The organism is Corynebacterium sp. KPL3927 (assembly GCF_040225835.1).
GTDB lineage: Bacteria > Actinomycetota > Actinomycetes > Mycobacteriales > Mycobacteriaceae > Corynebacterium.
The window spans coordinates 1-57671 of the sequence record NZ_JBEHGD010000013.1; the positions used below are offsets into that span (position 1 = coordinate 1).

The 57671-nt window shown below is 58.9% G+C and carries 51 protein-coding genes and 2 pseudogenes (1 of these 53 running past the window's edge); 13 read left to right on the plus strand and 40 right to left on the minus strand.

The annotated features are described in order from the left end of the window. Positions 1-28: 28 nt before the first annotated feature. A complete protein-coding gene (locus tag ABRP86_RS07420) occupies positions 29-1603 on the minus strand; it encodes a xylulokinase (protein WP_349863478.1) in 1575 nt (524 codons plus the stop codon). A gap of 168 nt (positions 1604-1771) precedes the next feature. After that, positions 1772-4936 (minus strand): isoleucine--tRNA ligase, encoded by a 3165-nt coding sequence (ileS, locus tag ABRP86_RS07425; protein WP_349863480.1) that lies wholly within the window; start codon positions 4934-4936, stop codon positions 1772-1774. A 285-nt stretch (positions 4937-5221) separates the two neighbouring features. On the opposite strand from ileS, the gene ABRP86_RS07430 reads away from it, so the two are divergent. Next, a complete protein-coding gene (locus ABRP86_RS07430; protein ID WP_349863483.1) occupies positions 5222-6220 on the plus strand; it encodes an HNH endonuclease signature motif containing protein in 999 nt (332 codons plus the stop codon). 320 nt (positions 6221-6540) lie between these two features. On the opposite strand, the gene ABRP86_RS07435 is transcribed toward ABRP86_RS07430, so the two are convergent. From ABRP86_RS07435 to mraZ, 19 genes are all read right to left on the minus strand, one after another. Further along, on the minus strand, positions 6541-6747 hold the full coding sequence (locus tag ABRP86_RS07435) for a zinc-binding dehydrogenase (RefSeq protein WP_284609075.1): 207 nt from the start codon (positions 6745-6747) through the stop codon (positions 6541-6543). Positions 6748-6883: 136 nt separating this feature from the next. Then, positions 6884-8080 carry a DivIVA domain-containing protein gene (locus tag ABRP86_RS07440; protein ID WP_349852681.1) on the minus strand — a complete coding sequence of 399 codons (1197 nt, stop codon included), beginning with the start codon at positions 8078-8080 and terminating at the stop codon, positions 6884-6886. A gap of 208 nt (positions 8081-8288) precedes the next feature. Further along, a complete protein-coding gene (locus ABRP86_RS07445; RefSeq protein WP_023023058.1) occupies positions 8289-8579 on the minus strand; it encodes a YggT family protein in 291 nt (96 codons plus the stop codon). Between the two features lie 94 nt (positions 8580-8673). Continuing rightward, positions 8674-9147 (minus strand): cell division protein SepF, encoded by a 474-nt coding sequence (locus tag ABRP86_RS07450; RefSeq protein WP_023023060.1) that lies wholly within the window; start codon positions 9145-9147, stop codon positions 8674-8676. Positions 9148-9250: 103 nt separating this feature from the next. After that, positions 9251-9949 (minus strand): YggS family pyridoxal phosphate-dependent enzyme, encoded by a 699-nt coding sequence (locus ABRP86_RS07455; protein ID WP_349863486.1) that lies wholly within the window; start codon positions 9947-9949, stop codon positions 9251-9253. Further along, positions 9942-10679, minus strand: a complete 738-nt coding sequence (gene pgeF, locus ABRP86_RS07460; protein WP_023023065.1) for a peptidoglycan editing factor PgeF — start codon at positions 10677-10679, stop codon at positions 9942-9944. Before pgeF ends, ABRP86_RS07455 begins: the two co-directional genes overlap by 8 nt. 24 nt (positions 10680-10703) lie before the next feature. Continuing rightward, on the minus strand, positions 10704-12053 hold the full coding sequence (ftsZ, locus tag ABRP86_RS07465) for a cell division protein FtsZ (RefSeq protein WP_349863489.1): 1350 nt from the start codon (positions 12051-12053) through the stop codon (positions 10704-10706). Positions 12054-12363: 310 nt separating this feature from the next. Next, positions 12364-13035, minus strand: coding sequence for a cell division protein FtsQ/DivIB (locus tag ABRP86_RS07470; RefSeq protein ID WP_349863491.1), 672 nt, complete (start codon positions 13033-13035; stop codon positions 12364-12366). Then, positions 13035-14498: a UDP-N-acetylmuramate--L-alanine ligase gene (gene murC, locus ABRP86_RS07475; protein ID WP_349863494.1), complete on the minus strand. Its 1464-nt coding sequence runs from the start codon at positions 14496-14498 to the stop codon at positions 13035-13037. Before murC ends, ABRP86_RS07470 begins: the two co-directional genes overlap by 1 nt. Beyond that, complete coding sequence (gene murG / locus ABRP86_RS07480) at positions 14499-15608, minus strand: undecaprenyldiphospho-muramoylpentapeptide beta-N-acetylglucosaminyltransferase (RefSeq protein WP_349863496.1); 1110 nt, start codon at positions 15606-15608, stop codon at positions 14499-14501. Between the two features lie 20 nt (positions 15609-15628). Next, a complete protein-coding gene (locus ABRP86_RS07485; RefSeq protein WP_023023073.1) occupies positions 15629-17032 on the minus strand; it encodes an FtsW/RodA/SpoVE family cell cycle protein in 1404 nt (467 codons plus the stop codon). A 25-nt stretch (positions 17033-17057) separates the two neighbouring features. Next, on the minus strand, positions 17058-18455 hold the full coding sequence (gene murD / locus ABRP86_RS07490) for a UDP-N-acetylmuramoyl-L-alanine--D-glutamate ligase (protein ID WP_349863499.1): 1398 nt from the start codon (positions 18453-18455) through the stop codon (positions 17058-17060). Between the two features lie 39 nt (positions 18456-18494). Further along, complete coding sequence (gene mraY, locus ABRP86_RS07495; RefSeq protein ID WP_023023075.1) at positions 18495-19607, minus strand: phospho-N-acetylmuramoyl-pentapeptide-transferase; 1113 nt, start codon at positions 19605-19607, stop codon at positions 18495-18497. 30 nt (positions 19608-19637) lie between these two features. Continuing rightward, positions 19638-21167, minus strand: coding sequence for a UDP-N-acetylmuramoyl-tripeptide--D-alanyl-D-alanine ligase (locus ABRP86_RS07500; protein WP_023023077.1), 1530 nt, complete (start codon positions 21165-21167; stop codon positions 19638-19640). Between the two features lie 2 nt (positions 21168-21169). After that, complete coding sequence (locus tag ABRP86_RS07505) at positions 21170-22705, minus strand: UDP-N-acetylmuramoyl-L-alanyl-D-glutamate--2,6-diaminopimelate ligase (protein WP_023023079.1); 1536 nt, start codon at positions 22703-22705, stop codon at positions 21170-21172. Positions 22706-22714: 9 nt separating this feature from the next. After that, on the minus strand, positions 22715-24583 hold the full coding sequence (locus ABRP86_RS07510) for a peptidoglycan D,D-transpeptidase FtsI family protein (protein ID WP_349863546.1): 1869 nt from the start codon (positions 24581-24583) through the stop codon (positions 22715-22717). Positions 24584-24794: 211 nt separating this feature from the next. Beyond that, positions 24795-25625 (minus strand): cell division protein FtsL, encoded by an 831-nt coding sequence (gene ftsL / locus ABRP86_RS07515; protein WP_023023083.1) that lies wholly within the window; start codon positions 25623-25625, stop codon positions 24795-24797. Next, positions 25622-26662, minus strand: coding sequence for a 16S rRNA (cytosine(1402)-N(4))-methyltransferase RsmH (rsmH, locus tag ABRP86_RS07520; RefSeq protein WP_023023085.1), 1041 nt, complete (start codon positions 26660-26662; stop codon positions 25622-25624). Before rsmH ends, ftsL begins: the two co-directional genes overlap by 4 nt. A gap of 168 nt (positions 26663-26830) precedes the next feature. Further along, entirely contained in the window at positions 26831-27265 is a 435-nt protein-coding gene (gene mraZ / locus ABRP86_RS07525) for a division/cell wall cluster transcriptional repressor MraZ (RefSeq protein WP_034654127.1), read from the minus strand. A gap of 528 nt (positions 27266-27793) precedes the next feature. Here mraZ and ABRP86_RS11675 point away from each other — a divergent pair. Both ABRP86_RS11675 and ABRP86_RS11680 read left to right on the plus strand, forming a co-directional pair. Beyond that, positions 27794-27915, plus strand: a pseudogene (locus ABRP86_RS11675) (transposase-like zinc-binding domain-containing protein); the annotation flags it as partial. A gap of 37 nt (positions 27916-27952) precedes the next feature. Further along, positions 27953-28088: pseudogene (locus tag ABRP86_RS11680) on the plus strand (IS1249 family transposase); the annotation flags it as partial. Positions 28089-28243: 155 nt separating this feature from the next. Here the strand turns inward: ABRP86_RS11680 and ABRP86_RS07530 are convergent. Further along, positions 28244-28645 (minus strand): DUF3040 domain-containing protein, encoded by a 402-nt coding sequence (locus ABRP86_RS07530; RefSeq protein ID WP_349863506.1) that lies wholly within the window; start codon positions 28643-28645, stop codon positions 28244-28246. A 119-nt stretch (positions 28646-28764) separates the two neighbouring features. Continuing rightward, on the minus strand, positions 28765-29208 hold the full coding sequence (locus ABRP86_RS07535) for an SAV_6107 family HEPN domain-containing protein (protein WP_349863508.1): 444 nt from the start codon (positions 29206-29208) through the stop codon (positions 28765-28767). Positions 29209-29442: 234 nt separating this feature from the next. Here ABRP86_RS07535 and ABRP86_RS07540 point away from each other — a divergent pair, with 234 nt between their 5' ends. Genes ABRP86_RS07540 through ABRP86_RS07550 form a run of 3 tightly spaced genes read left to right on the plus strand, consistent with a single transcriptional unit; the run spans position 29443 to position 32660 of the window. Continuing rightward, a complete protein-coding gene (locus ABRP86_RS07540; RefSeq protein ID WP_284630917.1) occupies positions 29443-29997 on the plus strand; it encodes a GNAT family N-acetyltransferase in 555 nt (184 codons plus the stop codon). A gap of 51 nt (positions 29998-30048) precedes the next feature. Continuing rightward, positions 30049-31128: a polyprenyl synthetase family protein gene (locus ABRP86_RS07545; RefSeq protein WP_349863549.1), complete on the plus strand. Its 1080-nt coding sequence runs from the start codon at positions 30049-30051 to the stop codon at positions 31126-31128. 8 nt (positions 31129-31136) lie between these two features. Next, entirely contained in the window at positions 31137-32660 is a 1524-nt protein-coding gene (locus ABRP86_RS07550; protein WP_349863511.1) for an alpha-(1->6)-mannopyranosyltransferase A, read from the plus strand. Here the strand turns inward: ABRP86_RS07550 and ABRP86_RS07555 are convergent. Beyond that, positions 32629-33033 carry an Rv2175c family DNA-binding protein gene (locus ABRP86_RS07555; protein WP_349863513.1) on the minus strand — a complete coding sequence of 135 codons (405 nt, stop codon included), beginning with the start codon at positions 33031-33033 and terminating at the stop codon, positions 32629-32631. The genes ABRP86_RS07550 and ABRP86_RS07555 overlap by 32 nt on opposite strands. Positions 33034-33043: 10 nt before the next feature. Here ABRP86_RS07555 and ABRP86_RS07560 point away from each other — a divergent pair, with 10 nt between their 5' ends. After that, on the plus strand, positions 33044-34399 hold the full coding sequence (locus ABRP86_RS07560) for a serine/threonine-protein kinase (protein WP_239269945.1): 1356 nt from the start codon (positions 33044-33046) through the stop codon (positions 34397-34399). A 6-nt stretch (positions 34400-34405) separates the two neighbouring features. Here the strand turns inward: ABRP86_RS07560 and ABRP86_RS07565 are convergent, their stop codons facing one another. Both ABRP86_RS07565 and ABRP86_RS07570 read right to left on the minus strand, forming a co-directional pair. After that, a complete protein-coding gene (locus tag ABRP86_RS07565) occupies positions 34406-35794 on the minus strand; it encodes a class II 3-deoxy-7-phosphoheptulonate synthase (RefSeq protein WP_349852666.1) in 1389 nt (462 codons plus the stop codon). 44 nt (positions 35795-35838) lie between these two features. After that, a complete protein-coding gene (locus ABRP86_RS07570; protein ID WP_284784644.1) occupies positions 35839-36348 on the minus strand; it encodes a polyadenylate-specific 3'-exoribonuclease AS in 510 nt (169 codons plus the stop codon). Positions 36349-36423: 75 nt separating this feature from the next. Here ABRP86_RS07570 and ABRP86_RS07575 point away from each other — a divergent pair, with 75 nt between their 5' ends. After that, positions 36424-37611: a glycosyltransferase 87 family protein gene (locus ABRP86_RS07575; protein ID WP_349863515.1), complete on the plus strand. Its 1188-nt coding sequence runs from the start codon at positions 36424-36426 to the stop codon at positions 37609-37611. Here ABRP86_RS07575 and ABRP86_RS07580 read toward each other — a convergent pair. The 6 genes from ABRP86_RS07580 to ABRP86_RS07605 form a co-directional block, all read right to left on the minus strand. Further along, positions 37517-38608: an acyltransferase family protein gene (locus ABRP86_RS07580; protein ID WP_349863518.1), complete on the minus strand. Its 1092-nt coding sequence runs from the start codon at positions 38606-38608 to the stop codon at positions 37517-37519. The two genes, ABRP86_RS07575 and ABRP86_RS07580, sit on opposite strands and share 95 nt — an antisense overlap. A 65-nt stretch (positions 38609-38673) precedes the next feature. Beyond that, on the minus strand, positions 38674-39414 hold the full coding sequence (locus ABRP86_RS07585) for a lysophospholipid acyltransferase family protein (protein ID WP_349863520.1): 741 nt from the start codon (positions 39412-39414) through the stop codon (positions 38674-38676). A 23-nt stretch (positions 39415-39437) separates the two neighbouring features. Further along, entirely contained in the window at positions 39438-40370 is a 933-nt protein-coding gene (locus tag ABRP86_RS07590; RefSeq protein WP_349863522.1) for an ROK family protein, read from the minus strand. 38 nt (positions 40371-40408) lie between these two features. Next, a complete protein-coding gene (locus ABRP86_RS07595; RefSeq protein ID WP_349863524.1) occupies positions 40409-41512 on the minus strand; it encodes a glycosyltransferase family 4 protein in 1104 nt (367 codons plus the stop codon). Further along, entirely contained in the window at positions 41513-42556 is a 1044-nt protein-coding gene (locus ABRP86_RS07600; RefSeq protein ID WP_239269953.1) for a C40 family peptidase, read from the minus strand. Between the two features lie 121 nt (positions 42557-42677). Next, positions 42678-43307, minus strand: a complete 630-nt coding sequence (locus ABRP86_RS07605; protein ID WP_239269954.1) for a C40 family peptidase — start codon at positions 43305-43307, stop codon at positions 42678-42680. Between the two features lie 1095 nt (positions 43308-44402). Between ABRP86_RS07605 and ABRP86_RS07610 the strand changes: the two genes are divergently transcribed. Then, a complete protein-coding gene (locus tag ABRP86_RS07610; protein WP_349863527.1) occupies positions 44403-44933 on the plus strand; it encodes a hypothetical protein in 531 nt (176 codons plus the stop codon). 607 nt (positions 44934-45540) lie between these two features. Here the strand turns inward: ABRP86_RS07610 and qcrB are convergent. The 6 genes from qcrB to ctaC form a co-directional block, all read right to left on the minus strand. Beyond that, the gene (gene qcrB / locus ABRP86_RS07615; protein ID WP_023023124.1) at positions 45541-47163 is read right to left on the minus strand and encodes a cytochrome bc1 complex cytochrome b subunit; all 1623 of its coding nucleotides are present in this window, start codon (positions 47161-47163) and stop codon (positions 45541-45543) included. Then, complete coding sequence (gene qcrA, locus ABRP86_RS07620) at positions 47163-48383, minus strand: cytochrome bc1 complex Rieske iron-sulfur subunit (protein ID WP_034659105.1); 1221 nt, start codon at positions 48381-48383, stop codon at positions 47163-47165. Before qcrA ends, qcrB begins: the two co-directional genes overlap by 1 nt. After that, positions 48380-49267 carry a cytochrome bc1 complex diheme cytochrome c subunit gene (qcrC, locus tag ABRP86_RS07625; RefSeq protein ID WP_005283937.1) on the minus strand — a complete coding sequence of 296 codons (888 nt, stop codon included), beginning with the start codon at positions 49265-49267 and terminating at the stop codon, positions 48380-48382. The genes qcrA and qcrC overlap by 4 nt, the downstream gene beginning before the upstream one ends. A gap of 56 nt (positions 49268-49323) precedes the next feature. Next, positions 49324-49935, minus strand: a complete 612-nt coding sequence (gene ctaE, locus ABRP86_RS07630; protein WP_369707792.1) for an aa3-type cytochrome oxidase subunit III — start codon at positions 49933-49935, stop codon at positions 49324-49326. A 540-nt stretch (positions 49936-50475) separates the two neighbouring features. Continuing rightward, entirely contained in the window at positions 50476-50907 is a 432-nt protein-coding gene (gene ctaF, locus ABRP86_RS07635) for an aa3-type cytochrome oxidase subunit IV (protein WP_023023132.1), read from the minus strand. A gap of 19 nt (positions 50908-50926) precedes the next feature. Continuing rightward, the gene (ctaC, locus tag ABRP86_RS07640) at positions 50927-52000 is read right to left on the minus strand and encodes an aa3-type cytochrome oxidase subunit II (RefSeq protein ID WP_023023134.1); all 1074 of its coding nucleotides are present in this window, start codon (positions 51998-52000) and stop codon (positions 50927-50929) included. Positions 52001-52388: 388 nt separating this feature from the next. Between ctaC and asnB the strand changes: the two genes are divergently transcribed. Next, a complete protein-coding gene (gene asnB, locus ABRP86_RS07645) occupies positions 52389-54311 on the plus strand; it encodes an asparagine synthase (glutamine-hydrolyzing) (protein WP_349863530.1) in 1923 nt (640 codons plus the stop codon). Positions 54312-54403: 92 nt separating this feature from the next. On the opposite strand, the gene ABRP86_RS07650 is transcribed toward asnB, so the two are convergent. Next, on the minus strand, positions 54404-54748 hold the full coding sequence (locus tag ABRP86_RS07650) for a HesB/IscA family protein (protein ID WP_005283948.1): 345 nt from the start codon (positions 54746-54748) through the stop codon (positions 54404-54406). A 142-nt stretch (positions 54749-54890) separates the two neighbouring features. Here ABRP86_RS07650 and ABRP86_RS07655 point away from each other — a divergent pair, with 142 nt between their 5' ends. Beyond that, positions 54891-55571, plus strand: a complete 681-nt coding sequence (locus ABRP86_RS07655) for a DUF3043 domain-containing protein (protein WP_349863533.1) — start codon at positions 54891-54893, stop codon at positions 55569-55571. Positions 55572-55583: 12 nt separating this feature from the next. Further along, complete coding sequence (locus ABRP86_RS07660) at positions 55584-56360, plus strand: nicotinate-nucleotide--dimethylbenzimidazole phosphoribosyltransferase (RefSeq protein ID WP_349863536.1); 777 nt, start codon at positions 55584-55586, stop codon at positions 56358-56360. 37 nt (positions 56361-56397) lie between these two features. Here the strand turns inward: ABRP86_RS07660 and ABRP86_RS07665 are convergent, their stop codons facing one another. Then, on the minus strand, positions 56398-57492 hold the full coding sequence (locus ABRP86_RS07665) for a branched-chain amino acid aminotransferase (protein WP_349863539.1): 1095 nt from the start codon (positions 57490-57492) through the stop codon (positions 56398-56400). 105 nt (positions 57493-57597) lie between these two features. Between ABRP86_RS07665 and ABRP86_RS07670 the strand changes: the two genes are divergently transcribed. Then, positions 57598-57671 carry the beginning of a leucyl aminopeptidase gene (locus ABRP86_RS07670; protein ID WP_023023143.1) on the plus strand. 1423 nt of this gene lie beyond the right edge of the window, so only the first 74 of its 1497 coding nucleotides appear in the window; it begins with the start codon at positions 57598-57600; the stop codon falls past the right edge of the window.

Genomic DNA, 57671 nt, shown 5'->3' on the forward strand with positions numbered 1-57671 from the left:
GGCTCACCTTTATGACAAGCTCGATGGCCTAGTCACCGGTACTTTCCCAGTTGACCGCTACTATGAATCGCTCGAGGTAGGTAGCAAAGCCCGCGACATCGCGCGGATCGGGCTGACGGACGCGCCCAGTATTATTGCTGCTGGCAATCTCATCGTTGAGGTAAGCCGCAAAGTCTTTATCCGAGCCCATGTAGTTCGCCAGCAACGCGATTCCCCAGGCACCACCTTCGCTAGCGGACTGCGCCACGGCCACTGGTGTTTTCAACGCGGCTGCCAGGAAGCGCTGCGCTACGCCAACCGTGCGGAAAATCCCACCGTGAGCTTGGACGACGTCCACGGAAATACCTTCCTGCTCTAGCAAGCGCATACCCAGCGCCAGCGATGCAAAGACGCTATACAGGTTGGCGCGCATGAGGTTAGCAAGGGAGAAATTCGCATCGGGTGTCCGCGCCACCATGGGACGCCCTTCAATCAAACCCGCAATCGGTTCACCGGCCCGGTAGGGATAGACCACTACCCCGCCGGCATCCAGTTCACCGCGTAATGCCTCGGTCAAAATGGCCGTATATACATCGTCGATGTGGTCAATGTTCTTGGTGCCGAACGCCACTGCTACATCGCTAAACAGCGAGATCCAATCCGAAATTTCCTGCGCGCCGTTATTACAGTGCACCATCGACACTGGCAGACCCGTCGGTGTGGTCACCGGGTCAATTTCGGGATAGGACTTACTCAAGGGCTTTTGGTGAACAAGCATTGCAAAAATCGAGGTACCCACGCTCACGTTGCCCGTATTGATGCTGACGGTATTCGTGGCCACCATGCCCGTTCCAGCATCGCCTTCAGGCGGGCATGCCACCGCGCCGGCCTGCAGCGCTCCGCTGGGATCCAGGAGTTCTGGGTGCTCAAGGGCACCCGCGGCCGCGCCCGCAGACAAGGACTCGGGCAATAACTCTGCGAAGTCTCGCCCAATTTCTCTGCGGAATTTCGCGAGCGCCGCCTCATCGTAGGACGCCGTTTGAGGGTCAATAGGAAACATGCCAGAGGCATCCCCCACGCCGAGAACTTTCTGACCCGTTAACTGCCAGTGGATATAGCCGGACAAGGTTGTCAGAAAATCGACGTCGCCAACGTGTGGCTCGCCGTCCAGCAAAGCCTGATAGAAATGGGCGACGGACCAGCGCATTGGAATATTAACGTCGAAGAGTTCCGATAGTTTCTTCGCGGCTTCGCCCGTATAGGTATCGCGCCAAGTGCGAAAGGGCACGAGCTGTTCAGCGGACTTATTGAAAGCCAAGTAGCCATGCATCATCCCAGATATGCCAATAGCTGCTAGCCGGGTGAGCCTTTCCCCCGTGAGCTCACGTATCTCTGCGTTCAAATCAGCGTAGGCGGCACGCAGACCATCCCACACATCATCTAGTGCGTAGCTCCAGTGGCCATCTACATAGTCGCTTTCCCAGCGATGAGAACCGGTTGCGATGACCCGTCCGGAGCTGTCGATGAGGCACGCTTTAATACGCGTCGAGCCGACTTCAATGCCGAGTACTCCTCGGCCGCTGCGGATAATTTCTGCGGGCGTTAAAGAATCGCTCTCTGTCACGGCTACCTTCCTCACGTCGGGGAATTCGGCCGCCAGTCTACTCCCCTATTCCTTCTATCCTTCCGGAGCTTAGAGGAAAATGCAGCGCAAACCTGATAAAAGCAGCGGCCCGGCCGAACGCTGTAGATAGCATCCGGCCGGGCCGCTTCAGGTTGGCGCTATACGCTCTTAGTTCTTGGCTACGGTGGCGGTGACTCCGATGAGGATATCGTGGGCATCGGCAAGCGGCTCGGTGACCACGGAGAACTCCGTTGCCAGCACCTCGCCCGCGATGGTCTCAGCGTGGCGCTGCGCCCACTCCTTCTTATCTTCGGGCACGGAAAGGACCACGGAGATGCGGTCAGATACGTCGAAGCCGGAGTTCTTGCGGGCATCCTGCAGGCCGCGGATAACATCGGCGGCCCAGCCTTCGGCCTCGAGCTCTTCGGTGACCTCGGTATCCAGGACGACGAGGCCATCCAAGCCCTCGATGCGGGCGGTGGAGTCTGGGTTCGCAGCTTGCAAACGCTCGGTGTATTCCTCAGGACTCAAAACGATGTCACCGTCTACCACGACCTCATCGCCGCGGCGCTCGTAGTTGCCCGCCTTGAGGTTCTTGATGGCGCGCTGGACATCCTTGCCCAAGCGCGGGCCGGCAACCTTGGCGTTGCAGACCACCTGGAAGGTGCCGACGGAATCGACATCATCAGTAAGCTCAACCTCTTTGACGTTGACCTCGTCGCGGATAATATCGGCGAAGTCCGCCAGGCTCTGCGAGCCCGCGAAGGCCACGGTGAGCTTTGGCAGCGGCAGGCGGTTGCGCAGCTTATTGGCCTTGCGCACCGAGGACGCAGCCGATGCCACCGCGCGGGTGGCGTCCATGGCAGACACCAGGTCCGCATCCGCGGGGTAGTCCTCGGCCTTCGGGAAGTCCGCCAAGTGCACAGAGCGCTCACCGGTCAGGCCGCGGTAGATGACCTCGGCGACGTGCGGCAACAGCGGGGCAACCACGCGCGTAGTGGTCTCCAAAACGGTGTAGAGGGTGTTGAAGGCCTCTGGGTTGGAGTCCTCGCCACCCCAGAAGCGATCGCGGGAGCGACGGACGTACCAGTTGGTCAGCACATCGGCGAAAAGGCGAACCTCTTCGGTAGCGGTGGCGATATCGGTCCCCGCCAGAGCGGCATCGACATTCGCCACAAGGTCGTGGGTCTTAGCCAGGATGTAGCGGTCGAGCACGTGCGTGGAACTCGTATCGAACTTGGCGTCCTGCTCGGCGTAGAGCTGCAGGAAGGTGTACGCATTCCAGATGGGGAGCAGCGCCTGGCGCACGCCTTCGCGGATGCCCTGCTCGGTGACGATGAGGTTGCCGCCGCGCAGAATGGGCGAGGACATCAGGAACCAGCGCATGGCATCGGAACCGTCGCGGTCAAAGACCTCGTTGACGTCCGGGTAGTTACCCTTGGACTTGGACATCTTAAGCCCGTCGTTGCCCAAGACGATACCGTGGGCCACGACCTTCTTGAACGCTGGGCGGTCAAAGAGCGCGGTGGACAGCACGTGCAGCAGGTAGAACCAGCCGCGGGTTTGCCCGGAGTACTCCACGATGAAGTCCGCCGGCGAATGGGTTTCAAACCACTCCTTGTTTTCAAACGGGTAGTGCTTTTGCGCAAACGGCATGGACCCGGACTCGAACCAGCAGTCCAGCACGTCCGGCACGCGGCGCATGGTGGATTTACCGGTGGGATCGTCCGGGTTGGGGCGGGTCAGCTCATCAATGTGCGGGCGGTGCAGCGACTCCGGGCGCTTGCCGAAGTCCCTCTCCAGCTCATCCAAAGAGCCGTAGACGTCCATGCGCGGGTACTCGTCATCATCGGACATCCACACCGGGATGGGCGCGCCCCAGTAGCGGGTGCGCGAGATATTCCAGTCGCGGGCACCTTCCAGCCACTTGCCAAATTGGCCATCGCGGATGTGCCCTGGCAACCACTCGATCTCGTTGTGGTTGAGCTCCACCATGCGATCACGGAATTCGGTGACCTTCACAAACCAAGCGGGCAGCGCCATGTAGATAAGCGGCTCGCCCGAGCGCCAAGAGTGGGGGTAGGAGTGCTCGATGGTCACGTGGCGCACCACTCGCCCAGCAGCCTTGAGATCCTTGATGATGGATTTATTCGCATCGAAGACCAGCTGGCCCTCGTACGGCGGGACCTGGGAGGTGAACTTACCGTCCTCATCCACCGGGACCACCAACTCGATGTCATACTCGTTGGTGGTATTCATATCGTCTTCACCAAAGGCAGGTGACTGGTGGACAACACCCGTACCATCTTCGGTGGTGACGTAGTCTGCCAATAGCACCTGGTAGGCATTGCGCAGGTCCGGGAAGAAGCCGAAGATCGGCTCGTACTTAAAGCCCTCGAGTTGCGCGCCAGTGAAGGTGTCTAGCACCTCGGCCTCACCTAGTTCCTTTTCCAGGGTGCCCAGCAGGTTGTCGGCCATTATGAACGTGCGGCCGGCGAACTCGCCGTCGGTGGCCTTAAATAGTGCGTAGGAGACCTCCGGGTGAACCGCCAGCGCCTCGTTGGACGGCAAGGTCCAGGGGGTGGTGGTCCAGGCGAGGAAGGAGGCATCGGCAAGCGCGGGGTAATCCGCCAGCGTCTTTTCCGCCGCGGTGCCCTCGCGAGCGCCTGCGACCGGGAAGGTCACCGTCAAGGTGGGATCCTGGCGCATCTTATAGGAATCATCCAGGCGCGTTTCCTGGTTGGACAGGGAGGTATGCTCCGCCCAGGAGTAAGGCAGCACGCGGAAACCCTTGTAGATCAGGCCCTTGTCATAGAGCTCCTTGAACGCCCACATGACCGATTCCATGAAGTTGATATCCATGGTCTTGTAGCCATTGTCAAAGTCCACCCAGCGGGCCTGGCGGTTGACGTAGTCTTCCCACTCATCGGTGTATTCCAGCACCGACTTTGCGCAGTACTCGTTGAACTTGTCCAGGCCCATGTCCTCGATCTGGGCTTTATCGGTGATCCCGAGCTGCTTTTCCGCCTCCAGCTCCGCTGGCAGGCCGTGGGTATCCCAGCCAAAGACGCGGGGGACGTAATTTCCGGCCATCGTGCGATAGCGCGGCACGATATCCTTGACGTAACCGGTCAGCAGGTGGCCGTAGTGCGGCAGGCCATTGGCAAAGGGAGGGCCGTCATAAAAGATGTATTCGGGGCAGTCCTTGGTCTTTTCCAAAGAAGCCTGAAACGTATCGTCCTGCTTCCAGTACTTCTGGACTTCTTCTTCCATATCCGGGAAACGGCTCGAGCCGCCGGTCATATCGACCTTGGGGTAAATCTTTTTCACCATTATCTTCCTTCACGCTATAACTTGATGCAGGGACGGGCCAATGGCTCGCGGTACCACCCTGCTTGAGCTAAAAGCTCCGCTTCGTTTCGGTGAAGGAGATAACGGTCCCACCCGTTCAGTTCTACTGAGCCTTCTGGCCGTTCTTCTGAATTGCTCCCCCGGTGATGGCCGGATCATCGCATGTGCCCGCCAGTATAGCGCCACAAGAACGCTGTGCACAAAAGTTATCCACAGGTAGAAAATTTACTGTTGTACGCGGTTGCGTGCAGCCATAGATTATGAAGCATGAACGCGCTCGAAAATTACTTAGCATCTATGGCCCCGGGGATGGATATCGTCGCCGGGTGCGCTGGCATGTCTGAGGACGATCTTCGGGCGCACGGCGCAACAGAACACACGGCACGGGAACTTATCCTGCTCAAAGAGGCTTATTGCGGGAATACAAAATTCACCGGTCGGCGCCGGCGCGCCATGGAAGGTGCCCGCCGCAACGGGCATTCCATTGTGGCGTTATCCATCATCGAAAAGTATGCCCGCAAGATGCCCACGCTTTTCGATGCCTGGCTCCTCCGCGAGCAACTCTGCACCACCAATGCCAGCACGGCGGACCTAGAAAAGCTGGCAAAATCCAAGCTACCTGCGAAAAAGAAAAAGGTTAAGCCTGGTGTGCGCATCATTCGCCGCAAGAATGCGCCGTGGACTTTGGCCATCGATGCGCGCTCCTCGCTTATTGCGGACCTGCATGCCGCGCTAAAAGAGAGCGACAAGAAACCGCTAGAGGCGGTGGAACAGACCTTTTTCGGCGGCGGCTCCGCCGTAAAGACCACGGTGATGACCAACGTCCTGGTCAACCTGGAGGACTACGTGCGCATCATCAACGGCGATGGCGAGGAAATCCAGCTCCAAATGACCAATGGCGCTACTCTTACCGGCGCCGAGTACCTCGAGCGCGCGCTGAAGAAACGCGGGCTGATTACCCTCATTAGTCCCTATGAGGGAGCGGTGAACTTGTACCGCACGGAGCGCTTCGCCAATGCGAAACAACGCCTGATGGCCGCGGCAGAAAACCCAATCTGCCCGTGGCCGCGGTGCAATAAGCCCGCTGACGAATGTCAGATTCATCATATGGAGCCGTGGTTGCACGGTGGATTGACCAACATAGGTAACTTATCCACAGCCTGCGCCTACCACAACGGGGTCAACGACGATGACCCCAATGCCCCACCACTGCGCGGACACCTCGTCCGCAGGAATGGGACCATCCGGTGGGAACCCCCGGATTAGACAGAAGTTATCCGGGACCTCGTGACGGCTTCCCGCCTGGAATTCCGACTGGGACCCGCCAGGGAAACCAAAGGGGAGTCCGAGGCCGGATCCGAGGAAACCGCGATCCTTTAATCCTCAGATGTTGCGAATGATCACGGGTGGTGCGTTTAGGGCGCCTGGAAACGGCGCTTGGCCCCCAGCCAGTTAAGGCGCAGGCGTGCGCCTACTTTGGCATGCCGTAAATGCATGGAGATTCTTTCTGGCCGCTCACTTCGACCGAATCAACCAAACCACACCGAAACTAAGCGGCCCTAGACAAATTTGAGCAATGAGGAGCCCTAGTTCTGCTTCCAGCCTTGGGACAAGTCTTCTTCAAGGGCATTATTATCCGCACGGTACTTGCGCGCCCAATCGATAATAAACAAAACGATGCCCGAACCCGCTGCGATAAAGACGAGGTACAACGCCCAGTCGGCGGTATTTAAGACATACGTCACCAAAGCCACGAAGGCCACAAGGGCAAGGACGAGGGCGGCAACGAGCATGGCAGTTCCTCTCAGGGGTTAAAAAGAAGCGATGGGAACAATCATAGCGGGGATAAAACCACAATAGCGCCCACTCCCCTAGAGGCGTGGGCGCTACGGGTAACTAATTTGGCTTAGTTACTGCCAACCAGCTTTCTTAGTTCTTGCCGGCATCGCCATTTGGTGCGGCGGTTCCGCGGGTCTCGAGCTCTTCCAGCTGGGACTCGAGGAGGGTCTTCAAGCGGGTGCGGTACTCGCGCTCGAAGGTGCGCAGCTCGGAAATGCGTGCCTCCAAAGCGGTCTGCTGCTGCTTGACCGTGTTCATCACTTCAGTGTGCTTCTTCTCGGCATCCGCCTGCAGCGATGCGGCCTTCTCCTCTGCCTGGCGAATCTGGGCCTCGGCACGGGAGGAAGCATCGGACTCGGTCTGCTGAGCCTTGGACTCTGCCTCCGAAACCAGCTTCTTGGAGCGGGTTTCTGCGTCCTGCACCTGAGTGTCGTACTTCTTCTGCGCCTCGGCAAGCTGTGCCTTGGAACGAGAGTCAGCATCGGAAAGCTGCTTTTCTGCAGCCGTGCGGGCCTCAGACAGCATGGACTCAGACTCGGCGCGAGCCTCAGAGGTCAGGCGGTCCGCCATCTCCTGGGCCAAGCCCAGCACGCGGGCTGCCTGCATGTGCGTATCAGGGGTAGCCAGGCCGTCTGCGCCCTGTGCTACACCAGCACCTGCAGCGGCCGCTGCGGCGTTGGAGGCAGCCGAGTTCGAGGAGCCAGCGGCGGAAGCGGACTTCTTCAGGCTCTCGTTCTCGCGCTGGGAAGACTCCAGCTCCTTCTTGGCCTGCTTGGCCTCGGTGCGAGCCTCCTCGGCTTCCTTCTTAGCCTTCGCAGCCTCATCGCGAGCCGCCTTGAGCTCGGCGGTATTAGCGGCGGCGGTGGCGCCAGCTGCCGGGGCATCGGCACCGCTCTCCTTGGCCTTTGCGGCCTCGGCCTGGGCGGCCTTGACCTGCTCCTGGGCTTTCTTGGTTTCTTCCTTGGCGCGAGAGACCTCGGACTTGGAATCTGCCAACTTGGTTTCATACTCAGCGCGCAGCTTGGCCTCAATCTCCTTACGCAGAGCTTCTTCATCTGCGCCAGAGGTTGCGGCGGCTGCGGCACCAGCCCCTGCTCCGCCGGCCTTGGACCCGGAGCTAAGATCGCTCACCTGCGCCTGCAGGTCTTCATTTTCATCCTGCAATTGGGCAAGGGCATCCTCAACGAGGTCGAGGAACTGATCTACCTCATCCTCGTTGTAGCCACGCTTGCCAATCGGCGGCTTGCTGAACGCGACGTTGTGTACATCAGCTGGTGACAGTGGCATGACTTGTCTTCCCCTTCGAGTTGATACAACCCCGGAGGTTCCAGGGCCTTAGGAGCTGCGGTTCCAGTTTATCTAAACCTTCCCCACAAAGTTATATGTGGTTCATAATACGGGTTATCGCATTTTATTGTAACCGAAAGTCCACAATAATGGACGTAACGCTGACTCTCAATGTCTACCACAGGTTACGGGGTGATGCGGGGTTGTCCTACAAGAAAATGGCCTGCAGGAAAATTGTCAGGAACGAGAGGATAAAAAATAGCACCAAGACGGAAACGTCCAGCGCGATTCCACCCATCTGCAGCGGAGGAATAACCCGGCGCAGCGCTTTGACCGGTGGGTCCGTGATGGCGAAAAGGGGTTCAGCGATGATCATGAACCAGCGCGGGGGATTGAATTGCCGCGAGAAGGATTGGATCATCTCGATAATAATCCGGGCGATCAATACCCATGTATAAACCCTCACCAAGAAGATGAGAATAATTCCAATTTCAGTCACGATTACTCAGCCTATCGAATAGTCCCCCGCACGTGCGCATTGCGCACCGTACGGGGGTTAATGGGATGTGCGTCGTTGTAGCTAGCCCGCGGTCCTAGCGCAGGCCGGCGGCGCGCTCTAGTTCAGGCTTGGCAATATCGGCGGACTTAGGCACGACGGCGAATACCTTGCGCTGGGTGTCCATGCCCTTCGACAGGTTGAGCATGCGGCCTTCCAGGCCGAAGCAGAGGCCTGCGGCGAAGTCGATGAAGCGCTTGGCGGTGCCGCGCTCGGCATCGGTAAGCTCAAAGACCACTGCATCGCCGTCGCGGAAGGGCTCGCCCACCTTGGCGGCGTCGTTGAACGAGGTCAGGGAGATTGCCACGATAGTCGGAACGAACTTTTCCTCGACGGGCGCTGGCGCTGGGGCCGACTCGTAAGCCTGCGGGGCGCGGCGCGGGGCGTAGGCCGCAGAAGTGGCAGCTCCGTTGCCCGCGTAGCGCGGCTCGTCGTTGTAGTAGGCGTCGTCTTCTTCGAAATCCATCGGACCAAGCCCGAAGAAATTCTTCGTCCTATCAATGAATGACATTTTTGGGTCTCCCTCTGACCTAAATTTGTTCAAGTTCAAGCGCGCAAATGTGAATGATGTGACTCATGTGATTTACGCTGTGAAATGCGCTTTTGCGATATTTTTAACCTACTGGGCGCTTTCCCATGATGCTGGTTCCGACACGCACAATATCCGTGCCCGCGGCAATCGCCGCATCCATATCCGCGCTCATCCCGACCGATAGTTTAAGCTGCCGGCCGAGGCGCTCGGACAGGCGATCCACGTCTGCGCGCACCGTAGAAAATACCTCCTGCGCATCGGCATCAAGGGGAGGAACCACCATGAGCCCGGCGAATTCTAGGTGATCCGCCGCTTCGACAGCCTCGATGACCTCATCCAGCTCCTCGCGGACTACTCCACCACGGGAGGTATCGCCATCGGCGGAGACCTGAATAAATACCGGAAGGTTAGTGTCTCGCTCACCGCGCTCGTGCGCGAGGCCCACGCCGCGGTCCAGTGCCTTGGCCAGCTTCACCGAATCCACAGAATGCACGCTGGCGGCCCACCGCGCGACGTGGTTGGCCTTCTTGGTTTGAATCTGGCCAATCATGTGGAAGCGCAGCTGCTCTAGCTCCTGCGCCTTTGCCCGGGCTTCTTGCTCGCGGTTTTCCGCCACGTCCTCTACCCCGAGCTCCGCTAGAAGGGCAATATCCTCTGCGGGATGGAACTTGGTCACGACCAATAGCTGCGGTGCCGGTCGGTCATGCTCAGCTGCAATGGCGCTGATGTGTTCCCTCGTTGCGGCGAGATTATCTGCCAGTTCTTGTTTCCGGTTACTCATGATTAGCCTCCAACCAAATCACACCGGCCTGGCGGCCCGTGGTTCCTTCGCGGCGATAAGAAAAGAAATCCGTGTCCTCAATGGTGCAGCGCGGATCCGAATCGATATTAGTAATACCCAGGCCCATCAATTGGCGGATAAGCCCCGCGCGCACGTCGATGCCCCACGTCCCCTTTTCGGTCCTACATTTCGAACCGGGAAGGCGCCGTTCGACATCGTTGGCCATGTCTTCCGGCACCTCGTAGTTTTTCCCGGATGCGGCAGGCCCCATGACCGCCTGGATTCTCTCCGGTTGGGCGCCAAGTTTCTGCATCTCGCGCACGGTATTGACCACGATGCCGTTGCGGGCACCGAGCCGGCCGGCGTGGATGGCGGCGATGACGCCGGCGGGGACATCGACAAGCAGCACGGGCGTGCAATCCGCGACGAGAACACCAAGGCCAAGCCGGCGCTGCGTGGTGACAATCGCATCTGTTGCTGGCACCGGGGACTCTTGCGGGCCATCGATGACGGTGACCGTATTGGTGTGCAGCTGTTCCATCCACACGATGTTCTCGAGCCCGGTAACGCGCAAGAGGCGCTCGCGGTTAGCCGCCACGTTGGCGGGATCGTCGCCGACGTGGCCGCCAAGATTAAAAGACTCATAGGGATATGCAGACGCCCCGCCTGCACGGCTGGTAAAAACCATGCGGACGGGGCGGCTGGTGCGATGTTCCTCGTTTACTGGCATGCACACCAGCGTAGCGGTTTGCGCTTAGCGCATGAAGGACGGCACATCGAGATCGTCGTCGCCATCATCATCGCGGCGCTGGCTTGGCCGGGACAGGCGGTAGTCTTCGCGACGCTCCTCGCGGAAGCGATCGGAGTTGGTGAACAGGCCGCCAGACTCACTGCGGCGCTCCTCGGGGCGGCGTTCTTCCACGCGACGGTCATCGTAACGACGATCGTCTACGCGGCGCTCATCAGCGCGGCGATCCTCCACGCCACCCTGGCCGGCGCGCGGCTCATAGGAGTGGCGCGGTGCGTAGTCATCGGCGGCGGGCTGCGCGGGCGCCGGGGTGGCGGAGTTTCCGGACTCGCGGTCGCGGTTATCAAAGAGCGAGCCGGGCTTGCGCTGCTCGGAGGCGCGCTTACCCGATGCTGCCTGGGCGGCATTGGCCTCGGCGTCGAAACCGGTGGCGATGATGGTGATGCGGATTTCATCGCCCAAGGTGTCATCAATGATGGTGCCGAAGATGAGGTTGACGTCTTCATCGGCGCGTTCTTCGACCATGGAGGCCGCGGAATTGACCTCGTGCAGGCCCAGGTCGGAGCCGCCGGCGATGGAAAGCAGCACGCCCTTGGCGCCTTCCATCGTGGATTCCAATAGCGGCGAGTTGATGGCCTGCTCGGCGGCGGTCATGGCGCGGTTATCGCCCCGTGCGGAGCCGATGCCCATCAGCGCGGAACCGGCGTCAGACATGACGGAGCGAACGTCAGCAAAGTCGACGTTGATCATGCCCGGGATGGTGATCAGGTTGGTAATACCCTGGACACCATTGTGGAGGACCTCATCGGCCGCGCGGAAGGCTTCCACGATGGAAAGCTCTTCCCCACCGAGCTGCATCAGGCGGTCATTGGGGATAACGATGAGGGTATCGCAGACCTCGCGCAGCTCCTCGATGCCGGCCATGGCCTGGCGGGTACGGCGCGCACCCTCGAACTTGAAGGGGCGGGTGACAACACCCACGGTCAACGCGCCCATCTTCTTCGCGATGGAAGCCACAACAGGAGCGGCACCCGTACCGGTGCCGCCGCCCTCGCCGGCGGTAACGAAGACCATATCGGAGCCCTGCAGGGCGTCCTCGATTTCGGACTTGTGGTCTTCCGCAGAGGTCTTGCCCACCTCAGGGTTAGCGCCTGCGCCCAACCCGCGGGTGGCCTCGCGGCCGATGTCGAGCTTGGTATCGGCATCGGAGAAAATCAGCGCCTGGGAGTCGGTGTTGATGGCGACGAATTGGACGCCCTTCAGGCCTTCTTCGATCATGCGGTTCACGGCGTTGACGCCGCCACCGCCGACGCCGACGACCTTGATATCCGCGAGATTGTTGTTGGAAGAGATCATGTGAGCAGGTCTCACCTTTCGCTACTTTAAGTCTGCACGTGCATTAAACGAGGATGGTATGCGCTTCACGAGCGTGAATCGCGTTCCCCTCCATCTTTAACGACACACCTGTAATTTTCATGCTCATTTTACGCGTGTCGGGACTCTCAAGTACCACTTTAGGGTTGCTGGCCTGCGGTTTTGTCCGCCACTTCCGCACCACTGACACCACCCGAGAGAGAAATTAAAAGACCCTGCAGCGCATAAGCTTGGGGCGCGGCGCGGCAGGGAATTTTTCGGGTCTATCTCAGCTTCCACCGAGGTATCTACCCTATCCGCGGGTAGTGACCAGTTCAGGGTTAGAGATATTCCATTCTTGGCCCTCCATCTTCAGCACGGTGGCGAAGGCGCGGGCCTTATCATCGTTATTTTTATCGCTGGCTCCCCAGAAAATGCGGCGATCATCTTTGGTGGTGAACTGCAAGGAATAGGAATCGGTGACTTCGAGGGTGGCGACTTGGTGGCGGACGTCATCAGGAAGCGCAGCAATGGCAGCCACCGCGCCTTGGGCCTCGGAGGAGCCACTGTCGATGTCCCCGGTAAGCTCCACCGCACCTTCAGGAGGCTCTGCGGAGGTAAACTCCTCCCCCTTGTCATCGATGAGGAAAGTGGTGTCGTCTCGCTTTACGAAGGCGACGGGCTTGTGTTCCTGCACGGATATCGTCAATGTCGATGGCAGGTCGCGCGAGACCGTCACCGAATCCGCCCAGTCCAGGCTCGCAACGCTACTGGCGGCCGCGTGCGCGTCCACCCGCAAAAGGTTTTCTCCCTCGGGGACTCCGGCGGCCTCCTGCACCTGGGCGGCATCGAGTTGGTGCACGCCTTCTACCTCAAAGTTTTTCACCTTAAAGATGGGCAGCGCCCACACCGCGATGCCCACCAGCAGCACGAGGGCGAGCAGGCCACCGACGATGCCGAAAATAAGCTTCTTCGACACCCGCACTAGTGGGCCCGCAATTCATCGAGAATTTCCGCGGCCACGAGGGTGATGGAACCGGCGCCGATGGTCAAGATGATATCGCCCGGTTGTGCGATGGAGTCCACGTCCTTGGCTGCGGCGGAAAAGTCTGGCTCAAAGATAACCTCCATCTCTTCCGGCATCTTATTGGTGATAATGCGCGAGGTAATGCCTTCCACGGGTTGCTCGCGGGCGCCGTAGATATCGAGTACAACGGCGGCATCGGCAAGCGCAAGCGCCTGCGCAAACTCGGCGTCGAATTCCATGGTGCGCGAGTACAGGTGCGGCTGGAAACAGGCGATGACGCGCCCTCCATTGCCCTCGGCCGCCACCTTGGCGCGCGCGGCCCGCAGCACCGCGGCAACCTCGGTGGGATGGTGGGCATAATCGTCGAAGACGCGGACGCTACCGCCCTGCCAGTCCACGCTGCCCCGGTACTCAAAGCGACGGCGCACGCCACTGAAATCCGCGAGCCCCTCCGCAATGGTGCTGGGGTCGCCGCCCGATAACACGCCGGCGATAAGCGCAGCCATGGAGTTGAGGACCATGTGGTGGCCGGGGATCTGCAGCTGGTAGCTCACGGATTCCTCCACGCCGGGCAGGGAAAGCTGCACGGTACACGCCATGCCGGCGGCAGTGGTCTCTTCTGCGGTCAGCGTTGCGGCAAGCGGCACGGAGGTGGTACGCGCTTTCTCCGCGCCGCCATAGCCGATGACGTTGATGCCGCGGCTAAGTGCCTGCTCACCGATCTCGGCGGCATGCTCGTCCTCCGCGCACACGACGAGGTAACCGGTATCCGGGGTGACCAAGTCCGCGAAGTCCGCAAAGACCTTGAAATAGGCGTCCGCGGAATGGAAATAGTCAAGGTGGTCCGGCTCCGCGTTTGTGATAACGGCGATATCGGGGCTATAGCGCAAGAGCGAGGCATCGGATTCATCGGCCTCGGCAACAAAGGCCTCGCCGGTGCCACCGTGTGCATTGGTACCAGCGCGGTTGAGCTGGCCACCGATGGCAAAGGAGGGATCCAGCCCCGCGTGCTGCATGGCGCTCACGGCCATTGAGGTCGTCGAGGTCTTGCCGTGCGTGCCCGCCAGCAGCACCTGAGTATGTCCCTCCATCAGCGCGGCGAGCAGATCCGAGCGCCGTATGAGCGGAATATTATTCTCCCGCGCGGCGACGAGCTCCGGGTTATCCTGCGGAATCGCCGCAAAGGAGGTCACGACGGTGGCGGGCAGCTCGCCGGAAAGCTTGAGATTTTCCGCAGCGTGGCCGATGGCTACCTTGGCGCCCATGGAGCGCAATACCTCCACCGGGGTGGAATCCTTCACGTCGGAGCCGGTAACGACGGCGCCGCGAGCGGCCAGGATGCGGGCAAGCCCCGACATTCCGGAGCCGCCGATGCCGATGAGGTGGACGCGGCTAAGATCGTACTGTGCGGGATCGGTCATTTACTTGTCCTTCTTTCCTACCTGCAGTTCTGCGTCCTGCACGCGGGTAGCGATGCGGTCAGCGATGATATGCGCCGCATCCCCCGCCGTGGACTGGTCTGCGGCCCGCGTCATGGATTCCAAGCGCTCTGGGTTATCGAGAATGGCGCGGACCTCTTCGATAAGGCGCTCGGACCCCAACTCGGCATCGGGAATCTGCACCGCAGCGCCGGCCTCTACCATTTCGCGCGAATTCAAGGCTTGCTCTCCATTGCCGTGCGGCAGCGGGATGTAGATGGCGAGAAGGCCCGCGGCGGTAACCTCAGCCACCGTCATCGCACCCGAACGGCACACCACAAGGTCCGCTGCGGCCAGCGCGCCGGCCATGTCATCGATATACGGCAGCGCAGCATAGTTCGGGTACGGTTTAGGCGGATCGTTTTTCTTTCCATAGGCGTGCAGGAGCTGGAAGTCCTTGGTGAGGTCCTCCGCAGCGCCCGCCACAGCCCCGTTGATGCTGGCCGCGCCCTGAGAACCGCCAGTAATCAAGATGGTGGGCAGCTCCGCCAAATCCCACTTCGTGCGGGCATCCGCGGCGGTATTCCCGTCCTTATCCGCAGCAGCCGCGGCTAGGCTTGGGCGCACAGGGATGCCGATGACCTCGCCCTCCATGCCCGAATTGGCGTGGGCGTTCAGGCCGATGCCGCCGAGCTTGACTCCCAGCTTATTGGCCATGCCTGCTAGAGCATTGGTCTCGAGGACGTAGAAAGGAATGCCCAAAGTCTTCGCCGCGATATAGGCGGGCCCGGAAACGTAACCTCCGGTGCCGAAGACGACATCGGCCTCGACGTCCTTTAAGACCTTCCTCGCTTGGCGCACAGAGCGTGCAAGCTTGACTGGCAGCTTGGCTAGGTTGGTGCTCACCTTGCGGGGAATCGGCACGGGGGTAATCAGGCGCAGGTCCACGCCGCGGGCGGGAATAATATCGCTTTCCAGCCCCTTTTCTGTCCCTAATGCAGTAATCCGAGCACCGTAGCGCTCGCGCAAAGCTTCACCGACGGCAAGGGCGGGCTCAATATGTCCTGCAGTGCCGCCACCTGCAAGGACGACGGAAAATGGCGTGGAATTCATAGCCTAAAGGCTACCAGCGCCTACCGCCTCGGGCGGTGCTCGGCGCGCGGATACCTCCGCCCACTTCCGGTCACCGGCCGGCCGTAGCGCTCATCGCGCACCCGCGGACGTGCCTCCTGCGGCTGGGCGTGTCGGCCCCGCGATTTCTGTTTCCGGGCTGCGGGCGGCTGCGGCTCACCGATGAAAAAGAGGCGATCAAACAGTGGCCGCCCAAAGTTCTGCATCGCAGAGATCTGCATCGGCTCGTGGCGTGCGACGTTGCACAAAATGCCCATTGAGCCAATCGTGATAATCGCGGCCGTGCCACCCGCAGAAATCATCGGCAGCTGGATACCGGTCACCGGCAGCAGGCCCACGACATAGGCGATATTGATAAACGCCTGGGTCACCACGCCGATAGTCAGCGTCGCAGCCAGCAGGGATTGATACTGATTCTGCGCGCGGGTCGCCGTGCGCAGCCCCACATAACCCAAGGCAGCGAAGAGGAAGATCACCAGCGCGCCGCCCCACAGGCCGAGCTCCTCGCCCACGATGGCGAAGATGAAGTCGTTCTTGGCTTCTGGCAGGTAGAACCACTTGGCGCGCGATTGGCCGAGGCCGACGCCCCAGAAGCCGCCATCGGCAAGCGAAAGAAAGCCCTGGTAAGACTGAAAGCCCGTACCCTGGGTATCGGAAATATTGCCAAAGAGGGCATCGAAATAGGTGTGGAAACGGTGGGAGCGGAAGCCGCCGATGAGGAAGACGGCGACCAAGCCCAGCGCACACAGGATGCCGATGATGATGGGCACGCGCCGGTTCACGCCGGCGAAAAAGAGCGTGAAGACCACAACCAGGGCAAAGGACAAGGCCATGCCCAAGTCGCCCTGCCCCACGATGAGCAGGAACATTAAACCAGCGATGAGCGAGTACATCATGAACGGGTCCGAGAGCTTGAGGGAATGATGTTCCTTATCCGCCAAGACCGAGGCACCGAACATGCCCACCGTGATGCGCGCGAGCTCGGACGGCTGCAGGGAAATCGGACCGACGTAGATCCACGACTGGGAACCCACCTCCTCGCGGCCGGTACCAACGCCCGGGATGAGCACCGCGATCAGCAACAAGATGGAAAGGGCCAAAAGCCACGGGATGAATTTGCGCAGCGTCTGCGGGGACACCTTCAGGCCGAGCCAGAACGCGCCCAAGCCGATGATGACCATGGCAGTTTGCCGCAGCGCTTGGTTCCACACGCCGCCATCTTCTGTCAGCGACGTGGCCATGGACGAGGAAAAGACCATGACCACGCCAATGCCGATGAGCGAGAAGATAATCAGGCGCAGCAGCTGATAATCCAGCCCGGCCTGCTGGCGGGCTTGTTCGCGCACGTCATTAATGCGTTCGCGCATGCTCTTTGCGCGGGGGCGCTGCGGGGAGGTGGCCGTCATGAAGTCTCCTAATTTTTAAAAAGGTCTAATCAGCGCGGGCGATATTCCGCGCCGCTGCGGCAAAAAGGTCGCCGCGTTGGGCCATTCCGGTGTACATATCCAACGATGCCGCAGCCGGCGCCAAGAGGACGGTATCGCCGGCCTCGGCGTGTTGCGCGGCGGTCCGCACGGCCGCGTTCATCGCCGCCTGTGGGTCGGTGTCCTCGATGAGCTCAACCGGGGTTTGCGGGGCGCGGCGCGCCAGTGCTTCCGCGATGATGCTCTTATCGATGCCCACCAGTACCGCCGCCTTCAACCGTGCGGCGTGGGTGGCGATGAGCTCATCCACGTCCGCGCCCTTGAGCTGCCCGCCGGCGACCCAGACAACGGAGTCGAATCCCTCTAGGGCGGCATCGGCCGCGTGTGGGTTGGTGGCCTTGGAATTATCGATATAAGAAATCCCGTCGTGCTCGTGCACCACGGCGCCGCGGTGGCCGGCCACCGCATAGGCGGCCAGGCCTTCCTGTATGGCGGCGGAGCTGGCGCCCGCCAACCGCGCCACGCTCGCGGCCGCCGCCGCGTCGAGGACTCCCGCAAGGCCGGCCGGCTCGATTCCCTGGGCGGAGGCGAGATCAATGGCGTCCTCGCCGTCCAGCCTGGAGACCAAGCGCCCGGCGCTCACCCCTACCTCGCCTGCGGCCGGTTCGCCGGCGGTAAAGCCGTATACGCCGTCGATTCCTTTGGCGTAGCGGCCCGCCGCGGCATCGTCCTTGCCCACCACGGCGCGGGTGCCGTGCAGGGCCTTGGCCTTGGCACAGGCATAAGCCTCGAAGGAACCGTGCCAATCCAGGTGGTCTTCGGCCACGTTGAGTAAGACACCAACATCGGGGCGTAGCTCGCTGGACCAGTGCAATTGGAAGGACGAAAGCTCGGCGCACAGCACGTCAACCCGCGGGGTGGCGGTCAGGGCATCAAAAAGGGAGACCCCAATATTGCCCACGGCTTGGGCGCGCAGCCCGCTGCGGGCGGTATCGGCCTGCATAATCTTGGTCAGCATCCCCGTGGTGGTGGTCTTTCCATTCGTGCCAGTGACGACAAGCCAGGTACGCTTCGGGCCGAAAACCTCGGCGCGGTCGAGGCGGTAGGCCAACTCGACATCGCCAATGGCCTCCACGCCGGCGGCCTGGAAGGAGTCTAAGAGGGCGGAATCGGGCCGCCACCCCGGCGAGGTCACCACCAGGTCATACTCACCCGGTGCTGGAGCGTCGGTTGATACCGTCGCTACGCCGAACTCTTCCTCCAAGGTCGATAGGGCCGCTGCGTTGGAATCGGCGACGGTGGTGTCTACGCCGAGGCGCGCGAGCATCGCCACGCACCCGCGGCCAGAAACGCCGGCTCCTGCTACAAGGACGCGCCCGCGCAGAAAAGGTGATAGCTCAGCCATGATGAGTGCCTCAATCCTTAAATATCTAGTGCCAAAGATTTATTGCAGGTTTCCAAAGCTCACTGCAGAGAGCCAATCGCCGTAGAAGATGCAGATGCCCGCCATTGCGGCCATCGCGCTAAGCAGCCAGAAACGGGTGACAACCGCGGTTTCGGCCCAGCCGCCGTTTTCAAAGTGGTGGTGAATGGGAGCCATGCGGAAAAAGCGCTTGCCCGTCGTGCGGAAGACCACGATCTGGATGACTACGGAGACCGTCTCGATAACAAAGATGGCGCCGATGACGATCATCAGCAGCTCGGTGCGGGTGGTCACAGACAGGCCGGCGACGAGGCCACCAAGCGCGAGCGAACCGGTATCGCCCATGAAGATCTTCGCCGGTGCGGCATTCCACCACAGGAAGCCGAGGCAGCCGCCCAGGCCCGCGGCGGCGAGAACCGCAAGATCCAAGGGATCGCGGACCTCGTAGCAGCCGGCGGCCGGGGAAATCGAGCACGAGTTGCGGAACTGCCAGAAGCTAATAAGCGTATAGGCGCCCATCACCATGGCCGTGGTACCTGCCGCCAGACCGTCGAGGCCATCGGTCAGGTTGACCGCATTCGACCACGCGGCGATGAGCAGGTACAAAAAGACCAAGAAGATGATCGTGCCAATAACGGCGCCGCCGACGGCGATATCGAAGGTGTCGAAATCGCGGACGAAGGAAAGGTTCGTCGAGGCGGGAGTCAGCCCATTGGCATCCGGGAATTGTAGGGCGAGGATGCCGAAGATGAGCGCGATGGCCAGCTGGCCTACCAGCTTGGCTGTTTTATTAAGTCCGAGGTTGCGCTTTTTAAACAGCTTGATGAAGTCATCGGCAAAACCCAGTCCGCCGAGTCCCATGGTCAAGAAGTAGACCAATAGCCCAGAGGGGCTAAATCCACCGTTGCCTGTCGCGCGGGCATAGATTCCCACGATGAGGTAGGCCACGGTGATGGCCAGCAGGATCGCCAGTCCGCCCATCGTCGGGGTGCCCCGCTTGCGCAGGTGGAGCTGCGGGCCGTCTTCGCGGATTTCTTGGCCTTTTCCGACGCCAGAAAAATACCGAACCAAAACTGGGGTGGTAAAAATCGCGACGAGGAAACTAACGACGCCCGCGATAATGATCTGAGTCATTGCTAGAGATCTTTCTCCTTGAGATAGGGACTAACGGCGATTGAGCTGTTCTGCCACGCGCCACAGGCGCTGGGCATTCGAGGATTTCACGAGGACGACGTCCTTGGCCGCGCGCGCGGACCAGTCCTCCACCCCAGCAGGGGCTACCCGCAAGATATTTTCCACGGCCGCGGTCGCGGCCTCGATATCGGGGCAAAGTTCAGTCTGGATGCCGTGCGCGTGCGCGGCATCCACCATGGCGACGGTATGGGCACCTTCTCCTACCGCGACGAGATGATCCACGTGGTACTTCGAGAGCACTGATCCTAGGATGCGGTGGGCTTCGACGGCCTCGCCGCCAAGCTCGCCCATCTCACCGAGCACCGCGATGGAGCGGGCATCGGGCCGGGCCGCGGAGGTATAGGCCAAGGCGGCAATCGCCGCGTGCATCGAATCCGGGTTGGCATTATAGGAATCATCGATGACGGTGACGCCATCGTGGCGGGTGCGCACGTCCATACGGTGCGCCGAGCTCGTCTGGTGGCCACTCAGCGCTCGGGCGACGAGCGCAGGTTCCACGCCCGATTCGATGGCCGCTGCGGCCGCGGCCAAGGCGTTGGAGACCTGGTGCTTGCCAAAGACCTGCAGTTTGATCTCCATCGGCGCGACGTCGGGGGCGTGGAAGGTAAAGGACGGGCGGGCGACATCGTCAAGCTCGATGTCTGTTGCGTAGTACTGCGCATCCGCGGCTTGCGGGCGATTGGCGGAATAAAATACCACCTTGGCCTGCGTGCGCGGCGCCATAGAAGCCACGAAGGGATCGTCCGCATTCAGCACCGCTACCCCGCCGTCTGCTGCGGAGGGCAGGGCCTCAATGAGCTCGCCCTTAGCTTGAGCGATATTTTCGCGCGAGCCAAACTCACCCAGGTGGGCGGTGCCTACGTTGAGCACCACGCCCACCGTAGGGGCCGTAATTTCGGTCAAGTGGCGAATATGGCCAATCCCGCGTGCGGACATCTCCGCCACGAGGAAGCGCGTATGCTCATCGCAGCGCAGGGCGGTATAGGGAAGGCCCACCTCGTTATTGAAGGAGCCGGGCGGGGCGACGGTTTCGCCCTCGGCGCGGAAGATGGTGGCCAGCAAATCCTTGGTAGAGGTCTTGCCCGCGGAGCCGGTAACGCCGACGATATCCAAGCCCTGCTCCGCGGCGAGGCGGGAGGTCACCTCGCGCGCGAGATCGGATAATGCGCCAATCACGGCAGCGGCGGAACCATCCTCGTCGTTGGCATAAATATCCGCATTCGCGGAATCACCGGTCACGCGGCCCTGCGGCTTGACGATGACCGCCGGTACCCCCACCGGCCGAGCGGCCAGCACGGCCACGGCGCCTTGTTCTATGGCTTTTTCTGCAAAATCATGGCCATCGACGCGGGCGCCGGGCAGGGCTACGAACAAGCTGCCGCTGGTGACCTTGCGCGAGTCAAACTCCACGAAACCGGTCACGCGTTCATCGGGATCATCGACGCTATCCAGGCTACCGCCGGTTATCGCGGCGATATCTCCAATAGAAAGTGGAATCATTACTACTCCTTCGTATCCCTAAGAGTATCGCGATGCGCTGTTCCTGCCAGCTTTTCCTCAATGGCGCGCGCCATTTCCTCTCGGTCATCAAAGTGCAGCGTGCGCTCGCCGACGAGTTGGCCTACCTCGTGGCCCTTGCCGACGACGATGATGGCATCGCCCGGCTGCGCCCAATCCACCACTTCATCAATGGCGCGTGCGCGCGAGCCCTGCTCCCGGATATCGGCGCCCGGTGCAGCGTCCCGTGCACCCTGGATGACCGCCGCGCGGATAGCGGCGGGGTCTTCGGTGCGCGGGTTATCATCGGTGACCACCGTGAGATCCGCCCGGCTGGCCGCAGCCGCTCCCATAATCGGGCGCTTGGTGCTATCGCGGTCTCCGCCGGCGCCGACGACGACGCCCACGCGCCCGGAGGTGCCCTCCAATTGCAGGCGCAGGGTATCGAGAACCGCAGCAATGGCCGCAGGCTTGTGGGCATAATCCACCACGGCCACAAAATCCTGCCCGCGGTCGATCCTTTCCATGCGCCCAGGAACGGCGACGTTTTCCACGCCGGTCAAAAAGACCTGCGGGTCTTCGCCCACGGCGGTGGCCATTCCCAACGCTAGTGCGGCATTGGCGATATTGAACTCGCCGGGCAGCGGCAACCGGAAGGAGTAGTCGGTGCCGTCCAGGTTCAGGTCAACCTCCTGTGCACCGGTGGCCTCGGTGGCCGTCTGCCGGGCGGTGATCGTAGCATGGCCTGGGCGCGTTGCCACCGTCGTCACCGGGGCACCGGCGTCTCCTACCATTCCGTGCAGGCGCTCGCCCCATTCATCGTCAACGCAGATGACCGCGCGCTGGGCGGCCTGCTCACCTAGGAACAGCCGGGACTTGGCCGAAAAGTATTCCTCCATCGTGGGATGGAAATCCAGGTGGTCCTGGCTTAGGTTGCTGAATCCAGCCACGGCAAAGTTGGTGCCGCGCACACGGCCGAGCTCCAAAGCGTGGGAGGAGACCTCCATGACCACGTGGGTGACCCCCTCGTCTTTCATGCGGGCGAAAAGCTCTTGCAGACGTGGGGCTTCCGGCGTGGTCAAGGAGGTGGGCACCGGCGTGCGATTGATGCGGGTGCCGGTGGTGCCGATAAGTCCGACGGAGTGGCCAGCCTGCAAGAGGCCAGCTTCCAGCAAGTAACTAGTCGTGGTCTTGCCGGAGGTGCCGGTAATACCGAAGACCGTGAGATCGCGGGTGGGGTGCCCATAAATTTCTGCCGCGATGGGACCTAGGACGGCGCGGATATCGTCCACGACGATAATCGGGCGGGCCTCGTTAGCCTGACGGAGGTGGTCGAGCCCGGCGGCATCGGTAAGCACCGCGCCTGCCTTGGTATCCCCGACGAACTGCGCACCGTGCACGCGCGTGCCGGGAAGGGCCGCAAATAACGCGCCCTCGGGAAGGCTAGCGGAATCCAAGCCGCACGCGCTGACCTCAACGGTGCCATCACCGATGACGCGTCCGTGCGAAAGCTGCGCAAGTTTTTCTAAGGAAACAGACATTTCAAGCTCCTATTGTTCCCGCAGGGTCATCCGCGGCGCTGGTGTCGAGGTGGGACTATTGTCGCGATTGAGCAGCCAGGAAGAAATATCCCGGAAGATGGGGGCTGCGGACTGGCCGCCGCCGCCATTGTCTTCCACGCCGGACTTGGGCTCATCGAGCATGACTGCGACGACGAAACGTGGGTCATCGGCAGGCGCAATGCCCGCGAAGGTAATCCAGTACGCGGAATTAGAATACGCCCCTGAATTCGGGTCCACCTTCTGCGCGGTACCGGTCTTGCCGGAGAGCTGGTAGCCATCCAATTGCGCATTCGCGGCCGTGCCGTTTTGCACGCCGGCATCGTCGTCTTGGAAGACGGCGCGGAACATATCCACCGCGGTCTTAGCGGTTTCCTTGTACACTACCTGGGTCTTCTTCGGCTCGGGCAGCTTTTCCGTCTCGCCATCGGGATCTTTGATCTCGTCGATGATGCGCGGTTCGATGCGCTCGCCGCCGTTGGCCAATGCTTGGTACACGCTCGCCATCTGCAACGTCGTCCACGCCTGGCCCTGGCCAATAGGCAGATTGGCAAAGGTGCCGCCCGACCACTGCTCTTGATCTGGCACTGTGCCGGCGGATTCATTCGGCAGCTCAATGCCCGTGTTAGCGCCCAAGCCAAACTTCTTCAGGTACTCCGCATATTTCTCCGGTCCGAGTTTATCCGCGATCATCAAGGTACCCACGTTGGAGGACTTACCAAAGATGCCGGTGGTGGTATACGGCTCGGTGCCGTGATTCCAGGCATCATTGACGGTCACGCCAGCCATATCGATGGAGCCCGGCACTTGGTGCACTTCATCCGGAGTGGTGATGCCCTCCTGCAACGCCGCTGCCGCCGTCACTATCTTGGCAACGGAACCGGGCTCATAGGGGTGGGAAATGCTGCGGTTCTCGAAGTCCTTGCCCTCTTTGAGCTGGTCTTCGATATTCTTATTCGGATCCACCGTATCGGTATTGGCCATGGCGAGCACCTGGCCCGTCGCGGCATCAAGCACTACTGCCTCGGCACCTTCCGCCTGCGAATTGGCCTTGGCCTTTTCCAGCTTTTGCTGGACGTAAGTCTGCAGATCCAAATCCAGGGTGAGGGTGACATCGCGGCCATCAACGGCATCCACGACGTCGCGCAGCGTGCCGGGGATGACCTGCCCATCGGCGGAGACATCCTCCGTTGACTGCCCATCGATACCGGTCAGCTCGGTATCGCGGGCGGCCTCAAAGCCAAATTGGCCGTGGCCATCCATCGAGACCTTGCCCACGACATTTTCTGCAATCGCCCCATTCGGGTACTGGCGGATATCTTGCCGGTCAGCCGCGACGCCGTGGTACTTATTGGAAATCTCTACGGCGACATCCGGGTCCACATTGCGGACTAGGACCTCGTACTGCGTATCGGCCTTGAGCTTGTTTTTAATATCGCCCGCATCCACCTTGGAGGCAGAGGCACCCGAATCCTCAATCATCTTCGGGATGCCCTCAGCCATCTCCTTGAGCTTGTCCTCCATTTGGTTGGTGAGGTACTCATCTTTTTTGCTGTCATCCATGTCCTCGAGTTTTCCCTCGGACGTGGCTTCCATTTTCGCCTGCTCTTTGAGCTCATCGCGCAGGCGCGTGGGAGAGACAGTCAAGGAACGAGACTTCATTGTATAGGCCAATCGCTGGCCATCCCGGTCTAGGACCTCTCCCCTGCGGGCCGGATCGATGTAGACGCGTTCGCGCTGGGTAACAGCCTTCGCCGCAAGGTCTGGGCCCCAGACCAATTGCACCCACGCAAGGCGGCCGCCCAAAGCGACGGTGGCGACGACAACGCAGGTCAAAATGATGCGCAGGCGCTGGCGCATGATCGCTTTTTGGGGCACAACAGAGCTAGCAGCGCGGCGCGGCCGCGGACGGTATCCACGGTTGCCACCATTATTCGGTGCAGTCACGGTGCTCAGTCACCTTCCCTTCGCCGCCACAGGTTGTTGCGTGTATCGATTGTGCCCTACAAGATGGGCAGTGCCCGCGCTACCACGCGCGAGCACAGAGAATTTCACCACTTATTCTGTCCGTTTAATCGTCCTGGCTGGTGTACGGCGCGCGGGCGGGAAGGTTGGGGCGAGTATCGCTAGCGTTATCGTTGTTATCGTCGTCATCGCTGCCGCGGTGCTCATCCCGCTCCTCGTCCGTGTCGTTGCCGCGGGCATTTTGCTGCTGCCCGCGCGGCACGGCGTTGAGGGAATCAGACATTCCCTCCGTATCCTTCGGGTCACTTGAGGCTTGGCCCGGGCGGATGGGTTCACCGTTGACATCGATAAGCTTTTCCGTATCCGGAGTGCCTTCGCGCTTGGCGACGATCTCGCCATCCCCGCCTACCTCAGTCACGCCGGGTTGCTTGGGCACGGCCATGCCCAATTCATCCGCGCGGCGGGCAATATCCGCAGAGGAGCTCAAGTTTTCTGCATCACGGTTCAGCGATTCAATCTGGTTATCCAACTGCGATTCCTGCACCGTCAGCTGCTGGATTTTAAACGTCTGTGAGGTGGACAAACCAGAAAGCCACATGGCCAGCACGACCCCGCCAATGAGCAAGGTAACGGCCAAGACGGCAACGCGGGCAAAAGCATTATTCTGCTTCGTCTGCTGTTGCAGCCGCCGTCCGCGGAAACTGACGACCTGCTTCGAACCAAGCCGGTTTGCTCCACGGTGTGGAACCCGGGTACGGCTAGGGGCCGTGCGGCGCGCCGTTTTGCCGGCGGCCCTAGTGGAGGTGCGCTCGCGCACTGCGGTCGGCGCTCCCGTGTCGATTCCGGTGGTGAAGTCTCGGCTGGCGCCCATGCTGCGAGTGGCCTCTCTGTCGCGGCTATCCGTTAAGTGCTGGTTTCGGCGTGGGATGGTGCTCATTTCTTGCCTCCCGGGGGTAAAAATTCTGGCGTGCCTTCGAGCCGTTCTAGGGCGCGCACGCGCACCGACGCGGCGCGGGAATTTTCTTCTACTTCCGCCTGCGATGCCTTTTCGGCCCCACGGGTAACCGTGGCGAATTCCGGTGCGGTGCCCGGCAGGTCCATCGGCAAGCCGGCTGGCGTGGTGGACGTAGAAAGATCCTTGAATGCTGCCTTCACAAGGCGGTCTTCTAAGGACTGGTAGCTCATAAAGACCGCGCGCGCCCCAATAGAAAGCGCACTGGTAATCACGGGGAGCACATTTTCAATGGCCTCCAGCTCGCGGTTTACCTCTACCCGCAGCGCTTGGAACGTGCGCTTTGCCGGATGCCCGCCCGTGCGGCGCGTTGCCGCCGGAATGGTCGAGTAAAGAAGCTCAACCAAGCGGCCTGAGGTGCTAAATGGTTCCTTCTCGCGCTCCTTGAGTACTGCGGAGGCAATCTTGCCCGCGAAGCGCTCGTCGCCATAGGTCTTGAGAATCCGTGCTAAGTCTCCGTGCGAATACGTATTGAGTACGTCAGCGGCGGTAAGCCCGTGGCTGGGATCCATCCGCATATCCAGCGGCGCATCCGTCTTATAGGCAAAGCCGCGCTCTGCCTGATCCAGCTGCATGGAAGAAACGCCCAAATCAAAGAGGGCCCCCGCGATTCCGTGGGCGCGGGCAGCATCAAAGATTTCGCCCTCGCCCTGGGCGATGGCGGTGCCGAGCTCATCGAAGCGAGCATTGACCGCACAAAAACGCGGGCCGTAAGGCTCTAGCCTGGCCGAAGCATTGCGCAACGCCTGCTCATCGCGGTCCACACCGATAACGCGCGCCTGCGGAAAGGTCTGGAGGAAGTACTCGCTGTGGCCGCCGGCACCCAAGGTGGCATCGACAAGCACAGCCTGCGAACCCGCAGCCTCTACCCCGGGGCGCAGGAGCTCTGCCATGCGCTCGCGCATGACCGGCACATGGCCGTGGTTATCCGCCACATCGTAATTAAGGTCAGTTGTAGCCATGTCTCCCCGCGTCCCCCTTTCTTATTTCCGCTGTGCAGGACTTCCTATCGTGGAAAGCACGACGAGTGCATATAGGGCCCTGTCCGAGGCAGGTTTCTGATATCGGGGAAGTACACCAGAATCATCCGCCTCGGACAGAGTCCTTACACGCACTCGAGATGCGGGCTTTTACAGCAAGCCCGCAAGTACGTCATCGGCATCTGCTGCCGAATAAGCATCTTCAGTTTGCGATTGATACTCAGCCCACGCGGCTGCATCCCAAATTTCGAGGAAATCTACCGAGCCAACCACCACGCACTCTTTGGACAAACCCGCGTACTCACGGTGGCCTGCGGACAAGGTGATACGACCATGCCCGTCGGGCCGCTGTTCGTCCGCGCTTGCCGCCAAGTTACGAATGAAAGCGCGTGCTTCCGGATTGGTTCGAGAAACCGCCGCAGCCTTCCGTGCGCGTTCGGCGAACTCCTCGCGTGGGTACACGGCCAAAGAATGGTCTTGCCCCTTGGTGACCATCAGGCCACCTGCGAGTTCATCGCGAAATTTTGCAGGAAGCGTTAAGCGCCCTTTGTCATCAAGTTTCGGAGTGTAGGTTCCGAGAAACATCCCGGCGTCCACCTTCCTCACTCGACAACTCCGGATTCCCTCACGGCAGAAGTGAGTTTTTCAACCCCATTCCTCCGCTGCGCCCCACTCTACCCCACTTTCCCCCACATGCCCCACTTAAAACGCCATATTCTTAACAACTCAAAAAGTATATGCAGTTAAAGGGGTGTTTTTACGGTGGGCAGAATTCCCGCGGACCGCCTTGACAGCCCCGGAGATCCACCCCTTTAATCCCACCTACACCATCAAAGTTACTTCACCCCATAGGCCACTTACAGCGCATTACCTGCTTATTGCACAGGTATTCACCCTCCAGTACCCACAATCCCCCACCGCACCGCAGTTTTGGTGAAAAGGTGGGACAAAGGGCCTAAACGACAGGATGTGTTGGTGAAGTTATATGTTTAGCCCGTCTGGCCTGCTGGTATTAGGATTATTTCACTTATCCGGAGACATAACGCAGCCTCGGACCTGAAATACCGCCGGGGGCGTGCTGATGTGCTAAGCGCTGAGGTTCACGATGAATGGATGAGTAAGAATCATCCTCGATGCCCCGTCTGTAGCGAGGTGTGCACCAAAATACGGGACTACAAGCACCTATGCACCAGCGATGGCGATGGAACGCCTGTAAAGCCACTGTCACTCGCGCTAGAGGCCGACCCAGGAAAGTGGGCGAATCAGGGCGCAGACCCACGAGCCAAAGCACACACCCTAGCCAACCAAGAAACACAAGCCACCATCGGCCGTGAATACGGCCGACCAGCAACTTTCGACAGTTGCCTACAACCACTCTATGGGAATACGCAAAGGCCACATGCCCTAAACCACGCAGTCCACCAACACAAAATGTCGTTTACCCCGACACGCCAGAAAACAACACATTTTGTCGTTTAACCCGGACAAAGTGGGAAATTTTGGTGAGCCATAAAAAATCCCCAGCCACCCTTCCTGGTGACTGGGGAAATGAAGAGTCCGCGGTTAACTCTCCTCAAAGCGCCGACGGAAGTTTTCTTCCAGCTTGCTGCCTACTCCATTGCTGCGAGACGACGCTGCCTTCTTTGACCGTCCATTGGAAGACTTTTTCTTTCCCGCGCTAGCGGGTTGGTCACCACGAAGCATCCATACGCCAGCGGCGAACATAACAAGGAATCCTGCAATGGACAGCGCAATAAACCACAAACTTTGCTGCGCCAAAGCCACGCCGCCGACGAGCATGCACAGACCAACCACGATGAGCGCAACTCCACGCAGGGTAACTGCGCCGCCGGAACCGCCGATCGAGGTAGATTCAGACACAGAAGCGCCAAATTTAGGATCGTCCGCTAATAACGATTCCTCTATTTCACGGAGCGTGCGTTGCTCCTGTTCAGAAAGAGACACTATTCCTCCAACTAGGGACTGGGCTTCGGCCGATATATCTTCTACCAATACTAACGTCCAGAGTAACCAGTATGTTCCCCAAAAGGTAGTTATTCCCCTCAACAGTGATTATGCCGCAGTTATGCCGCAAAAGAACCCAGGATCGTCTCTGTTTCGCTCTCATCTAAAAATTGCGCTGCCTGCTGCATTAATCCGTAGACATACTCCTCGTCCGGAGTTGCATCCAAGCCAGATGCCACCCGGGCGCGAGTGCGAGAATAGGACTTAAAAGCCTCCGCCCACTGCTTTTCTTCGGCCCCAACTAGAGCCAAACGGTCCCACGCACTCGTTGGCAGGCGCCGGCGGCGAGAGACCACCGATACCGCTACCCGTGCGCCAGCCGTACGCAATGCAGACTGATAGGCCACCTCCAACGCCTGATCAAAGCGGCCATCCGCCGCGTAGCTTCTCGCCTGATCTAATAACTCGCGAGCCTGGAAAAGAAAGTGGGCCCGCTTTGCGCCCTGCTTGCCAGCGAAGCGACCGGTAGAGCGGGACTGCGTTGCCGAAATAATTTGTGCCATTGTTTTTCTCCTGTACTGCGCTAATAACTAACCGTGTTCGATTGCCGTTGACTTTAAGTAGCCAACCGGACATCTATCCCCTATTCTAGTTCACCTGTTCGAATTACTCAAGAGTTTTACCAGTCATAACTGCCTACACACCGAACACAGTTCGAAAACCTTGAGGGATCTATGGAATAACCCCGCCCCACCCTCTTCCGCCGGTAGCCACACGTATCTGGTGTGATAGATACCGTGAGTTTCGAAATCCGCCGCTTAACCCCGCAAGAGTTCTCTGTGCTGGCTCCCCAACTCGTGGAGATCTACATCGAGGCCATGGGATATGACCCGGTCACGTTTTCGCGCAGCGTGGACAATTGGCGAGCGGATTCCATGCGGCCCGGGTTTACAGCGCTTATCGCTGCGCATGACAACGGCGTCGTGGGAGTGGCCTATGGATTTTTGGGCTCACCAGATACTTGGTGGGATTCCGAGCTGCGCCGCGCCCTGCGCCGCAATGGCGGGCCAACGGAGCCCGAATGGGGCATGCTGCGCAGCTACTTTGAGGTGGCCGAAGTACACGTGCTGCCTTCCTTTCAAGGACACGGTTTAGGCAGGCAGCTACTAAAAGGGCTGCTGTGGAATATCCCTGCCCAATATGCTTTATTATCAACACCGGAAGCACCACAGGAAGCCAACGGGGCTTTTCGCCTCTATCGGTCTGTGGGCTTCTTTGATGTCGTGCGCCATCATCGCTACCCGGCAGATCCCCGGCCCTTTGCCATTTTGGGAGTGGGCCTGCCGCTATAAACCTGCGTTATTTCTTCTCGGCTCTAGGCGGTATCGTGTGAAAGTGTGACTATGACGAGTATTCCTGAGCTTGCGGATATCCCCGGCGCAGTGCGCGAAAAACTGGCCATCTTCTTGGACCAGCGCCGGGATCACGTGGCAAAAATCGGCGCCCCGGTCAGTACCGCCATGAGCTTTTTGGAATCATTCGTCCTCGATGGCGGAAAAAGGGTGCGCCCCATGTATGCGTGGGCGGGGTACCTCGCAGCAGGCCGAGGTTCGGAACCGCCTGAGGCGATGCTGCGCGCGGCATCCTCGCTGGAGTTCATCCAAGCCTGCGCGCTTATCCACGATGACATTATTGACGCGTCGAATACCCGGCGCGGGAAACCAACGGTGCATCGGGAAGCAGAGCGCCTCCACCGGGAATCCCATTTCTTAGGGGATCCGGAATTCTTTGGCACGTCCGTGGCCATCTTGGTGGGCGATTTTGCGCTTGTCTATGCCGAGGATATGTTCCAAGATTCCGGGCTCAGCCCAGAGGCTTTGCAGCGTGCGCGCAAGCCCTGGCGGGGAATGCGCACCGAGGTTTTGGGCGGCCAATTGCTCGATATTTCCCTCGAGGCAGCCGGTTCCGAATCGGTGGCGCTGAGCAATTCCGTCAACCGCTATAAAACCGCCGCATATACCATCGAGCGGCCCCTGCATTTGGGCGCTGCCATCGCGGGGGCAAGCGAGGAATTAATCTCGGCTTTCCGCGGCTATGGGCACGATATCGGCATCGCCTATCAGCTGCGCGATGATCAGCTGGGGGTCTTTGGGGACCCTGCCATTACGGGCAAGCCCGCCGGCGACGATCTGCGAGAGGGCAAGCGCACGGAGCTTCTCGCCCTAGCGCTACAGCGCGCTGATGAACGCGACCCCAGCGCCGCCGCTACCCTGCGGAAATTCATTGGCCGCACCTCCGATACCCAAGACCTGCTGCGCCTGTCCCAAATCATTGCGGATTCTGGCGCCCCCGATGAGATTGAGCGCCGCATAACCGCGTTGACGGAATCCGGCTTGGCTCATCTGCGTGCGGCGAACGTGGATCCGCAGATCACGGAAACTCTAGAGCACCTGGCCATTCAGGCAACGACGCGCCAAAAGTAGGAATCACCGTGGCCAAAACCTACTCCTTGCCAGTCCCCCGCGCGCTCCCGCTGGGCCTCGTGGCCTCGTGCGTTCTTCTTTTCTCGTCCTTTTCTGGCGGCTCGACCCGCAATCGCGGCGGCGTGCTCGAAGCACTCAATATCGGCTTTTTATCGTACGGGCACGGGCGCAACCTCGGGTTGGTGCTGTATTGGTTGGGCATCTTCCTCCTCGCCGCCGCCTGGGTCCTTGCCGGGCGCATGATTATTCGCCGGCAGCTTAAAGACCCGCGCCCGGAGGGAGGGGTGCGCGAGCTACGACGCATCCTTATCGCTTGGGTCACCCCATTGCTTTTCGCCGGCCCCATGGCTTCCCGGGACGTGTATTCCTACCTCATGCAGGGCGCCATGGTCCGCGATGGGTTCGACCCTTATACCGAGGGTGCCGCCATCAACCCCGGCCCCTTCCTGCTCGAGGTGTCCCAAGACTGGCGCAATACCACCACCCCGTACGGTCCGCTGCACCTGTGGATTGGCAAGATCGTCACCACCGTCGTGGGCGATAACGTCACCGCCGGGATCATCTTCTATAAGCTGCTTTCGCTATCAGGTTTCGTCCTCATTGCCTGGACGGTGCCGCGTATCGCACGAAAGCTCGGCGCGGATCCTGCAGTCGCACTGTGGATCGGCGTTGCCAACCCGGTCATCATCTTGCACCTCATCGGCGGCATGCACAATGAATCCCTCATGGTCGGCTTGGTGTGCTTGGGGCTTTTGGCGGCGCTGCACCAGCGCTTCCACGCCGCGCTCTTGCTAGTCGGCACCGCGGTGGCGATGAAGGCGACCGCAATTTTTGCCGCCCCCTTCATCGTCTGGCTGATGCTGCACCGCTACGCGCCTAAAGGTTCTACGTCGGTACGCACGGCGGTGGTCTTCGTCTGCTCAGGGCTCATCGCTGCCGTGGAAATCATCGCGTCCGTGGCGCTTATTACCTGGGCCTCCGGCACATCATGGGGCTGGCTATCCCAGGTAAGCGGCAACTCTAAGGTGATTAACCCCTTGGCTGGCCCAACATTGGCCGCAGACATCATCGTCCCCGCGGTCCACATTTTTGACCCAGACGCCTCCTATAACGCCATCTTGGGCGTCCTGCGCACGATCGCAATGGTGTGCATGCTTATCGGGTTGGTCATCGTGTGGTGGCTGAGCCGGCATACGACTCGGGATGCGATTATGGGCACCGCGGCGGCCTACCAGGTTGCCTTCGTCTTTAACTCGGTGACCCTGCCGTGGTACTACGCCTCCATCTTTACGCTCATGGGCACCTTCCGCCCGCCGTTGTGGCTGCTGAAGTTTACCTCTGGTGTAGCGTTATTTATCAGCTTGAGCTTTTCCGGCGATGGCAACCACCAGCTCTATAACTGGTTCTGGGTCATCGGCCTCATCGTTGTGTCTTGGTCCGCAACGCAGTGGATGTTCGATGGCGTGAGCCAAAAAGGCCCTCAACTCCCCAAGCGCTGGGCTAAAAAGCAGACGCCTGAGCCCGCCGAATAACCTCGCGCGCCAGGTGCCCATGCAGGGCATCGATGGGCCGGCCTGGCAGGGAGTCATCTGCGGTAAATAGGTGGCGCAGGATCTCTTCGTCGTCATAGCCGCCATCGGTAAGCACGGTGATAACGCCCGTGACGTGCTTGGCGATGCTCCCCTTATCATTGAAAAATGCGAGCGGCACGCGCTTGCCTTCGGGTGAGTCCCAAACAATGAATTTGCGGTCCTGGAGCAGGTCATAAGCGCGCGTAATGGGAAGACCCAGCTTGTCTGCCACCTGCTGCATGCTGAGCAGCTCTTCGCCGGCCAATAAGGAATTCAGGGAATTTTCTGCATTAGTCACGCCACCTACTTTAACGCTGCCTAGGGGATCGGCCATACTGGGAGGTATGACTAGGTTGGAAATTGGTGACGTGTTGGAAGACCGTTACCGCATCGATCGCCCCATCGCCCGCGGCGGTATGTCTACCGTCTATCGCTGCGTGGATATGCGCTTGGGCCGCCAAGTGGCCGCAAAGGTCATGGATGAGCGCTATGACGATGACCCGGTTTTTATCAAGCGCTTTTCCCGCGAGGCCCGCGCGATGGCGCGGTTGCAGCACCCCAACCTTGTGGCCATTCATGATTTTTCCGCCGATGGCGAGCCCATTTACCTCATCATGGAGCTTATCGATGGCGGCACTTTGCGAGAGCTGCTTGCCGAAGGTGGCCCGCTTACCGTTCCTGCCGCATTATCGACGCTGCGGAGCGTGCTCCAAGGCTTGACCGAGGTGCACTCCACGGGGCTTATCCACCGCGATATTAAGCCGGATAACGTGCTCATTACCTCGCATCACCGGGTGAAATTGGGCGATTTCGGCTTGGTGCGTGCGAGGAATGCGCAGGCGACCTCGAATATGATCGTCGGCACCGTCTCGTATTTGGCGCCGGAACAGGTCACCGGTGAAGATATAACCCCCGCCACCGACGTGTATTCGGCCGGCATTGTGCTTTTTGAGCTCTTGACCGGGACCGTGCCCTTCTCTGGGGATACCCCGATCGCGCACGCCACCGCGCGCCTATACGCGGATGTTCCCGCCCCATCCACGCGCGCTGAGGGCGTGCCTAAGCTTGTCGATGCCCTCGTGGCCACCGCCACTGCCCGCGATCCCCGCGAGCGCTTTGCCGATGCGGGGGAGTTTCTCGATGCCATCGAGGATATCTGCCGAGAGTTGGATCTACCCACGGTCACCATCCCGGTCCCCCGCAACGCCGCTGCCGCGCGCACCGCACAAACACCCACTGACTATTCCGGCATCGGCGCCACGGATGTATTTGAGCCCACGCGGACAATCCCACAGGGCGCCACCGAGCATTTAGACGGCGGGCCCACCGAGGTTATTCCTCCCGAGCCCGAGCCGGATCCGCCGCAGCCAGACTTTGAAACGCGCCTCGATGTACCCCAGGCGCCCGTCGACGATTCCCCCGAGCCGCCGCTGGCTCCTGCTCCAGCACCGACCCCAGCCCCAGCGCCTGTCCCCGGACCTGCGCCCGCTACGGGTGCGGGAGCAGCAGCACATTCTCCCGCGCATCCTCCGGCACAGGCGGCAGAAGAAGAACCCGCCGAACGGCCGCTAACCAATCGCCATCCTGCCTCACTGCTGGTCTTTCTCCTCGCAGTGGTGGTGGCAACCGGTGCGGTCGCTATCAGCGGGTGGTGGTTTGGTTCCTCCTATTACGAAGGAACCCCTTCCCTCTGGGTCTAGTCGGGGCTAGTTTCGCAGCATCTCCGCGATGAGGAACGAAAGCTCGAGGGACTGTTGCGTGTTCAGGCGCGGATCCACGGCGGATTCGTAGCGGCCCGGCAAATCCAGGTCGGTGATGTCCTCGGCACCGCCGAGGCATTCCGTAACATCTTCGCCGGTGAACTCGAGGTGCACGCCGCCCGGGTGGGTGCCCAAATCGCGGTGTACCTCGAAGAAGCCCTGCACCTCGTCGACGATCTTGTCGAAGTGACGGGTCTTGTACCCGTTGGACGAGGTAAAGGTATTGCCGTGCATGGGGTCGGACTGCCACACTACGGTGTGCCCGGAGTCTTCGACGGCCTTGATGATGGGTGGCAAGACGCTGCGGACCTTGTCGTGCCCCATGCGGGAGATGATGGTCAGGCGGCCAGGCTCGCGGTTGGGATCTAGCTTTTCGGCGTATTCCACGGCTTGCTCTGGGGTGGCGCCCGGTCCGAGCTTGATGCCCACCGGGTTGCCGATCATGGCGGCGAAGTTGACGTGGAAGTCATCCAGACCACGAGTGCGCTCACCAATCCACACTTGGTGTGCGGACAGGTCATAAAGCTTGGTATCACCATTATCGTCTTGGCCCAAGCGCAGCATGGAACGCTCGTAATCCTTCAGCAGCGCCTCGTGCGAACAGTAAATCTCTGCCGAGTGCAGTGTGGAATCCTGCACGCCGCAAGCATTCATGAACTTCAGGCCATTTTCGATCTCGCGGGCCAGATCCTGGTAGCGGGCACCGGCGCGCGATTTACGGACGAACTCGCGGTTCCATTCGTGCAGGCGGTAGAGATCCGCGGTGCCGGAGGAGGTCAAAGAGCGTACCAAATTCATGGCCGCCGAAGAGTTAGCGTAGGCGCGGATCATGCGGGCCGGGTCGTGACGGCGCTCCTCATCGGTGGGTTCCACGCCATTGACAATGTCCCCGCGGTAATTCAACAAGCCATTGGCGTCCGTATCCGAAGAACGCGGCTTCGCATACTGCCCAGCAATGCGCCCCAGCTTCACCACTGGAACGGACGCGCCATAGGTCAAAACGACGGCCATCTGCAGCAAGGTCTTAACGTTGCCGCGAATATGCGGCTCGGTATTCGATTCAAAGGTCTCGGCGCAATCGCCGCCTTGCAGCAGGAAGGCGTTGCCTAATGCGACATCGGCAAGCTGCCGCTTGAGCTTCTCAATCTCTGGGGCAACCACGATGGGCGGCACCGACTCGAGAATCTTGCGCACGTTATCGGCTTGGGTGGGATCCCAACTGGGCTGTTGCTTTGCGTCACGCTTGATGACGTCCTGGAAGACCTCCTCAATGCCCTCTGGCAAAGGTGGAAGATCAGGCAGAACACTTTGCGGAATATCTACTGTCCAACTCACTCTTCCATTTAACCATTTACTGCCTATCGCTTGGTAGTTAACTGCTAGAAATTGATTCTATTACCCTTGGACAAGGGCAAGACCTCGGTGCAGGCGCGGAATTTGGCGAGGTTATGGCGGGCATCGACAAGCGCATCGTGATTGCCCTTAGGCACGGCCGGCAAGCTGGGGCGGCCGGCGAACTCCCACAGCTGCTTCAGCTCGCGGGTATAGCGCGGCAGGCGCTTGGGCAAGCTTGCCATATCGCCCCACAGCTGTGCCAAGACCACGTGGTCATACGCGCCGACCCAAGCCCATAATTCAATGGGCGTAGAGCTGCGCGTTAGAAACTCCAGGATTTCCGTGCGGATGGTGCGCGCAGGCTTCCATGCGGAATCCTGGGGGCTGGGCAGCTTAGCCAACACGTTTTCCTTGACCCAAGAATTGGCCTTAGACGGGTCAAAATCCGTGGATACGGCATAATATTCACTTCCATTTTCACCGACGATGCCGATGGAGACCAATTCAATGGTCTTGCCATCCTCGATAAATTCGGTGTCATAGAAGTAACGCACATTTTACAACCCTAGCGCTGCGGCGATGGGCGCGGGAAATTGGCCCCACGATCACGCCACTGTAAAATTTTGCGGGTGAGCAGAACCGATAATAAAGCCCTGTGGACCACCGCCCTCCCCCTAGTCCTGTCCGCGCTTGTGGCGCTGTGGTGGATTATCGATATTCCTGCCTTATTCTCGGGCGAGTTTCGCGCCTTTTACCACATTGACCTCGATGTTTACCGCGAAGGCGGGGCCGGCTTCGGCAGCGATCTTTATGATCGGGACTATTTCGTAGGCACCGACCGCAATTTTTCCCTGCCATTTACCTACCCACCGTTTGCAGCCCTGCTCTTCGCCCCGCTGCAGTGGATCCCCCTCACCGCTGCCGCCGTAGTAGTCACGGTCCTCTCCGTACTCGCATTGTGGGTGTGCATTACGCTGGTATTGCGCTCCCTAAACAGCCAGGAATGGGCGGCCTGGGGGCTTTTTGCCGCCATGCTGGCCGAGCCAATCACGCAGACTTTTAGCTTTGGTCAGATCAACATCCTGCTGACCGCACTCGTGGTCATCGATTTGCTGTGGGTGAAAAAGGCCCGTGGCATCCTGACCGGCATCGCCATGGCCATCAAGCTCACCCCGGCGGTCTTTTTGGCTGTCTTCTTTGTCCGCCGCGAATGGAAGGCCTTCTTTACCACCCTGGGTTCCTTCGTGGCCGCCGGCCTTATCGCCTTTGCCGCCAATCCGCATAGCTCGATTGAGTATTGGACCTCCACCTTGCGCGATTCCGAGCGCATCGGCGGCCTAGCCTATAGCGCCAACCAGTCCTTGCGCGGCTTGTTTACCCGCCTCAGCCCCGATAACGCAGAAACCCTGTGGCTCGTTGGCGTCATCGTCGTCATCGCAATTGTGTGGTTTGCCATGGAGCGCCTTTCCCACGGCAATCAGGTCGTGCTCATGCTGCTGGCAGCGTCTGTGTCACTGCTGTGCTCCCCCGTATCGTGGTCGCACCACTTTACCTGGCTGGTATTAGCGGGCGTCTACTTAGTTGCCAGCCGACGCTGGACCCTAGCGGCTCTCACCTGGCTGGCGCTATTTGCCCGCGGCCACTGGAAAGTTCCGCATACCGAAGACCAGGAACTGGATTGGACGTGGTGGCAGCACATCGTTGGCAATGATTACGTCATCATTACCGTGCTGTTAGTTGTTTGTTCGCTACCATTGGCTCTACGGCGGGGCGGCGCCTACCGATCCGCGGCGGAACCAGCGTCCAGCCAAGGATAGGGACCTTTCCCAGCGCCCACAGCGCAAGGGAGGAAATGGCCGTAAAGATAAAGCACATGGCGATCCAGAACCACGTGTTTTCCAGCGGCCACGACCCAGCCAAAGACACAGCATAGTCATGATGCGCCATGTAGTACCCATAGCCTACGGTCAGGCCGATGGGGTGCGAGAGATAAATCGGCAGCGTGTGCCGGCCGACGAACTTCACGCCTTCTGCAATCCACGGAATGTGGCTAATGAGCACGGCCCCAACGATTCCCGCGGGAACCTCTAGCACCTGTTCCACGAAGCGCACTAATAGGTTTATATCTCCCCAACCCAAAAAGTCCGCGCCCAGCAGGGGCCAGTTAAAAGCAATATCAGAATCGTTGCCGTCCCACGCGTGGCGCAGGGCCAGGCCTGCACAATAAGCGCCGATGGCCGTGGCATACGCTCCAACACTGCGCACGGTCCACGAGCCGCGGAATACCTCTTCTGCCGCAGCCGCAAAACGGGTAATCGGTTCGCGAAGGTAGGCGGCGCCTACAAAGATGGGAAGGAACATTATGGCCTTGCCAATAAACTGAAACTGTTCCTGCCAGGCAATAAAAATAACAGGGGTAAAGCTCAGCCCGATGCCCGCCCACGCAGGCAATTTGCGCACACACCACAGAAATAGGTTGAACAAAATGAGCGCGTGGATAAACCACGCCATCGTATGGCCAAGTAAAAGATTTTGCAGCATCTCGGTCATACCCATGGAGGAGTCACCGAAAACCCACTGGTATTCCAGCTGTTTGGTCAAATGCTCCACGGACATCCACACCAAATAAGGAATGAGGAAAAACCAGAGCCGGCGGGTAAATAACTCCGCGAAACTGTAACGAAAGACTTTATAAGAGAAGTAGCCGGAGACCAGAAAGAACAGGGGAAGGCGCAGGGGGTCGAGATAGGTATTGAGAGTTGCTAGCCACGTTTGTTCGGCTCCTGGCACCTTCAGCGTGATGTGTAGGAGCACCACGCCGATGATAGAAATTCCTTTTGCGGTATCCGGCCACGCTAAGCGGGCCTGAGGAATTGTAATTACCTCCCTTTAATCTCCGCACCGGCGGGGTACCCGTGGCCGGCCTTTAATGATTCCTTTACATCAGCCGCATAGACATCCACGTAAGGATTGTCAGAGAGCTCGGCTAATGTCCCCATGACCATGTCCGTGAACGCGCGAATGGTCTCGTGCTGTTGCGGATCTAGGCCGTGTTCGCGCGCCCAGTCATGCGGGTAAATAGGGTCTCCCACTCGCACTCCCACCTTGGCGGGTCGGACAATCCACGAACCGATCGGGTTAGCCTTGCGGGAATTGATCATAGCGATGGGATAGACCGGCTGATTGGTCTCCATGGCAATGCGCCCCATCCCGGTACGCCCCTTGTACACACGTCCATCTGGGGACCGGGTGCCCTCTGGGTAGATACCAAAGAGATCACCGCGCCCCAAAATCTTTCGCGCGGTCTCGAGCATGGCCTGGCTAGCTGATTCATGATCCCGTTCAATGGGAACTTGCCCGACGGAGCTGAAAAACCATTTCTGCATGCCGCCCACGAGGCCGGGGGTGGTGAAGTACTCTGACTTGGCCAAAAAAGTAATTTGGCGCGGGCACAGCAGGGGGAAGAAGAAAGAGTCCATCACCGCTTGATGGTTGGATACCAAAATCGCGGGACCCTCAGCAGGGATTTTTTCCATTCCTTCTGACCAAGGGCGGTTCCATACACGCAGGGCGGGCCCGAAAAAGATGTGCTTAAACGCCCAGTACCATTTGTTTTTCATCTCCAGCTCGTCCTTCGCTCATTCTAGTGGCCGCGGCGGGCCAGGTCAGCTACGCCAATCATACCTGCTGCCGAGCCCAATTCCGCGGTTGCAACGCGAGCAAGGGGGCGATGCCCAGCGCCGACTATATCCCGGCCCATGGCAGCGGTGGCTTCCTCTAAGTACATATCCGCATCTTGGGACACCCCGCCGCCAATGACAATGAGCTCTGGATCGAGCACATCAGACACGATGGATAAGCCTTGGCCCAACCACTGCCCAAAGTTCTCCATTACCGCAATACCGAGTGGGTCTCCCCCACGTGCTGCGCGTGCAACCTGCTCACCGGTGGGATATGGCGGCAAGGAGGTCTCATAGTCTGGCCGCAGTTCGCGCGCGGTATCCGGCAGGGCCGTGCCTGAGGCATAGCGCTCCAAACAGCCCCGTTTGCCGCACGAGCACTGCCTGCCATTCGGCACCACGACGATATGACCAAATTCCGGAGCAGTACCAAAGGCGCCTCGGTAGATGGTGTCATGGGTCATTAAGGTCGCGCCGATGCCGGTGCCGACCGCAAAAAATACCCAATCCTTCGCGCCGCGCCCTGCGCCAAAGCGCCATTCTCCCCAAGCGGCGGAGTTGGCATCGTGCTCCAGCCGGACATGCAACCCCAAGCGCTCCGCAAGGTTTTTCCGGACGGGCGCATTCCGCCACGGTAGATGCGGGGCGAAGCGGACTGTCTCACACTCTGGGTCTAGGAATCCCGCCACGGCAAGGCCCACCGCGCCCACGGGATAGTCTGCGCGCAGCTCCTCGACGATTGCTACCAGGTCATCATCAAGTTGGCGCGGATCCCCCGAGGTTGGCATGGTGCGACTCGCGAGGATTTCTCCGTCTCGAGTAATTACTCCACCGCGCACATTGGTGCCACCGACATCGAAGCCGATAGTAAGATCGGCGGAGTTATTTTCAAGCATGGATATCAGAATATACCGACAACCGGGCCAGGGTCACATCAAGCCATAAGCTTTCTCAGCCGCTGCCCCATAATCTCCCAGCTCCAGTGCTTTTCGACGTGCCTGCGTCCCGCCTGCCCCATACGAGTACGTATTTCTGGCAAACGCAAGAGCTCTTTCAAAGCATCCACGAGCTCATCAACAGATATGCCCTTGACGACGATCCCCGTCTCCTTCGTAATAGTCTCCGGCGCTCCCCCAGAGTCACCAGCGACGACTGGGACCCCGCAGGCCTGTGCCTCTAGGTAAACAATCCCCAAGCCTTCCACGTCCAAGCCTCCGCCGCGTGTGCGGGCTGGCATGGCAAAAATATCCGCGGCGTGAAGCGCGGTTTCGATGTTGGGGGCCGGCTGAATCACTGCATCGGGGCAATAAAGCTTCGCCAATTCTTGCAATGCATCGTGATAACGCCCGCGCCCAATCAACAGCAACTGCGCATCGGGGAATTCTTTTCTGACCTGCGGCATCGCCCGCAATAATTGGTCTTGCCCCTTGCGCGGGACTAACCGGGAAATGCAGACGATGGTAGGTCCGCTCACTCCAAACTCCGCCTTCGCTGCTATGCGCTGCGCAAGGGTTGCGGGAGAAAGCGAATCTAGACTGACCCCAGAAGGCAGGTGAGCCCACTCCGGGTGCGGACCAAACGGCCCGCGCAGGCGCCGTAGAGTGTAATCCGAGATATACGTAATGACATCGGCGTTATTGCCAATCAGCCGCAGGCATTGCCGGGCCAGTGGAACCATAGACCACCCCACCTCGTGGCCATGCGTCGTTGCCACCACGCGGCGCGCCCCCGCCTGACGCGCAGCCTTTGCCATCAGCGCCAGTGGTGCCGCCGCACCAAACCACACGACGTCAATGGCTTCCTGCCGGATGATCTCCTGCATGCGGCGCGTGGTTGCCGGGGTGGGCAGCATCACGCGATGTGGCCACCGAATGACTTTATAGGCAACAGAGGCGTCATAGTCCTCAGGTGGCTGTTGGGTTGAAGCGAATACTACGACATCGTCTGGGTCGAGCGCTTCTAGGTAGTCCCGCAGGTAGGACTGGATTCCTCCGACTTTGGGAGGAAAGTCATTCGTTACCAGCAGTATGCGGGCCACTTAGAATCGCGCAGTCCCCGAAATAGGCATCGAGTTGAGTGGCACGACCTGAACTGGCACGCCATAGGTCGAGGCGTGTACTACCTGGCCGTTGCCAATGTACATTCCGACGTGGGTAACTCCTGGGTAGTAGCCCACGATATCGCCAGGCTGCAGCTGATCCACCGGCACGGACGTGCCACCTGCAATTTGTGCTTGCGAGGTACGCGGAATGGTCTTTCCAATCTGCTGGTATGCCCAGTACATCAGGCCAGAGCAGTCGAACTGGTTCGGACCGGCAGAACCCCAGCCGTAGGGCGAACCCAACTTGGACAGAGCCGCAGAGCTAGCGCCATCGGCGATCTCTCCCAAGTCGAAATCCAGCTTATCCGTGCCGCCGAATTGTCCTTCCCAAGCTTCGCGCTGCTCATCGCTCAGCGCATCCACTTGAGCTTCGATATCTGCCTGCTGCTCTTCCAGCGCATCCTTTTGCTTTACCAGTTCATCGCGCTGCTTTTCGAGGTCCTTCTTTTCCTCGCGCACCTTTTTCGCAGCGTCAGCGGCTTCTTGCTGAACCGCTTCAGCCATTGAGGCTGCATCTGCCTTGGCATCGAGGGTGCGTTGCGCCTTGCGCGAAAGCGCGCCCAAGTATCCCATGCGCTCTACGGCGTCTGCTGGGTCTTCTGCAGCCAGCGCGCCCGAAACGGCGGAACGGGAGTCTCCCCGGTAGCGAGACTGTGCCAAGTCGTCCACGCGACCTTGCTGCGTGGAGACATCGCCCTGCGCGTCATGTACGCGTTTTTGGGCCTCTGCGGAGTCTTGCTCCGCTTGAGCGACCTCTTCTTCCTTGGCCGCGAGCTTATCTTCTAGCTCTTTGACTTCCTCATTCTTCGCCGAGACCTTTCGAGCAACCTCTCCGACGCGATCGACCAGATCATCGACGTTTTCAGAAGCAGACTCTTGGTTCGGTTCCGCCTCCTGCGCAATAACTTGCGGGAGGCCAGAAAGTGAAGTGACAGCGAGGACTGCGGTTAATGCAGCAGCTGGGAGCACACGTTTAGACACGAAAAGACCTTCAACTCAAAATTTTCAAAAATCGAATTTACTATAGCGGGTTTTAGCCGCCGTTGCACAACAAAACCCTTCCCTTTTTCACAAAGGGAAGGGCATGTCATATCACTGCCAATTAGAAGCGCACGGCATTGTTAATCGGCATGTAGTTCAAGTCGCGCTCCTGCACAGGGGTGCCGGAGTTAAGCGCGTCAATGATGGTGCCGTTGCCGGTGTAGATACCGACGTGGGAAGCGCCACCGTAGTAGGAAATGATGTCACCAGGCTGGAGCTGGTCCAAGGAAACAGGGGTACCGCCAGCAGCCTGAGCCTGGGAGGTACGCGGAATCTGAACGCCAGCCTGGGAGTAAGCCCAGCTGGTCAAACCGGAGCAGTCGAAAGCGTTCGGGCCAGCAGCGCCGTAAACGTACGGCGAGCCAAGGACGGAGCGTGCAGCTTCCAGAGCCTTCTGACCAACGGTGGACGGGGCCGGAGCAGCCTGCTGCTCTGCAGCAGCGACGAAATCGTCGCCACCCTGGTTGGAAACCTGGCCCAAGGACGGGACGTACTTGTCAATGTTTGGGACCTGGTCAATGTTCGGGACGTTTTCCAGACCGGCAACCTCGAAACGGTAGTCGGTATTAGGAACAACGACCTCGGCAGCCTGAGCGACGCCTGGGGCGGCGACGGCTGCGGTTGCAGCGATGGCTGCAGTAGATGCGATACGACGGGTATTTACAGTGCCCTGACGACGGTGCTTTGCCACGAGAAAAACTCCAAATCTTCCTACGCGTCTACTTTCCTTGTAGAAAAGCTCTGACCCTAGGGCCTAGTGTTCATTGGAAGACCGTTCCTTTAGGCCTTCCTCCACTCGGCCCCTCACTAGGAGGAGCCAGATGCGACGCTTTAAATTTTCATTTCCTATTGAGCACCTTTCGGGCGGTAACTCAATGTCTCGAATAGGTTACGAAATCATCACAATCAATGTCCATTCGCAATCTCGGATCCGGCTTCGTTACACGTTCGTTATCTTATTTTGACCAAGCCGAGACAAACGCACCATAACGAGCATCCAATAAAGTTATTACTGAATTTTAAAGGGGATACACTGCAGAAATGGCCGAAACTCACACACTCCGCAACCGGCGATTTACTCTTCAAACTCCAAGTAAAGAGCGCCAAAAATATTATATGTGAGGTTCCTCACATACGCTTTGGTTTGGTCCCTTCCGTGTCATCAGACTCATTCTTTAACAGACCCTAACTATTCAAAAGATACTTAACCACAGTCTGCAACTGGCTAACATTGCTTGGAAAATGCGGATCACAAACTGAGCTTCAGGCCCCTTCTCGCTATACAAGACCAGTTACTGCTCGTCTATACCCACCCCTTCAACGTGCAACATCGGAACAACCCCTTTTTGCCGTAAGGTCCGGCGACAAAGCTGCTTTCTTTGGCTTGTTTAGAAAGTTGCCCCCTATGCCGCGTGGGTCCGCCTGGTATGCCCAGAAATTCTGCAGCTTTATCATTCCTCAGAATGAACCATCTAGTGTCAATCCCAGCACCAGCCCCTGTCATCCCCGTATGTGCTTGCAACAAACTCGACGGTCACTTCAGTCGCGCTGGTGACTCCTACACGACGAGTGCTATGACTTCACGCTGCCCCAATTGTTCGGTTACATCACCGCATTCGTCACCGTAAACGATGCATCAAATATCCCACAGTGCGGAGGTGCCTACGGGTTCAATTTGTTAGGCTGATAATTGGCTGTCCTAATACTGAATTTCAGCTGAAATTTCAATTACTCCGTGTTGCCATGACCGGAGAGCCATGGCTCGATACACCGTTTACTTTAAAGAATGGAGAAGAAAATGCGTAGAATGCTTACCTTGGGAAGCGCCTTACTGGCCACTTCACTAGCCATCACTGGCTGCGGCTCCTCTGGAGGGCCAGAAAAGGCTCTAAAGAATGCCGCCGACGAGCAAATGGAAGTTCACACAAACCTATTGGAAGCTGCTCAGCAACACCAATCTGGCGACAGCAAAAAGGCCGAAGAATCGGCACACGACTGGGTAGACCAAGCTAATGAATTCCAGACAGATTATCTCTGCAAAGAGCAGCGAAACCCAGTATCCCCAGATGAAGTTGTTGCAACAGTCCAAAGCATGAATCCCTCAGATGTTCCAAGTGAAGACGAGCTCGAAGAGCTAAGGGACAAGAAGGACGATGCGGTCAAAGATCTAGAAGAGTCTGAGTCCTCGTCCGACGATGAAGCCTATGTGACTTCAGATAACGAAGAATTTGCAGACTATTTCAATACCAGTGAAATTCAGTTGAAGAAGGAAGATGGAGACTGGAAAGTTTGCGACAGTTCTTTCCAGCTCTTCTAAACGGTACTCCGGAGAATCAGTTGTTGCTTGTTGCCTTCTCATAAAGCAATATTTGGACTACGAGATTGATGTAGCCCATTGATCGTTGGGGTTACTCTCATCGACTCGCTAACAAAGTAGAAAAGGCCCCCGTTGTATCGGATATAGGCCAGCACTACTCCCCAACAAAAGCATCGGATTCAGACGCCAATCGCACCGATGCTTTTGAATACTGCCTGACGAATCCAGTTGGCTCGCCAGGCAGTTCTTTAGTTTGCTCTCGAGATCATCAACCATGCGCATTAGGCGCGAAGTACCCAGCTTTTACGCAAGCTTTCGCGGGGAAACGTCTGCAGGCCTTCAGCAAGAGCTGAGACTATATATTTTCATTACTGAGATCGCTTAACCGGCGAACTTCTCGCAGCCTCCTTAGAAATCAGTGCGCGAAGTTACCTCTTCCAATCCATACGCACCAGCCTCCTGAAGAAGGGCCTGCGGTAAAGAACTAAGACAGCAGGACCGCCCACATCAAACAATAGATTCAAAACAAATAAGCCCGCTGGCCGCCTAATTTCTGGCGACAGCGGGCTTATCTAGTGAGCGTGTATCGAGCTACCCCAAGGGAAGATTAGATGCGGCCGTTTTCCTCGTCATCACGACGATTAGCCTCATTGAGGCGGCGGAACATCTCCGCTTCCTCTTCGTGGTTCTCCTCGTGAATCTCGTGAACGCGACGCATGAGTTCCGGATCATCCGGGCTGAAGGTGCCCTGAATCTCGGAGTCCGCGTAACCAAGGTGGTTAAGTTGCTTTGGCACCTGAGCGCCTGCGTACTCAAGCGGTACTGCATGGCCGTCCTCGTCAACCGGGCCAAGCGGCTGGTGGACTTCAATAAAGGCACCATTAGGCAGCTGCTTGATAACACCAGTAGCGATACCGTGTTCGAGCACCTCACGGTCAGAACGCTGCAGACCAACACAGATGCGGTAGGTCATGAAGTAGGCAATCGGCGGCAAGATAATCAAGCCGATACGTCCCACCCAAGTCATCGCATTCAGCGAAATCTGGAAGAAGTGCGCAACGTGGTCGTTACCACCGGACAAGGTGACCAACAAGAAGAACACGATTGCTGCAGCACCAATTGCGGAACGGGTAGGAACGTCACGCGGACGCTGCAGAAGGTTGTGGTGCGCATCGTCACCAGTGAACTTCTTCTCCAAGAACGGGTAGGTGATTAGCAGTACGACCATCAGGCCACACAACAACGCGACCCAGAAAGCGGAAGGAATCGTGTAATTGCCCAAGTACAGCTCCCAAGCCGGCATGACACGAGCCACACCGTCTGTCCAGAGCATGTAGATATCGGGCTGGGAACCTGCAGACACCTGGGAGGGGTTGTACGGACCCAGCAACCAGATAGCGTTGATGGTTAGCAAACCGGACATCAGAGCCAGCACACCAGCGACCATCATGCCCATACCAATTGCCTTAGTTGCAAAGACCGGCATAATGCGGACACCGACAACGTTGTTTTCTGCGCGACCCGGTCCAGGGAACTGGGTGTGCTTCTGGAACCAGACCATGATCAAGTGGGCTGCGATAAGGCCCAAGATGATGCCTGGGATGACCAGAACGTGGAGGATGTAGAAGCGGTCCAGCATCAAGTCGGACGGGAAGTCGCCGTTGAAGATGGCCCAGTGCAACCAGGTGCCGATAATCGGCAGCCCCAAGATGATGGCGGACATAATGCGCAGACCGACACCGGAAAGCAGGTCATCCGGCAGGGAGTAACCGAGGAAGCCCTCGATCATGCCCAGCAGGATAAGGGTGCAACCAATAATCCAGTTGGCTTCGCGCGGACGACGGAAAGCACCGGTGAAGAAGATACGCAGCATGTGCGCAACCATCGACATCATGAACAGCAGTGCTGCCCAGTGGTGCATCTGGCGAACGAAGAGTCCGCCACGTACCTCGAAGGAAATATCAAGGGCCGTTGCGTAGGCGCGCGACATCTCAACGCCGTTCAGCGGTGCGTAGGTGCCGTCGTAGATGACCTTCGTAATGGAAGGGTCAAAGAATAGCGCCAGGTATGTACCGGTTAGTAGAAGAATGATGAAGCTGTACAGCGCCATCTCACCGAGCATGAAGGACCAGTGGGTCGGAAAGACCTTGTTCAGCTGCGTCCTTAGCACGCCGGCGGCGCTGTAGCGCTCGTCCATGTTGTTGCCCATTTGGGCGAGTTTATTGCTCATTATGACTTACGCTCCCAGAATGCCGGACCGACAGGCTCAATGAAGTTGCCTTCTGCAACAAGGTAGCCCTCATCGTCCACCGTGATGGGCAGCTGTGGCAGAGCACGGGCGGCCGGGCCGAAGACCGGCTTACCGTAGTGCAATGCGTCGAACTGCGACTGGTGGCAGGGGCACAGGATTCGGTTGGTCTGTGCCTCGTACAACGACGTTGGGCAACCAATGTGAGTACAAATCTTGGAGTAGGCGTAGTAATCGCCGTGGTGGAAGTTTTCCTGCCCCTCACGCTCGATCGCCTTCTGCGCATCGGAGTGGCGCAGACGAATCAACATCACAGCGTTGCGGTTGCCGTGGATGGAGTGCATGTGGTGCTCGTATACGTCGCGCTTAGCGTCGTACTGGTCACCATCGTTGACGTCTTCTTCCGCGAGCGGGAAGACGGTTTCCATACCGCCGGCAGCCAAGTCCTCGGGGCGAACGCGCACTAGGCGGGTAACGCCTTCGGTGGTGTAGTGTTCGCCGGACTCGCCGGAGTGCTTCTCAGCGATGGTGCCGGTGTCACGAGCGAGGTAAAGCTTTACGCCTTTCTCGTGCATCGTCCAGCCGGAGGTCCACAGCGTGCCGTCACCGGCGTAGTTCACCTCGTGGCGAACCTTCCATGGATTGCGGATTGCGCCGGCAAGCGGGGCGATAACAGTCAAGCCGAAGAGAACGCCTGCACCACCGAGCAGACCTTGGATGGTCTTGCGGCGGCCGAGAGTGGAGGTCTTCCAAGAATCGTTCAAGAGAGCGGTAAGAGTACGGCGGTCAACTTCTTCGGAAGGACCATCGTGGCGACGCTGCACGGAGATTTCTTCCGGCAGGATCTTCTTCACGTACTGAACGATGGCAAAGCCGAGTCCGAAAATGGACAATGCAGCGGTAATACCAAGCAGCGGGGTGTAGAGAGTGTGCCAGACGAGGCCGTCCTCCCCTAGCTGCTTGTACTGCCAAGGCCAGAAGAGGTAGACGCCCAAGAAAGCCAATCCGCCGATAACGGAGAGTGCCAGCCAAATGGCGACATTGCGACCCGCACGCTTTTCCGCGGGGTCACCTTCAACCGGGAAACGCTCCTTGCGGAACGCTACGGTGACATCATCGAGCTCGGTACCAAGTGCAGCAAGTTCATCATTGCTCATCTTATCGAGCTCTGCGTCAGTGTAATTCTTTTTCACATTGCTCATGAGCGCGATCCAATCCACATAGCAGCGGCGCACAGTGCGCTGATACCAATAATCCACATTGCCAGGCCTTCAGCCACTGGGCCGAGACCGCCAAGGTCCCAACCGGCAGGAGACGGAGTCTCTTCTGCAGACTTCAAGTAGGCGATGATGTCCTTCTTTTCATCTGCAGTCAGCTGACGGTCAGAGAACTTTGGCATGTTCTGCGGACCAGTCAACATTGCCTGGTAGATTTCCTGCTCGTTAGCAGGTGCCAGCTCCGGGGCGTACTTACCGGAGGACAGCGCGCCACCCTGACCGGTGAAGTTGTGGCAGGATGCGCAGTTCATGCGGAAAAGCTCAGAGCCCTTGGCAACGTCTTCGGCCTGAATCTGGCCGTTGTAGTTGGCGCCGCGAAGGGATTCTTGGGCGATGCTTCCATCGTCGTTGTAGACAATGTCTGCGCCGCCGCCGTTAGCAGCAACATAAGCGGCCAGCGCCAAGGTCTGCTGTTCGGTGTAACGAGGAGCCTTGCGCTCTGCCTGTGCGTCGTTGGACATCATCGGCATACGGCCGGAGTGAACCTGGAAGTACACAGAGCCGGCGCCGATACCTACGAGAGAGGGGCCACGGCCTTCGATGCCTTGCAGATTGGCACCGTGGCAAGTGATACAAGCGGTGTCGTAGATGTCCTTACCCTCTTGCACGAGGGCTTGATCATCTTTTTCCGCCGTAGCGACCTGAGCGTCAGGCGTCAAGGCAGAGGCCAAGACGCCAGCGCCGGTCAAACCGATGGCCAAAGCAAAGCCACCTGCAAGGGTGCGCTTCGCCTTGCGGCGACGGCGGGTCTTCTTAGCCGAGGCAGTGGTCTGCTCCACTGCCGCGGACTGCGAATTGTTATCCATCATTTTCCTTTAGATAACTCGAACACGGGAGGACTGTTTTGGGGAGAGGGTCGCCGACACTACTGAATCAAGTAGATAACGGTGAACACACCGATCCACACAACGTCAACGAAGTGCCAGTAGTAGGACACTGCCATCGCGGCGGTAGCCTGTGCCGGCGTGAATTTAGACTTAGCGATACGCGCCAGGATGATTGCAAAGGAAATCAAACCGGCGGTTACGTGCGCAGCGTGGAAGCCGGTGATGATGTAGAACACCGAACCAAAGACGCTGGACTGTACCGTCACGCCTGCGTGAATCAACTCAGCCCACTCAAACGCCATGATGCCCAGGAAGACAACACCCAATACCAGCGTGATGGTGTACCAGAGTCGAAGCTTGTAAACGTCACCCCTTTCTGCGGCAAACACGCCGAACTGCGAGGTCACGGAGGAAGAAATCAACACTGCAGTAATGAGAAAGCCCATTGGCAGGTTGATATGGGCAGTGTGCTCTGCCCAATCGCCTTCCTGGCCGTTCGCTCGCGAGGTGAACCACATCGCGAACAGTCCGGCAAAGAACATCAATTCCTGAGACAGGAACACGATGGTGCCCACGCTGACCATATTGGGTCGGTTCAGCGAGGCAACACGTGGTGCTGTCATACCTTGGTTAGAAACTACGCTCGTCACAGTGGTAATTATGGCTGTTCTGGACGCTAAAGTCACTTCAATTCCCCCCGCTTCCTCTATTCGGTTTTCACTAAATTGCCAGCTACCGATAAGGAATATCTTGAGGCCTATCAAGATTAATAACGCGGGAACTTTTTGCATTCTTTTACGACGGGACATCAACGCAGGTGACGCCCTTAAACTTCATCTATGGCCACGATGCCCACCGTTTCAACTACCTCGCTCACGTTGATTCGACCCTCTTCCGCAACCGGTTTCAGCAAATTTCTTAGAGAGATAAATCACACGGCGGTTTCCGGGGAAAATCGCTCTTTTGCAACTTTCGGTTGACCCCCGCAGAAATTGCGGTTTACGTGCTACGATGCGCTTTTGCTGCCCACTTAAAGCCTGGGCGCAGCCCCTCTCCCCCTCCCATAAAGAAATTGTGGAACCTCGGGAACTTTTCTATTTGATTTACGACGCGGATCGCCAAAGCCCTCCTCACCACGGCGTGGTGAGGAGGGCTGAGAAGTTTTGGCAGTGGTTGCGACTAGCTAAGTACTAGTGCTTTTCCTTAGGCAGGCCATACTGCAGGGACAGGCCGGCGCAAGCTGCAATCAAGCAGACAGCGCCCAAGGCGATGAGCCAGTAGTAAAGGAAGATGACGCCTAGGCCCAAGAAACCGATGGAACCAGCCATGGCCAGTGGCCAGATGGAGCTCGGCGAGAAGAAGCCCAAGATACCAGCGGAGTCTTCGGTCTCTGCTTCTTCCCAGTCTTCCGGTAGAACGTCGCTGCGGTTATCGGTGAAGTGAAGGTAGCCGCCCAGCATAAGGCAGAGCACGACGGAGAGGAACATACCCACGATGCCAACCCACTCGGCGCCGTAGAGGTAACCATCATCCTTCACGAGGGTGACGCCAAAGATATAAACAATCAGCGAGACGAAAAGGTAAGTCGCGATTGAGTAAAAGACTTTCGATGTTGCACGCATTGTGTAATGTCCTTATCTCTTATGCCGCGGTCTTGACGGAGTTGTCACCATCGGCGGTGTCACGCTCGCCGGAGAACGGGTGGGTGGTAACTGCGTACGGATCCTGGCCAATTTCCTTCAACGCCTCAGCGTTGGTGGCATTCGGGTTCTTCTCACGGAAGTCCATGTAAGCATTGAAGTCCTCTGGGGACACAACGCGAATCTCGAAGTTCATCATGGAGTGGTAGGTACCACACATCTCAGCACAGCGGCCAACAAAGGCGCCTTGCTTATCAATCGATTCGATCTGGAAGCTGCGCTCCTGGGCGTTGGCCTCAGGGTGTGCGTACACGTCGCGCTTGAACAAGAACTCCGGTACCCAGAACGCGTGAGAAACGTCAGCGGAAGCCAGACGGAACTCGATGGCGGTATCGGAAGGAAGCACCAGAACCGGAACCTCTTCGGTGGAGCCTACGGTCTCAATCTTGTTGTAGTTGAGGTAGGAAAGGTCGCCCTTGGACTTACCGTGAATTGGGTTGGGGTTGTCCACACCCTCAGGGTCATGGGCGGTCTTTTCCGCTTCAGCCTGACGCGCTTCGTCCGCACCGTTGTAGTTCTCACCATTGACGTGGTTCTCGGCGTAGCCGAACTTCCAGTTCCACTGGAATGCCGTGACGTCAACGGTAACCTTTGGATCCTTATCCAATGCGGTGACCTTCTGCTGGGTCTGCACCGTGAAGAAGAACAAGGTCATAATGATCAAGATCGGAACGATGGTCAGCACCATCTCCAATGGCACGTTGTACTGCGTTTGGCGCGGGAATTCACCCTTGCCATCTCGCTTGGCCTTCTTCGCGCTCCAGCGGAAGATTGCAGTAAGGAAGAGGCCCCACATAACGAAGCCGACAATCCAAGCTGCTACCCAGACCCAGATCCAGAAGTTGTACATTGCCTCAGCCTCAGGGGTCACACCCTTTGGCCAACCGAATCCCAGGAGGTTCTCTACAGCAGTTGGCGCCTGAACGTCACAACCAGCCAGGGCGAGACCGCCTAGGGCAAGTGCGCCAGCTACGCCCGCCTTACGGGCGAAGGTGCGCTTATTACGCTGTCCCACGTGTGTTCTGCCTTTCTGTCCACACAAACTTCTCGAATACTCACAGAGCACCCTTACCCAATCAGAATAATGGATAAATGCTTGGTTCCCAGCCTTTTTGAAGCTTTAAAGGAGACCCAGGGCGCTCAATTTATATCCACGATTCAGTAGGTTACCGCCCCACCTGCACAATGTTCCAACCGCACCCCCTGTCTGCGCCTTCACCATGTGCCTTAACTCACAGGGTGCTGTTCCAGCCATCATCCGAAAGTTCGCACCCTTACGGGGAAGCTTAATTTAAGCTTTTCTACAGCTTCTTCCAAACCGTGGCGCTTTCTGGTTTCCACCCCGCGCACCGTAAAGTAGGACAACGAGCACTAGTCGCTTAATTAAAAGGAGCTATCTTTACATGTGCGGACTTCTTGGCATGCTCGCGGCCACCGGTAACGTGGACAAATATGTCGACGCGCTGGAGCGGTCACTTCCTTGCATGCACCACCGCGGACCGGACGCAGCCGGCACTTGGCATGATGGCGACGCCGCCTTCGGCTTTAACCGCCTGTCCATTATCGACTTGGAACATTCCCACCAGCCCCTGCGCTGGGGCCCGGAGGACGAGCCTGAACGATATGCCCTTACGTTTAACGGCGAGATCTACAACTACGTTGAGCTCCGCGAAGAACTTAAGGCTTTGGGCTACACCTTCTATACGGAAGGCGACGGCGAGCCCATTGCGGTGGGCTACCACCACTGGGGCAAGGACGTCGTTGAGCACCTCCGTGGCATGTTTGGCATCGTCATTTGGGATACCAAGACCAAGACAATGTTTGCCGCGCGCGACCAGTTCGGCATCAAGCCGCTTTACTTTGCCACCACGGACGCTGGCACGGTCTTCGCCTCCGAGATGAAGTGCATCCTAGACATGGCTGAGGACATTGGTCTATATCTCAGCCTTGACCGACGCGCCATTGAGCACTACGTAGACCTACAACACGTACCGGAACCGGAATCGTTGCACGCCAATATCCGCCGCGTGGAATCCGGCTGTACGGTCACCTTGAAGCCGGGCGAGGACGTCGTATCCGAGCGCTACTTCAAGCCACGTTTCCCGGTCCAGCAGGTGCCTGAAGGCGAAAAGCAGCAGCTTTTTGACCGCATTGCAGAAGCGCTGGAGGATTCCGTCGCCAAGCACATGCGTGCCGATGTCACCGTTGGTTCCTTCCTCTCTGGCGGCATCGACTCCACCGCCATCGCTACCCTGGCCAAGCGACACAACCCAGATCTGCTGACCTTCACCACTGGTTTCGAGCGCGAAGGCTATTCCGAGGTGGACGTGGCCGCAGAATCGGCGGCAGCCATCGGCGTAGAGCACATCGTGAAGATCGTCTCGCCGGAAGAATACGCCGAGTCGATCCCAAAGATTATGTGGTACCTGGATAACCCGGTCGCCGATCCTTCCCTCGTGCCGCTGTACTTCGTGGCCCAAGAGGCCCGCAAGCACGTCAAGGTGGTCCTGTCCGGTGAGGGTGCCGATGAGCTTTTCGGCGGCTACACCATCTATAAGGAGCCACTGTCGCTCGCGCCATTCGAGAAAATCCCTTCTCCGCTGCGCCAGGGATTGGGCAAGCTTTCCCGCGTGCTGCCGGAAGGCATGAAGGGCAAGTCCTTGCTCAACCGCGGCTCCATGACCATGGAGGAGCGCTACTACGGCAACGCACGCTCCTTTAACTTTGAGCAGATGCAGCGCGTTATCCCATGGGCCAAGCGCGAGTGGGATCACCGCGAGGTCACCGCGCCCATCTATGCGCAGTCGGAAGACTTTGACCCAGTAGCCCGCATGCAGCACCTTGACCTATTTACCTGGATGCGCGGTGACATCCTAGTCAAGGCTGATAAGATCAACATGGCCAACTCCTTGGAGCTGCGCGTGCCATTCCTAGATAAGGAAGTATTCAAGGTCGCAGAATCCATCCCGCATAACCTGAAAATCTCCCACGGCACCACCAAGTATGCGCTGCGCAAGGCCATGGAACAGATCGTCCCCGCGCACGTGCTCAACCGCAAGAAGCTGGGCTTTCCGGTTCCCATGCGCCACTGGCTCGCCGGCGACGAGCTCTACGGCTGGGCGCAAGACACCATCAACGATTCCCAGACCGAGGACATCTTCAACAAGAAGGAAGTTCTGGAGATGCTCAAGGAGCACCGCGATGGCGTCTCCGATCACTCCCGCCGCCTGTGGACGGTGCTTTCCTTTATGATCTGGCACGGCATCTTTGTGGAAAAGCGCATCGACCCGCAGATTGAACAGCGCGACTACCCGGTCAAGCTTTAACCTGGGCTGGGTAAAGTTCCACACCGAGCTTTAAAGACATAAAAAGAGGGTGAGCGCCGAGAAGCACTCACCCTCTTTCTTTATCCTTCTGTTTAGTTGAAGGAATCGCCACACGCGCAGGAGCCGGTGGCATTCGGGTTATCGATGGTAAATCCCTGGGACTCGATGGTGTCAGCGAAGTCGATCTTGGCACCGGTAAGGTACGGCACGGACATCTTGTCCACGACGAGCTTGATTCCACCCACCTCGTCGACCTTGTCGCCATCAAGGCTGCGGTCATCGAAGTAGAGCTGGTAGCGCAGGCCAGCGCAGCCGCCGGGCTGCACTGCGATGCGCAGGGAGAGATCGTCGCGGCCTTCCTGATCAAGCAGGCCCTTTGCCTTTGCGGCTGCGGCCTCGGTCAGAATGACGCCGGTTTCGGAAACTGGAGCGGTCATCACTTCTCCTCAAATGTGTCTTGGTTGCGTAGCCACTACCCTACCCGCATCTACGAGGAGGGAAAAGGTAGCCCATAGTAATAACAACGCCGTGGGCGGGCCTATTCCCTTCTTGGGGTCGAAACCTTGTAGTCTGATCAGCGTGAAACTTCCGTGGCAAAAAGATGACAAGACCTCCCCTGAATCCGCTCCCGCGCAGGAAGAAGTTCAGGAAGAACCCCACCGCAAGGGGTATACCCCTCCGAAGGGTCGTCCCACGCCAAAGCGCCAGGAACAGGAAATCGCGCGCGGCGTGAAGCGCGATCCACATGGAGTATCCGATGCGCAGCGCTATAAGCGCCGCAAGGAACTCAAAAAGTCCATGAATAAGGACGAGTGGAAAGAATATAAAAAGCAGGAACGCAAGGAGCGTAACCAGCGCAACCGCGAAAGCCAGGAGCGCATGGCCGAAGGCGATCCACGCTTCCTCCCAGCCCGCGACCAGGGTGAAGAGCGCGCCTACGTACGCGATTGGATCGATGCCCGTCGCACGCTTTCGGAATGGGTGATACCGATGGCGCTTGCCCTTATCGTGGTGGTTTTCGTGACCTATGCGGCTCCCAGCATCGCAGGCCTTATCAACGCGATTGCCATGGTGGTCATCCTTATCTTCGCCATCGACGGCATCTGGCTGGGCCGCCGTGCTAATAATGCGGTCCGCAAGAAGTTCCCCGGCACCACCGCGACCGGCTTTGGCTTAGGATTTTATGCATTTTCCCGCGCCAGCCAGCCCCGCAAGTGGCGCATTCCTCGCCCGCGCGTCGAGCGCGGGGCCGACGTTTAAGGAAGCACGCTCATGGCTGATTCCCCGCAGCTTTCCCACTACGGCCGGCTAAGCGATGCCGCACAATGGCTAGCCGCCTGCCAAGATCGCTCCCCCGCTTCCGAGCCTCAGCGGGTGCGGGCCATCATCTTTACCGAGGACGGTGAAGGGATCCCACAGGCCACGGAGACCGCTGCGCGGCGGGTTGGGGCCAGCATTAAATCCGTCACGGTGACGGATTGCTCCACGGCCTATGACCTAGGCGTACAGACGGCAGATGCGGAAATCGATGGCGGTGCGGATCTGTTGATACCTGGCGGCATCGACAGCACGCAGGCTGCCGCGGCCGTCACGGGGGTTCTGGCGCAGGAGGAGCCGGTGGTGGTCGTCGGCAAGCAGCCGAGCGTCGAAGCCTGGAAGGCCGAGGTTGCAGCCATTCGCGATTCCATGTTTCGGATGCGCGGTCTGACTGGGCGGGCGCTCATTAAGGCCAGCGGCTCCCCCGTACTGGCCGCGCTGGTGGGCTTTATGTCCCAAGCTGCGCGGCGGCGCACGCCCTTGCTTGTCGATGCCCCATTAACCGCCACCGCTGCCGTGTGCGCCGCTGAAGACACGCGGATCCACGACTGGCTCCTTGCCACCAATATCGCGCCGCAGCCCGCTCACCGGCTGGCCTTAAAGAAGCTGCGACTGGATCCCCTGCTGGATCTGCAGATGGAGCCGGCGCCGGCGCTCGGCGCCTTGGCTGCGCTGCCCCTTTTATTCCTGGGCGTAGAAATTACCGCGGACGCCACACAGGCAGAGGCCTAGCCACGCGCTGCATCGCACCGCAGCTCAGCCAAGCGCACTAGACCAGAGTGTGCAACCAGCCATGGGCATCCTCCACGGCGCCGCGCTGGATGCCGGTCAGGCGCTCGCGCAAGGCCATGGAGACCTCACCGGCCTCGTTATCGTTGACGCTGAAATCGGTGCCGTCACCAATGACGCGCCCCACCGGCGTGATAACGGCAGCGGTACCACAGGCAAATGCCTCAGTCATCTTCCCTGATTCCACATCGCGCTGCCATTCTTCGGCGGTGATGCGCCGCTCGCTTACCTTGTAGCCCTTGTCTTCGGCGACCTGCAGCAGGGACTGGCGGGTAATGCCGGGTAGCAGGGATCCGGAAAGAGCTGGGGTGACGATCTCGGCGTCACTGCCGGTGCCGTAGACGAACATGAGGTTCATCCCGCCCATTTCCTCGATGTACCGGCGTTCGATTGCATCCAGCCAGACCACTTGGTCGCAGCCCTTTTCTTCGGCCTGCGCCTGCGCCAACAAGGAGCCAGCATAATTGCCGGCGAATTTCGCGGCACCGGTTCCGCCCGGCGCGGAGCGGACATAGTCAGTAGACAGCCATACCGAAACCGGCTTAATGCCGCCGCTAAAATACGCACCGGCGGGCGAGGCCAAGAGGATGAAACGATACGCATTGCCCGGGTGGACACCTAGCGAGACCTCAGTAGAAATCATAAAGGGGCGCAGGTAGAGCGACGCTTCCCCGCCTGCTTCCGGTACCCAGCTCTTATCGATGTCCACCAACTGGCGCAGTGCCTCAATGAACTCTTCTTGCGGTAGCTCAGGCATCGCCAAGCGCTGCGCCGAATTAATAAAGCGTTGCGCGTTTTGATCGGGGCGGAAGGTAACGATGGAATCATCGGGCTGCCGGTAGGCCTTAATGCCCTCAAAGACGGCTTGGCCGTAATGGAAGACATTGCTCGCTGGGTCCATCGTCAGTGGGCCGTAAGGGCGGACCTGCGCATCGTGCCAGCCCTTCTCCGTGGACCAATCAATGGTTACCATGTGGTCCGTAAAGTACTGGCCAAAGCCGGGATTGGCCAGGATTTTGTCTAAATCCTCTGCCGCCGTTGGTTGATTCGTACGGGTAATCGTGTAATCAAGCATGCCCACAATCTACTCCTTTTATCTATAGCCGGGTAGGAATATGTTCACTTTAGCGCGGTATTATGGGCGAAAGTTTCATTAGTACCAATTAAAAAGGAGGATATTATGTCTCAGCACGCTGTACCCGCACGTGGGGAATTTCCGGAACTTACGCTAGAAAAGAAGGCTCCGAAGAACAC

What these genes read in the sequence shown, in the direction of transcription:
- pgeF (WP_023023065.1), bottom strand. Translation starts at nt 10,679, where the DNA reads ATGCCAGTAAACGAGGAACATCGCACCAGCCGCCCCGTCCGCATGGTT.
- ftsL (WP_023023083.1), bottom strand. Translation starts at nt 25,625, where the DNA reads ATGAGCACCATCCCACGCCGAAACCAGCACTTAACGGATAGCCGCGAC.
- qcrC (WP_005283937.1), bottom strand. Translation starts at nt 49,267, where the DNA reads ATGATGGATAACAATTCGCAGTCCGCGGCAGTGGAGCAGACCACTGCC.
- ABRP86_RS07435 (WP_284609075.1), bottom strand. Translation starts at nt 6,747, where the DNA reads ATGCTCGTTGCCGCCCTCGTCCTTGCCCTTGTGGCCTTCGTGGCTTTG.
- ABRP86_RS07560 (WP_239269945.1), top strand. Translation starts at nt 33,044, where the DNA reads ATGACTAGGTTGGAAATTGGTGACGTGTTGGAAGACCGTTACCGCATC.
- ABRP86_RS07590 (WP_349863522.1), bottom strand. Translation starts at nt 40,370, where the DNA reads ATGCTTGAAAATAACTCCGCCGATCTTACTATCGGCTTCGATGTCGGT.
- ABRP86_RS07555 (WP_349863513.1), bottom strand. Translation starts at nt 33,033, where the DNA reads ATGGCCGATCCCCTAGGCAGCGTTAAAGTAGGTGGCGTGACTAATGCA.
- ABRP86_RS07545 (WP_349863549.1), top strand. Translation starts at nt 30,049, where the DNA reads ATGACGAGTATTCCTGAGCTTGCGGATATCCCCGGCGCAGTGCGCGAA.
- mraZ (WP_034654127.1), bottom strand. Translation starts at nt 27,265, where the DNA reads ATGTTTCTCGGAACCTACACTCCGAAACTTGATGACAAAGGGCGCTTA.
- mraY (WP_023023075.1), bottom strand. Translation starts at nt 19,607, where the DNA reads ATGACTCAGATCATTATCGCGGGCGTCGTTAGTTTCCTCGTCGCGATT.
- murG (WP_349863496.1), bottom strand. Translation starts at nt 15,608, where the DNA reads ATGAATTCCACGCCATTTTCCGTCGTCCTTGCAGGTGGCGGCACTGCA.
- rsmH (WP_023023085.1), bottom strand. Translation starts at nt 26,662, where the DNA reads ATGGCTACAACTGACCTTAATTACGATGTGGCGGATAACCACGGCCAT.
- murD (WP_349863499.1), bottom strand. Translation starts at nt 18,455, where the DNA reads ATGGCTGAGCTATCACCTTTTCTGCGCGGGCGCGTCCTTGTAGCAGGA.
- ABRP86_RS07535 (WP_349863508.1), bottom strand. Translation starts at nt 29,208, where the DNA reads ATGGCACAAATTATTTCGGCAACGCAGTCCCGCTCTACCGGTCGCTTC.
- ftsZ (WP_349863489.1), bottom strand. Translation starts at nt 12,053, where the DNA reads ATGATCTCTTCCAACAACAATCTCGCGGATATCAAGGTCGTCGGCGTC.
- ABRP86_RS07650 (WP_005283948.1), bottom strand. Translation starts at nt 54,748, where the DNA reads ATGACCGCTCCAGTTTCCGAAACCGGCGTCATTCTGACCGAGGCCGCA.
- ABRP86_RS07450 (WP_023023060.1), bottom strand. Translation starts at nt 9,147, where the DNA reads ATGTCATTCATTGATAGGACGAAGAATTTCTTCGGGCTTGGTCCGATG.
- ABRP86_RS07500 (WP_023023077.1), bottom strand. Translation starts at nt 21,167, where the DNA reads ATGATTCCACTTTCTATTGGAGATATCGCCGCGATAACCGGCGGTAGC.
- ABRP86_RS07610 (WP_349863527.1), top strand. Translation starts at nt 44,403, where the DNA reads ATGGAGAAGAAAATGCGTAGAATGCTTACCTTGGGAAGCGCCTTACTG.
- murC (WP_349863494.1), bottom strand. Translation starts at nt 14,498, where the DNA reads ATGACCGATCCCGCACAGTACGATCTTAGCCGCGTCCACCTCATCGGC.
- ctaF (WP_023023132.1), bottom strand. Translation starts at nt 50,907, where the DNA reads ATGCGTGCAACATCGAAAGTCTTTTACTCAATCGCGACTTACCTTTTC.
- qcrA (WP_034659105.1), bottom strand. Translation starts at nt 48,383, where the DNA reads ATGAGCAATGTGAAAAAGAATTACACTGACGCAGAGCTCGATAAGATG.
- ABRP86_RS07485 (WP_023023073.1), bottom strand. Translation starts at nt 17,032, where the DNA reads ATGACGGCCACCTCCCCGCAGCGCCCCCGCGCAAAGAGCATGCGCGAA.
- ABRP86_RS07585 (WP_349863520.1), bottom strand. Translation starts at nt 39,414, where the DNA reads ATGAAAAACAAATGGTACTGGGCGTTTAAGCACATCTTTTTCGGGCCC.
- ABRP86_RS07440 (WP_349852681.1), bottom strand. Translation starts at nt 8,080, where the DNA reads ATGCCACTGTCACCAGCTGATGTACACAACGTCGCGTTCAGCAAGCCG.
- ABRP86_RS07660 (WP_349863536.1), top strand. Translation starts at nt 55,584, where the DNA reads ATGGCTGATTCCCCGCAGCTTTCCCACTACGGCCGGCTAAGCGATGCC.
- ABRP86_RS07665 (WP_349863539.1), bottom strand. Translation starts at nt 57,492, where the DNA reads ATGCTTGATTACACGATTACCCGTACGAATCAACCAACGGCGGCAGAG.
- asnB (WP_349863530.1), top strand. Translation starts at nt 52,389, where the DNA reads ATGTGCGGACTTCTTGGCATGCTCGCGGCCACCGGTAACGTGGACAAA.
- ABRP86_RS07505 (WP_023023079.1), bottom strand. Translation starts at nt 22,705, where the DNA reads ATGTCTGTTTCCTTAGAAAAACTTGCGCAGCTTTCGCACGGACGCGTC.
- ABRP86_RS07430 (WP_349863483.1), top strand. Translation starts at nt 5,222, where the DNA reads ATGAACGCGCTCGAAAATTACTTAGCATCTATGGCCCCGGGGATGGAT.
- ABRP86_RS07455 (WP_349863486.1), bottom strand. Translation starts at nt 9,949, where the DNA reads ATGAGTAACCGGAAACAAGAACTGGCAGATAATCTCGCCGCAACGAGG.
- qcrB (WP_023023124.1), bottom strand. Translation starts at nt 47,163, where the DNA reads ATGAGCAATAAACTCGCCCAAATGGGCAACAACATGGACGAGCGCTAC.
- ABRP86_RS07510 (WP_349863546.1), bottom strand. Translation starts at nt 24,583, where the DNA reads ATGCGCCAGCGCCTGCGCATCATTTTGACCTGCGTTGTCGTCGCCACC.
- ileS (WP_349863480.1), bottom strand. Translation starts at nt 4,936, where the DNA reads ATGGTGAAAAAGATTTACCCCAAGGTCGATATGACCGGCGGCTCGAGC.